Here is a 56,849-nt window from a genome sequence, read left to right as displayed (position 1 = left end):
CCAGGGTCGATTCGGCCCGAAGCTGTTCGCGCTCCATCGGGTGCAGCGGCGGCGTGGTGTCGTTCATGGGTATCACCGTGGTGTGATGGCCTCACTCGACCTCGAACTCGGATTTCGGGATCTCGTCCAGAACCGTTCCCAGAGTTCGACCATCCCGGGAACCGTGATGGTGTCCGGGTCGGGATCCGGTGCGACGTGCAGTTCGTGCCCGTTGGTGTCTTCGTGCGAATTGTCATAGCGACGAATCGTCCCATCGTCGAGCGTGCGAGGTGGGTCCGGCTCCGTCGCCCGTAGTGGAGCTTGTAGGCCCATCCAGACGGGTACGCGTCACGGTCCGTCCGCATACAGAACACGCGTATGACAGTTCCGTCGGGGTACTTCCTCCCTTCGCTCACGCCATCGCGGTCGTCCTCGGTCAGCGAAGCCATCCTCACCATTGGTACACAGACCAATAGAATAAGTCTATTGGTGGGCAAACCAATAGCGTCGTTCCCGATCAAGGGAGGATCGGTCCGGAACGGCCTCGATAGCCGACAGGATTCCGGTCGCGATATCGGAGGCGGACAACCGATGATTCTCGACGAGATGGTTGGCTCTCGATGGGGCAAAAACACGGGGGACGAGACGACCGGAACGCATCCCGGTGGACGAAGCCGTATCTGTCGAACCAAAGTAGTAACGCGTGATGGAAGGGATCGTTCGAACCGACGACGTGCTCGGCGGTGAGCCCCGCCTCGACGGACGGCGGATCTCGGTGCGCCAGATCGTCGAGCTGGTCGCCGACGTGGGCATGTCCCCCGCCGAGATGGCCGCGGTGCGGGACCGACACCGGAATGCGATGGACCGAGTCGCCGAGGGGGCGATCGATCCCCCCGAAACGGTCTCTCCGTGAGTCTGTCGTTTCTCGCCGACGAAATTCACTGTTCCTCACTCTCTTCCCACTCCGGACGCGGTGTCGGGGACGGGAGTTCCTCAACCACAGTTCGAAGTTCGTCCTCTGTCGTCCACGGGAAGCACCGATCGTGGAGTTCGAATTTGCGGAATTTGTTGAGATGGACCCAGCTGTACGTTGCTGGCTCTTCGCCCTCATCTGCCCGGTCGTCGATCACATCCCACACCTCCTGTTCGTCGATGTCGAGACCGCTCTCCTGTGCGCGATCAATGAGCGACTCGACGTTTGCTTGGACTTCATCCGCCGACAAATCGTCTGCGAACGCGATCTCGAGAGCGGCCTGAATGACGTGCTGTTTCGAGTCAAGGTTCGCGTCAGTCACCCACGCGTAATCACGCGGGAACACGTACGACTTTCCGAAATACGGGGGGTCATCGATCTCGCCCAACTCGGGCGCCTCCCCACCACTCTCCTTCTCGAAGACGCCGACGATGTAGTCGCTGTATGTCGCAAGCAACGAAAACGTGATATCGAACGTATTGAGCCGGTCAGTCGGGAGTTCGAGGAGATCACCCATGATGAACGGATAGGCACCGAGCTGCTTCGTGAGTTCGTTTTGGACGGCGCGAAGCCGGCGGAGATAGGGGTCGCGATAGCTCCCCAGGATGAAATACGATGTCCGCTGACTCCAGAGATACGGCAGTTCACGCCGGGTGAACCGCCATATTTCCCGTTTCTCTGCAGGGTCAAGTTCGATGCCCCCGACGGCCTCGTGAACAACGGCCATAATCTCTCCAGCTTTCGGCGGCGAGCCTGGGTCGGTCATTAGCTGCCGATTCAAACCACACCACCTTATCCCTTCTGAACCACTTTGGTTTTTTCTTATTTAACCAACTTGGACAACCCTAACTGTTATAGCGCCCTCCCTCGTACCAGCACGTATGAGCGAAACCGACACTGGCGCGGCCGATGCAGGGCCGTTCGCGGAACAGCAGCGGCTGTTCAAGCTGCTGTCCCAGGATACGCGCCATCTCATCATCCAGGAGCTGCTGGGCCACCCCGCCCATCTGATGTCGCTCGCCGAACTCGAGTATATGACTGGGAAGAGTCAGGCGGCCATCAAAGACCAGTTGGAGACGCTGATCGACGCCGGACTCCTCGCACGCTACACGTACGACCCAAGTGAGGGAAAGCGTGATCTCCCCTCCCAGTTCTACGGATTCACGGAGCGGGGCATCGAGGTCCTCCACGACTACAAGTATCTCCGTGGACTTCCGGTCGCACGCGCTCTCTACGAAAACACGCGCAAAACTGAAAAAATCGAGCGCCACGAATCGGCACCCCGTCCGAAGCTTCCGGATGCCGTCGCGGACGCACTCGAGTTCGACGAGCCCGATCTCGACGCCGTCGATGGTGGTACACCCCGATAGTTCGTCGTCGAACCGCCGGATCTTTTCTTCCCGCACGCGAGGTCGATGTATGACACGGACACCGACTGCACTCGTCATCGGCGGCACGCGCTTCATCGGACGCCACACGGTCACGGAGTTCCGCGAGGCCGGCTACGAGGTGTACATGCTCAACCGCGGAAACCACGAGAACCCGTTTGCCGACGCCGATGACGTCACCCACGTCCGGGGCGATCGAACCGACCGGGACGCCCTCCGGGACGCCAGGGACGCCGCCGACCCGGACGTCGTCGTCGACTGCGTCGCCTACTACCCCGCCGACGTCGAGGCGGCCGTCGAGGTCTTCGCGGACGTCGACGGCTACGTCTACATCTCCTCGGGGTCCGCCTACGGGCGCGAAGAGATCCCGAAACGTGAGGGCGAGACGCCGCTGTGTCCCTGCAGCGACGAACAGGCCACCGACGGGTCGGCCGAGACGTACGGCAACCGAAAGGCCGAGGGCGACCGGATCGTCTTCGAGGCCGCAAACCGGGGGGTCAACGCGATGTCGGTCCGGCCCTGTATCGTCTACGGCCCGTACGACTACACCGAACGGCTCGACTTCTGGCTCGACCGCGTGGCCACCCACGACCGGGTGTTGCTCCCGGGCGACGGCGACAACGTCTGGCACCGGGCCTACGTCGAGGACGTCGCCCGCGCGCTCCGGCTCGTCGCCGAACGTGGCGAACCCGGCGAGGCGTACAACGTCGGCGACCGCCGGCTGGTCACCCTCCGGGAGATGGTCGAACTGATTGCCGACGTCATGGACCGGGAAATCGAGATCGTCGCCGCCGACGGCCGCGAACTCGCCGCCGGCGACCTCGAGCCCGACGACTACGTGCTCTACCGGGAGTACCCCCACGTGCTCGACACCTGCAAGCTGGCGGCCCTGGGCTGGGAGTCGACGCCGCTCCGGGAGGCGATGGAACGCACCGTCGAGGAGCATCTCGAATCCGACCGAGACGGCAGCGAACACGATCCCGGTCGCGATGCCGAAGAACGCGTGCTGGGCGTGCTGGAGACGATGTGATCGGTGGTTGATTTCGGTGGACGGGTTTCGTTATAAGAAGCGGGTCATCGAATGGGTCCCGCATCCTTTGTGTCATACTCGATGAGATGGTAAGTATAGGGGACTCACGTACTGATCTGTCCTTCATTTACTCACTACCTTTCAAAAACGCTGTGTAAGATACAGAGCGCGGTTATAGTGGTAAGGAATATATATGTTTAAGAGTGAATTTCCCGATGTGAGTAAAGACGTTCAGGACCTCTCTCGGCGGCAGTTGCTCGACGCATCCATGGCTGTCGGACTCGCAGGGATGCTCGCGGGTTGTTCGACGGAGGAGGACCAGGAGAACGGAACGGAAACCGCCGAGCCGACCTCCGAAGAAGATGGCGATGAAACCGAAGAACAACGGCACGAAGAACCTGCCGACCCCCCGGCCGCCGTGGCAGACGGATTCAATCTCGATGCCGCCCGTGATGCGACAGCCGAGGCGATTCACGGTGTGCCGTTCGAAGTGTTCGGCCACGTAACCGAGTTTACCGATCCGGACGCTGCGGACGTGTCTGCCAGTCAGGCCAAACTCGGCGTCGGCGACAGCGACGAGGAAACGGCACGGCACGTCAGAGGGAGTCACAACGACACCGCGATCACGGACAACCCCCTCGATGCTGATCGACACACAGAGCGTTTCTACCGAGACGGGGAAGTCGTTCGACGCCGCGTCAGTGACGAGGCGGATTACGATCGGGGAACCGCCCAGTACAGCGATTTCGCCGATCGCGTCGAGCGTGATCTCGACTACTACTACGAGCTGGGGACGTATTTCGAGTTCGCAGAACCGGAGTGGAGTCCCGAACGAGGTCTCTACGTCGTGGAAGGTGTCGGATTCGAAGACGAGGAGCAAGAGGAGGCGATCGACATCGAACAGTGTGCAGTCTACGTCAATCCCAACGGGGTCGTCGTCGGTATTGCTACCGAGCTTGTAGTTGAGGACGAGGAGTCGATCCGAACAGACGTCGAGGGTGAAACGGACCCCGGCATCGACGTCGAGGAACCGGCCTGGATGGACGAGGTGGACGCGGCCCTGCCTCTGTGGACCGTCCGGGTCGGTGAGCGCCCGACCACCACCGTTCACGACGAGGCAGTCATCGTCTCGAGCGACGAGGTCGTGGCCGTCGACCGAGATGACGGATCACAGCGGTGGAACGTATCCGTCGAGTGGGAGGACGACAGGTTGACGAACCGGGCAACCCACACCGTCGAGGGAGAGGTCGTCTTCGTGGGGACGAACGAGGACGACGTGTTCGCACTCGACCGGGAGGACGGCTCCATGCGCTGGTCCAACACGGTCGACACGCGTCTGCCACAGCCGACGGTGGTCGACGACATCGTCGTTTTCGCTGGCCTTGACGGGGTATACGCATTTCACGCTGAAGACGGATCGGCGGCGTGGACGTGGGGCACAGACCAGTCCGTCACTAGACGAATGTTCCACGAGGGGACGCTCTTCGTCGGCGACACCGAAGGTATCGTGACCGCAATCGATGTGACGACTGGGTCGGAACGCTGGCAGGCTACCCCCCCGACCCGGAGCTGGGTAGCGCCGTCGGTGGTCTCAGAGGGTCAACTCTACGCGGGTGCCTTCGAGGGTACCGTCTACGGGTTCGATGCAGAGAACGGGTCCATCGAGTGGCAATACTCGACTGACGACACGACCGTGTCCGTCACGCACGGAGACGGAACGGTGTACGTGGGAGACCGCTCCGGCATGGTGTACGCCCTAGATGACAGTGACGGAGCGGAACAGTGGACTTTCGATACAGGTGATACCGCCCGTCCCCATCCCCGCGGCGGCAGCATCTACGTCGGGTCACACGACGGTTCGATGTACCGATTATCCGCCGAGGATGGCGACGTGCACTGGACGTTCGAAACCGACGGCTGGGTCGAACGGCCCGCAATTACTGACAACAGCGTCTACGTGGGCAGCCGGGATGGGAACCTCTACGCCATCGAGGCAGACACCGGCGAGGAGCGGTGGCAGAGAGAGCTACGATTCTGGGCTCGCCACCGACCGACAGTCCGCGATGGTGTCGTGTATGCGACGGACTTCGGTCGGGGCGGTGGCATCGTCTACGCCTTCGATACCCACCCGAGTAGGAGGTGACGACCAGCTGCTCGACCACCGGCGCCGGTAGACCTTCGCGGACAACCGGAAAGCCGTCGCCGACGTCATTCATGTGATCCCAACACCTACACGCAGCGCGAGACACTACACCCAGAGTGAGGTCACGGGCCAAGAGTAAGTCGGTAACGAAGGACCGTGAGTGCTCCGCTGTCGTCGACGGTTACGACTCCATCGAGAGACTTGAACCACGGTCGCCGTCCTCGGTGCGCACACTCGCGTGGACGCTCGGTCCCGTCGGCGCTGTGAGTGCCGTTCTCCCGAGCGTCGACCGATCACAGCATCGAGTCTTCGGCGGTCATCTCGGTGACTTCGGCTTCGAGCCACTCGCGGAACCACTTCACCCGCTTGAGGCGCTGGTGTGACATCGATCGGGCGGTGTCCGACTCGAGGCGGGCGGTGTGTTCCCGGCCGCGCTCGAGCACGCGCTCGACCATCGTCGCTGCGTCCATGTGTGACCGGGCCTCGTAGCCCATCCGCAACAGCATCAGGGCGGTGCCGTTGGCGCCCACCTTGTCGAGGATGTCTGCCTCGATGAGACACTGCGTCTCGAGAGACACGTCCGACAGCGGACCCTGGTAGGAGTGCTCCTCGACGGCCTGACAGACCGATTCCACGAACGACTCGGGGAACTCGCCGTGGGCAGTGAGGTACTCCCGGGCGACGCGGGCCCCCTCCTCGGCGTGTTCGTCCTGGTCGGCCTCCAGTTTGGAGATGTCGTGAAACAGCGCCGCCACGCGAACGGTGTCGACGTCGGCGCCCTCCTTGCTGGCGATTGTGGCGCCCAGTTCGACCACGTTCAGGATGTGGTTGAACCGGTATTCGGCGGAGTGCCAGGGGTACCACCGCATCCGACCGCCGTCGTCCTCGCTTTCGACGCTTGCGGTGAGATAATCGCGGACGAACCGCTTCATCCGCGCGAACTCCTCCTCGGAGACCCCTGACTCCTTTATTTCGACGCCCACAGTATCACCTCCCGAGATGGCGAGACGTTTTCGTTCATTACCGACATGAAAGCGTGTTTCGTTCTTAGTCGTTACGACCCACCTTTTTTTGCGTCGGGTGTGCTCCCTCCGGTCGCACACCACTCCTTAAAAAAGCTGGACCAAAAAAGCCGATGGCTCGGGCCTTCGGCCCTCGCCATCGGTTCGATACGGGCCGTCTTACACCGCTTCGGCCCTCGCCATCGGTTCGATACGGGCCGTCTTACACCGCTTCGGCCCTCGCCATCGGTTCGATACGGGCCGTCTTACACCGCTTCGGCCCTCGCCATCGGTTCGATACGGGTCGTCTTGCACCGTTTGGGCCCTCGCCATCGGTGTGACACTTCGACTCGTCGCTCTCCCCCTCCTTTTTAAGGTGTTCGTCGCTTCGTTCCGAGCCTTGTTATCTCATCCGCCGTCGCGACGCCGCACCCGGATCGATCGGGCCACTTCCTCCGGTAGCGACTGCTCGCCCTGATCCGTCCGGACCGTAACCATCCCGAACGGGGCGACGTCGACGACCGTCAGCTCGGTTCCGGGTTTGATCCCGGCCTCGGCGAGATACGAAAGCTCCTCGTCGTTCCTGTCGCTGACGCGACTCACGACGCCCGTCTCACCCATCTCGAGCTCCGAGAGGCTCACCGACTCGTCGTCGGGGACGGGTTCGAGGTCGACGCCGGGGATCGGATCGCCGTGCGGATCGACCGTGGGCTCGTCGAGCAGCTCCGCCACCCGGCGCTCGAACTCCTCGGAGATGTGATGCTCCAGCCGGTCGGCCTCGTCGTGCACGTCGCTCCAGTCGTAATCGAGGTGTTCGGTGAGGTACGTCTCCAGCAACCGGTGGTGACGGATCACCTCCAGCGCGACCGTCCGGCCCTCGTCGGTCAGCTCCACCCCCTTGTACTTCTCCCGCTCGACCAGCCCCCGCTCTGCCAGCTTCTCGAGCATGCTCGTCACCGTCGGGGGCGTCTTGTCGAGATGCTCAGCGATCGCGGAGGTCGACACCGGCGCACCCTCCTCCCGCTCGAGAACGTAGATCGCCTTGAGATAGTCCTCCATCACGTCGCTGAGCATCATCGTTTTCGGCCGTTCGTACGGCTGCCTCCCCAAATAGCTACGGGGTTTTTCGTGCTCCGTACCCGTCGCTTCCCCCGAGCGTTTAAGTGCGAAACCGGGACCACGCCGTCCCATGTTCGAACTCCCGATCGACGCCTGGTACGTTTGGATCGGCGTGGCCGCCGCGAGCGTCGTCGTCTTCGGCCTCGCGTCGACGTTTCCGACCGCGCCGCCGCCGGACGCTTCCGGCGTCGCCGAAACCGTCGACGAGGTCGCCGCCGGATCCACCCCCGCCAGCGCCACCCACGCCGTCGAGGCCGACCGGATCGCCGTCCATCCGAACGGTCTCCGGTTGGCCGGGGAGGGTGGAGAAGCGACCGCGGCGTTCGCGTTCGGGCCGGTCACACCCGCACTGGAGGGACCCCTCCGGAGCGTTCTCGGGGGACAGCCGCCGTCGGACGCCTTCGAGAGCCCGGAGGCGTTCCAGCAGGCGGCGATCGACGCTGGCGCGGGATCGGACGCCGGTGTCGAAGTCGGCCTCGGGATCGGCGCAGACGCAGACGAACTGAATTGGCACGCGACCGACGGTACGGTCCGCGTCCGACAGGTCCACTGGGAGCCCGTCCGTGTCACACTCGTCGGCTGACTGCCCGCTTCCGGCGGCCGGCCGGGAACGCGATCGTTCGGCACTCTCCAGTCGTGCACAGGCCTCGCCCGTCCCCGCACTCGTCGCGCTGCTGGCCGTGATCGCCGGGGTCGCGGTTTACGCCGGCGTCGTCGCCGACGTGGCTGCCGTCGCCGGGGACGACCGGACCGGAAGCGACCGGACGGCCGAAACCACCCTCGACACCCTTCGATCGGCCGCCAGCGACGGCGACGTAGTCGATCCCGAGCGACTCCAGGACGCCGCCACCGACGGCGACGTGATGCCGACCGGGTTCGAGTCGAACGTGACCCTCGCTGTCGCCGGTGACGTAGGCTGGACCGTCGGGCCGGCCCCACCCGACCGCCCCGTCCATCGGGCGGATCGGACGGTCGCCGTCCGGATCGGGCCGGGCGAAATCAGGCGTGGGACCCTCCGGGTGCGGGTGTGGCAATGACCAGCACCGCGATCGACGCGGGGGTGTTCCTCCTGCTGGTGAGCGCGAGCGTGCTGGCGCTCGGTTCCGCGATGGAACCGACCGGTCCGTTCGCGTCGTCCCCCGCGGCCGGAGCCGGCGCCGACGTGCTCGCCACCACCGCGACGGTGGCGTTCGATCCCCGGACCCCCGACGGCGAAACCGGGACGGCCCCGGCAGACGAGCGTCGGGTGCACGGCTCGCTCCGGGAGCTGATCGCGAGGGGAACCGTCGCGGGCGCCGGGGTCGACGGCAACGCCCTCGATCCGGACGGCGTTGCGTTCCGCCGGGCGGTCGAACGCGAACTCGACGCCCGCCTGGACGGGCGCACGCAGGTGATCGCCAGCTGGGAACCCGTCGACGGAAGCGAGTTCCGCGGGAAGTTGCGTGCCGGGCGGACGCCGCCGACGGATGCGGCCGTCCACGCGACCGTCGTGTCGGTTCCGACGCCGTTCCATCCGGCAGACGTGGATGACCCCGACGACGTCCGGTCGTTCGCGTCGGCGTTCGTCGACGACCGGTTCCCGGTCGAGTCGCTGCGTGCCTCCCTCCGGGGCGACGACGCGGCGGCTGCCCATGCGGAGCTCCGGTACCGACAGGCGGCGACCCTGACGCTCGGCGACAACACTGCACTCGAAGGTGCAACGCCCGCGGAGGCGAACGCGGCGATCGCAGGCGGGCTCGCAGGGAGGCTCACAGACGGTCCGAACACGACAACTCGGTCGTCGACGCGATCGAACGGTACCGACCGGGACGGTGCGTCAGTCCGGATCGTCGTCCGGCGGTGGTAGCGTGCCCGAGTTCGACCTCACGTCCGACCGACGCGCGAGGATCCCGTTCGCGCTGCTTGGCGTCCTGCTTTTGACGAGCAGCGTGGCGTACGGCGCGGGGATCGCAACGCAGGGACCGACCGAAGTCGATCGGTCGGTCGAGCGGGCGATCGATCGGGCGGACGGCGACGCCGACGCGGCCGTGCGCGATGCGGTGCGCTCGGCCGCCGCCGACGCCGCACGGGAACCAGTCACACGATCGACCGAAAGGGGCACCGACGCCGTCAGGCCGAACTCGCCGTTCCGGGACGCGCTCAGGATCCGGATTGGCCTCGCCGCCGCCGAACGCCTTCCGGGTGCGAGCGCGAAGGTCGACGACGTCGTTGCCACACCGGAACTCGGGACCGGGAACGACCCCACCGCCGAGAACCTGACCCGGGTTCGGGAACGGGTCCGGATCGAGGGAGTCGCCAACGGGACCGCCCTCGAGGTCACGATCGACGACGTGACCGTCGTCGCCGAGCGCGACGGGGAGGTCGTGGCACGCGAGACCCGCGAGGCCACCGTAACGGTTGCGACGCCAGTGCTTGCAGCCCACGAACGGACCGAACAGTTCGAAACCCGGCTCAACCGCGGCCCGATCGAGGGGCCCGGACTCGGTCGGCAGCTCACCGCGCGTCTGTACCCGGTCGTCTGGGCCCGCGGATACGGCCAGTACGCCGGCACACCCATCCAAAACGTGCTCGCGAATCGCCACGTCGAACTGTCGACCAACACCGGGATCCGGTCTGTCCAGCGGTCGACGTTCGGGACGGACGACCACCGCGGTCGGGAAGGCGTCCGAATCGCGGCCGCAAGAACCGGACTCGAGGACCTCCTTGCGCCGACGGAACTGGACGGGGAGCGGTGGAGTGACGTGGTCCTCGACGCTGGTGGCGACGACGCCGAGGCGACGATCCCGGAGGCGGACCAGGAACCGGCAGAATCGTCAAAAGCGGCGACGGACGTCGATCCCCTCCAGAACGACAACGACAGCACACTCCCGTCGGAGGCGGCCACGGACACAGCGAACCCGTCGCCGAACGAAACGACCTCGATCGAGGTCGGCCACACGGCCGACGTCGCCTTTCTGGAGGCACTCGACCGGATGGACGAACAGTTCCGGCGTACGTATCGAGTCGAAGGCGAACGAGTCGTCCGAATCACCGAGATCGACGCCACGCCGGTGTCGACGGCGGTTCCACCGGACGAACCAGCGAACGCGACAGCGGAGGGGAACGGGTCCACGTCGACGCCGGCGGGTTGGTCCCTGGCGAACGAAGACCGCGAAGTCGAGCATGCAGTCGTCGTGGAGACCGACCGACGCACGGCGACCGACGCGAGCGCGACGCTGACGGTCGAACGGCAGACGACGGTAAGTCGAACCTGGGTTGGCGGGAACGAAACCCGGGAGACGACCGCGACCGGAACACGGACGTTTCGGGCATTCGTCGACGTGTCCGTCGCTCACGCGCCGACCGACGTGGCGCCCGATCGAACACTGTCCGACCCGCTCGAAGATCCGGCGCTCCGGGACGCCAGCGAACGCGCCGTCGACCGGCTCGTGGACGACGACGACGGGTTCGAATCGATCGCACTCCGGGAAGTGAGCCGGCTCGACGGCGGAGAAGACAGAGAGCAGCTCGGTCAAAACCGGGTCGTCGTCCACGCCGATCCCCCGGCGGGCTTGCGAGATCGGGTGTACGACGACGTGCGCACCCTCCGTGAAGACGTTCGGTCGGTCGACGTCGAGGCCGAACGGGGCGGGATCGCGACCGGCGCCGAGAGCCCGGAGGCGGCGCTGGCAGAACGCGTCGACGACCGACGACAGTCGTTCGTGGGCGCTCCGGACCGATACGCCGACGTCGACGACCGCGCCCGTGTCGCCGTCCGGGCCGTCTTCCTCGAGGAGCTCCAGCGAGAACTCGATCACCGCGCCGATCGCGAGGCGGAGACCCGCGGGGCGCTCGCAGATGTACTCGAGGACGCCGGCGCGCCGGGGATCGATCGGCTCGAGGGGATCCGCGAGGCACGAACCGCACCGATGGATCGCGTGCCCGAGCCTGCAGGGGAAGACGGTCCCGGCGGCGCCGTCGCGTTCGAGCCGGTCGGCTCTCCTGGCTACCTCCCCCGGACGCCGATCGACGCCTCACACTCCCGTCCGTTCGGAGCCGACGAGGAGGAGCGACGAACGGAGTCCCGGACGCCGCTTGCGACCCGGAACGTGAACTACTTCACGCTGCCGCACGGGGAACTCGCGGACGGGATCGTCGATCGGGTGCTCGGAACCGGACGAACGGTGGACCTGGATCGGGCCGGCCGGACGCTTTCGGCGACGAACGCGACCCTCGAGCACGCGTCCGATCCGGAACTCCGGAAGCTGCGTGACGAACTCGCCGCCGAGGTCGAAGAGGGGATGAACGAGGCCCACCGCGAGGCCGACACCGTACTCCGTGAGGAAACCGACCTTTCCGCTCGGGAGCGACGGGAGGCGATCGCAGCTGCGGATCGACGATACGATGGGCTCGGGGAACGGGCGATGGCGGTCGGCAACGGCTCGTATGCCGAGACACTCGCGGCGGCCGCCCACGGACGGACCAGCGACGCCGGCCGAGCGCGAGCCGGTCGACAGCAGTCCGGCCCCGACGAGCTTGCCGTCCGCCTCCGGGTCGCCACCCAGCGGGCGGCGGATCGCGAGACCGCCGAGGTTCCAGACGAACCAGTGACCGACGCCGCGACTCGCGTCCGGGCGATCGCACGCGATTCGTTGTCCGACGCCCTCGAAGACGGGATCGAGGAGGGCTCCGACCGGGCCCGCGAACACTGGGGCAACGACGTCGTCGCGGCGACGCCGGCCGGCCTCCCGATCGCGCCCGTTCCCGGCTACTGGTACGCCACGACGAACGTCTGGCGGGTTCAGGTCCGCGGAACGTATCCCCGGTTCTCGGTCCGGGCCTCCGGCGGGACTGCCCACGAGGAACCGATCGAGTACGTCCGCGAATCCGGAACTGTCACCGTCGACGTCGACGGCGAGCCGGTGACGCTCGGGGAGACGGAACCCGTCACCTTCGAGACGGAGACCGCCATCGCGATCGCCGTCCCTCCGAAAGCGGGCGGGGTCGGCGACGTCGACGGCGTCGCGGACGAACGATCGCCGGGGTGGGAACCCGAAGAGTGACGCCGCAGAAACTCGACCCGTCGCCCGCAACCGTTTTCATCGTCGTTCCCCGAAAGACGGTATGTTGTACGACGCCGTCGATGACCCGTCCGATCGCACACCAGGTGAGCTACTCGCCGCCTACCGGCGGGAACTCGCGTCCGTCGTCGACGCCGTCGGGGTCGAGGCCGTCGCCGCCGAGTCGGGCGTCGACCGGGCGACACTCGAGGCGCTACGGGACGACGAACCCGCGGACCTTTCGGTCGAAGAGGCGGCCGCGATCCTGGCGACGACCGACCGGTTTCCCGGCGCCGACGCGGTCGTCTTCGAGCTCCGGGACCATCTCCTGATGGGGATGTCGGCGGCGGTGGTGGACGTCGACACTCTCGCCGCCGACATCGAGGCGGATCTCACCGGCCAGGAGGTCCAGCAGGCGCTGGAAGGTCGAACCCGATTCACGCTCGAACAGCTCGCGGAGATACAGGCGGCCATCGAACGGCGGACGTGATCGACGTGTCGAACCGAACGGCGCCAGAACCTGTCGACGTCGCGATCGTCGGCTGTGGCTACGTCGGGATCGAACTGGGACAGCGGCTCCTGGATGAGGGATTCTCCGTCGCCGGCGTGCGCCGGAGCGACGACGGACTGGCAGCCGTCGACGAAGCGGGACTGGAGCCGGTACGTGCGGACGTCACTGATCCGGAGAGCCTGAAAGCACTTCCCGACGCCGACGCGGTCGTGTTCGCCGCCTCCAGCGGTGGACGGGGCGCGGACGCTGCCCGCCGGGTGTACCTCGACGGGCTCGAGGCCACGATCGAGGAGTACGCCAGTCGGGAGTCGACTCCGGACCGGCTGGTGTACACCTCGTCGACGGGTGTGTACGGCGATCACGGCGGCGAATGGGTCGACGAGACGACGCCCCTGGAGCCGGAAAGCGAACGGGGACGAATACTCCTGGCGGCGGAACGGATCGCCCTGGAGGCGACAGCCGAACGCGGGATCGACGGGGCGGTCGCCCGGTTTGCCGGCCTGTACGGTCCCGGCCGATACCGGCTCGAACGCTATCTCTCCGGTCCGGTCACAGAAGGGTATCTGAACATGGTCCACCGGGACGACGCCGCCGCCGCGGTCGCGTTCCTCCTGACGGAGGATCTCGCACGCGGGGACGTCGTCACCGTCGTCGACGACGAACCCGTCGATCGCTGGACGTTTGCCGACTGGCTCGCAGACGAGTGTGGCGTCGATCAACCCGCAAAACGCACCGTCGAGGAGCGACTCGCGGGGGAGGAACTCTCGGGCTCCCGGCGGCGACGAATCAGCGCGAACAAACGCTGCTCGAACGACAGGCTTCGTGGCTTCGGATACGAGTTCGACTATCCGACGTTCCGCGAGGGCTATCGTGCGGCCGTAGCGGCGTATCGCTCCTGACAGGGATCCTTTCACGGTTGGGAATACGAACGTATCCTAGTATGAACCGCCGATAGGCAGGAAAAAAGCGGGAACGTTGATAGTGGTTCGTCGTTACGGGCCAGGTATGGGGTATCGTTGGGTGGGTCTGTCGGCGCTCCCGGACCTCCCACAGCTCGAAGGGCTCGTCGACGGGAGCCAACGCCAGGCGCTCGAGGAGACCGTTCGCTCGCAACCGGAGCTTATCGCCCTGGTGGCCGGCGGGATCCTGGCCGTCGCCCTGCTCGGTCTCCTCTATCGTCGGCGACGGCCAGCGGGGAAAAAGTTCCAGGAGGTTCTGGGCGAGTGTGAGGAGATCACCGTGCTGACGCATCCGAATCCCGATCCCGACGCGATGGCCTCGGCGATGGGCGTGGCGCTGCTTGCAAACCAGGTCGACACCGAGCCGACGATCCAGTACACCGGACAGATCCGTCACCAGGAGAACCGCGCGTTCCAGACGGTGCTCGACGTGAACCTCGAGCGGGTCGAGCACGTGACCGACCTCGCGACCGAGGAAGTGGTACTGGTCGACCACAACAAGCCCCGTGGGTTCCAGGGGGCCGACGGCGTGTTGCCGCTCGCGGTCGTCGACCACCATCCAGGCGAGGGGGTCGGCGCCGAGTTCACCGACGTCCGAACCGACTACGGGGCGTGTTCGAGCATGGTCGCGGAGTACTTCCAGGACGTAAATGCGACCCCGGTGCCGCCGGACCAGCACGCAAGCGAGGCGGGAACGAGACGCACCGTCTCGACGGAGACGTCGACGGGGCTGCTGTACGGGATCCTCGCGGATACGAGCCACCTGACCGTCGGCGCCTCCACCGCCGACTTCGAGGCCGCCGGCTACCTGCGCCCCGGAGTCGACGAGGACCTGCTCGATCGGATCGCCAACCCCGCCGTCGACGCCGAAGTGCTCGACGTCAAGGCGCGCGCGATCGCCGGCCGCCAGGTGAACGGCTCGTTTGCGGTCGCGGACGTCGGCGCGATCACCAACGCCGACGCGATCGCGCAGGCGGCCGACGAACTCATCCTGCTTGAAGGGATCACCGCAGTCGTCGTCTGGGGAGAACGCGACGGCACCCTCCACCTGTCGGGCCGATCGCGGGACGATCGGGTCCACATGGGAAAGACCCTCCAGATGGCGCTCGAGGAGATCCCGAACGCCAGTGCCGGCGGCCACGCCAGGATGGGCGGCGGACAGATCCCGCCCGAACCGGTCACCGACGGCGACACCCCCAGCGTGCAGTATCGCGACGGGCTGGTCGACCGGATGTTCTCCGCGATGGCGGGGGACGTCTGACAACGGGAGATTTTTGCACGCCGGGGCTCCACACTCGCCAATGACAGGCGCCGGCGAGGCGACCCGTGAGCTCCTCGACGAGCGGCCGGAGCTCGAAGACGCGGTTCGAGCGGTCGTGGAAACCGAAGAGACAACCGACGGTCCCTGGTCGTTTCACGACGTAGATGTCGACTCGGGTGCGTTCGGCGAGTTGGTCTCCCGCGGGGTCGTCGAGAAGGTCGACGGCGACTACCGCGTGTCGGACGTCGACGCGGTGGGTGCGGTGCTCGCGGGCGACTCCGCCGAGACGACGGCCGACGAACGACCCTCCCCACCGGGGATGCTGCCGGACGGCACCCCCGACTGGCGACGGCTCGTCGACCGACCGTGGACACAGCCACGAGCACTCGTGGGGCTTCTCGGGGTGCTGTTCGTGGTCGCGGCGATGCGGCTCACCCAGTACGGATCGGTGTTCCGCGAGGGTCGGGTGGTCTCGCCCGGAAACGATCCGTACTTCTATCGATACTGGATCGAACAGTTGCTCGAACTGTCGGCCGACCCGACCAACCTCGGGATCCTCGCCGAGATGCCCGGCGGGGCGACGGGCCGGCGCCCGCTTTCTCACGCAGTGAACTGGTGGTTCACCGCCCTCCTCGGGGGCGATCAAGCGGCCGTCGACGCGGTGGCCGCCTGGCTCCCGGTCGCCGCGATGGTCGGGCTCGGGATCGTGGTGTACGCGATCGCGCTCGTCGTGACCCGGGACGTCCGGGTCGGGCTGGCGTCGGTGCTCCTGTTCGCGATCGCGCCGGTCCACGCGGTCTACACGGGCGTTGGATTCCTCGAACATCGACTCCACCAGTACTTCTGGCTCGGGGTGACACTGCTCGGGCTCGCGTGGCTCGCAGTCGATCTCGCCCGCCGGGTCGAACTCGAGGGGACAGACGACGCCGTCCGGGCCCATCTCCGATCGCCGGCGTCGTGGCTCGTCGGCGGCGGACTCGGGATCGCCCTCGGAGTCTCGATCCACCTGTGGGGCGGCTCCCCGCTCGTGTTCGTCCCACTGGCGGCCTACGTCGGCCTCCGTGCCGTTCTCGACGCCCGGGCAGGGCTGTCGCCGGCACTCGCGAACCTCCCGGTCCTGCTCGCGCTCGGAGTCGGGAGTCTCCTGTCGGTCGGGCTTCACGAAAGCTGGGGCTGGCACTCCAGCTTCGTCGCGTACACGCCGGTGCTCGTGCTGGGCGGCGCGATCGTCGTGTTCGGAATCGGCGAGCTGTGGCGGCGCAAACAGCTCCACCCCGGCCTGTTCGTCGGGCTCCAGGCTGCCGTGGCCGCCGCCGGCCTGTTTGCGTTCCGGCGCCTCCGTCCCGAAGACTGGGTCGAAGCGCAGGGGCGAATGGAGGACCTCTTCCTCCGGGAAGGGTACACCGAATCCGTCTCGCTTTTCACCCCCGACTACGCCGTGCTCTTCGGACCGCTCGTCCAGATCGGCGTGGGGTTCTACCTCGCGGTCGGCGTGCTCGGGTGGGCGATCTGGCTGACCTGGCGCCGGTACGAGCCCGGGTGGCTGTTGCTTTCGGTGTACACCGGTTACTTCATTGCGCTCGCGGCGGTCCAGATCAGGTTCGCCGCACAGCTGGTGGTTCCGCTGTCGGTGCTCGGCGGGGTCGGCTTCGTGTACGCGCTGTCGGCGGTCGATCTCGCCCGGGTCCCGCGCCCGTTCCAGGGTGGCACGGGGGGCTCTCCGCGCAACGAGGGATCGAATTCCTGGCGCGAGGACGACGGGGACGACCGCGCCTTCGAACTGCCGGACCCGAGAATGGCGGCGTATCTGTTGGCTGTCGGGCTGCTCCTGTGTAGTTTCAGCCTGCTGTACGTTCCGAGCCTGACCGCCCAGACGACCTACACCGACGGCCAGTACGCGGCAGTCCAGGGGATCGACGCGCACGCGGAGGCGGCAGATCGGGAGTATCCCGACGACTTCGTGTTGAGCCGGTGGGGCGACAACCGGATGTACAACTACTTCGTCAACGGGGAATCCCGGGGCTACGGCTACGCCATGGCGAACTACGACGACTTCCGGTTCGGTGACGATCCAGACGGCTGGTACGGGGAGTTCGAGGATCGGGTCGGCTACGTCGTCGTCACCGACGTCGACGCCGATCTCCCCGAGGACACCACCCAGATCCAGCTGCTCGAGAAACGCGGAGCCGGCGGAGGGGACGGAGACGGGCTCGCTCATTACCGGGCACTCCTGCTCGAGGAGGACGTCGCCGCATTCGCGGTCGTCCCCGGTGCGACGATCGAAATAGAGGGGGAACCCGGCGCAGAGATCGACGTCGAGACGACCGCGACCGTCTCCGGCGAGACGATCGACTACCGGCGGACGGCGACCGCCGACGAGAACGGCACCGCCCGGGTGACGGTCGCGTATCCCGGCGAGTACGACATCGGGGGCGAATACGACGGCGGCACCGAAGATGTCGGCGGGGACACCGGCGACGACGGCGGCGGGACAGTGACGGTGTCGGAAGCCGACGTCGAGGAGGGCGCGACGGTCGCCGTCGAGTGAATTCGCTCGAAGCACCTTTACACGTCGTTCCCGTACATCGGTTGCATGAAAACCGGTGTGGCCCTTTTGAACTTCGGAGAACCGTCGCGTCCGGATCGGGACGTCGTAATCGAGTATCTCACACGTATCTTCTACAACAATGCCTCACTCGAGCAGGCCGACACCGAAGCGGAAGCCTGGGAACGGTCCCGAGAGCTGGCACGGCGCCGCGCACCGAGCCTGATAGAAGAGTACGAGGAGATCGGCGGCTCCCCGCTGAACGAACAGGCGACGGCCCAGCTGGAGGCACTGTCGGCGGAGCTGAAAGAGCGTGGCCACGAGGTCGAACTGTTCCACGGGATGCAGTTCATGGAGCCGCTGATCCCGGACGTCGCCGAGCAGTTGGCCGAGGCGGGGATCGAGGAGGTCGTCGCGCTGCCGATCTATCCGCTGTGTGGCCACTCCACGAACGTCGCCGCCCTGAACGAACTCGAGGACGCGATCGGCGAGATCGACGGCTACGATCCCGAGTTCGCCGGCATCACCGGCTGGCACCGGGCGCCGACGTACAACCGGATCCGGGCAGAGGCGATCGGGAGGTTCCTCCAGGAGAACGACCTCGACCCGAACGCCCCCGACACGGCGTTCGTCTTCTCGGCGCACGGAACGCCGATCCACTACCTCGAGGGAGGAAACCGCTACGACACCTACGTCGATGAGCACGCCGAAACGATCGCCCGAATGGTCGGCGTCGAGGAGTACGAACTCGGGTTCCAGAACCACTCGAACCGCGACATCCCGTGGACCGAACCCGAAATCGAGGACGTCATCGAAGGGCTCGAGGGCGAGGCCGAACGCGTCGTCGTCGAGCCGATGAGCTTCATCCACGAGCAATCCGAGACGCTCGTCGAGCTCGATATCGACCTCCGGGAGGACGCCGAGGAGGTCGGCCTCGATCTCCACCGCGTTCCCGTCCCCCACGACGATCCCCGTCTGGCCGAACAGTTCGCCGACCTGCTGGAGCCGTTCCTCTCCGGCTTCGAACCCTCGTACTACCAGTACCGGCAGTGCGAGTGCCGCGACGCGCCGGGGACGTTCTGTCTGAACGCGCCGCGCCCCGAGTGAGCGTCAAGTCGGAGAACGTTCCACCGGGCTACCGCTCGATCGACTTCGCCGCCTCGAAGAACGCCTCGACCCCCTCGACGGGCGTGTTCCGGTCGAGCCCGTGTCCGAGATTGAGGATATGTCCGGAGTCCCCGGCGGCGTCGATTACCTCGTGGGTGCGCTTCCGGATCGTCGCCGGGTCAGCAAACAGCGTCGCCGGATCCAGGTTCCCCTGCACCGGTTGATCACCGAGTTGCGCTCTCGCCTCGGCCATCTCGACCGTCCAGTCGAGCCCGACGACGTCGGCCCCGCTGTCGGCGAGCAGGTTCAGATTCCCGCTTACGTTCCGTACGTAGACGATGGTCGGCACGTCGACCGCCTCGAGCACCTCCCGGTGCAAGGGAAGCAGGAACTCCCTGTAGTCCGCCGGCGTCAACAACCCGGCGTAGGTGTCGAACAGCTGGATCGCGTCGGCACCCCGCCGTTCCTGATAGGTGACGTAATCGACGAGGACGTCGGTGAACGCCCGGAGGAGACGGCGAAACGCCTCGGGATCTTCGGCCCGCAAGCGACGGACCGCCGTGAACGATCGGGACGGAGTCCCCTCACAGACGTACGCCGAGAGGGTAAACGGCCCGCCGGCGAACCCGAGAACGGCTGCCTCCTCGCCGAGTTCGTCGGTCAATCGGTCGAGCAGTTCACCGACGTACCACAGGTCCTCTCGGACGTCGCCCTGCTCCCGGCGGGTGTCTTCGGCGTTCTCGACGGGGTTCTCGACCACCGGTCCGACACCCGATTCGAGGTGGTAATCGAATCCCAGCGGTTCGAGCACGGTGAGGATGTCCGAGTACATCACTACTCCGTCGGGACGGAACCGGCGCCACGGCTGGAGGGTGATCTCGGCTGCGACGTCGGGCGTCGAAATCGCCTCCAGAAAGGTGTACTCCTCGCGGAGCTCGCGATACTCCGGGAGGTACCGCCCCGCCTGACGCATCATCCAGACGGGAGGGCGTTCGGTCCACTCCCCGCGGGCGGCGCGGAGAAACAGCTCCTTCATACCCGTTGTTGGAACACGTTCCGCCTAACTGTTGTGGAACTGGAGAGTCGATCAGCTCGGCTGCACGAGGGGACCAAGTATTGGCAGAGATACACTTTTGCCGGAGTCGCGCGTCCGTTCGACCATGTTCCGGAAACTCCTCGGCGTGTTGGGATTGCTGTGGGTGCTCGCACCCGATCGGCTCGCGAAAGCGACCGAGCGGTGGGCCACGGAGACGCCCGGCGTCCCCGAACTCCGGTCGTGGGTCGTTCCGGCGATCCGGATCGAGGGGGCGCTGTACGTGTTGATCGCCTGGCGCGGCGGCGGTTCCTACGCCGCACTGAAGAAGTTCTTCGGGGGTGTCGGGCTGTTCGCGCTGGCGTACCCCGAACAGTTCGTCGATTACGGCACCCGGCTGGCGTATCGGAACCCCGAAGAGTGTGAGTGGCGGTCGGCGGTGTACACGCTGGCGCGGTTCGTGGGACTCGTGTATCTGCTGGTGGCGATCGACGAACTCCGGCAGAAGTAGTCGAAGATCGGGGACGGGGAGCGCCACCGTTCCCGACTGGGCGAACTGTTTTTACTCCGTAGGGCGAGGCAACGAAACGTGTTTGGAACGAGTGGCATTCGAGGAGCTGTGGGGTCGGAGGTGACGGCCGCGCTCGCGGTCTCTCTCGGGCGGGCGATCGGGAGCGAGCGCCGACCGGACGGCGACGCGATCGAAACCGCGGTGATCGGCCGGGATCCCCGCGAGAGCGGCCGGGTGCTGTCGGACGCCCTGTCGGCCGGGCTCCGCGAGACCGGGGCCGATGTGGTCCGGATCGGGGAGGCGTCGACCCCGACGATCGCCCGCGGCGTCGCCGTCCACGACGCCGACGTCGGCATTGCCGTAACCGCTTCGCACAACCCCCCCTCGGACAACGGGTTCAAGCTCTGGAATCCGGACGGCGGAGCGTACCGGCCGAAACAGCGCCGGCGGATCGAGCGCCGGATCCGGGAGGAATCGTTCGAACTGGTCGGCGCAAACGGACTGGGCGAGGAAACCGACTCGACGGCGGCGATCGAGACACACCGACAGGCGCTGGTGGACCACGGGCGCGAGAACGCCTCCGATGAGGCGCTCGCGGAGCTTTCGGTTGTGCTCGATCTCGGCAACGGCGCCGGGCGGGTGACTGCAGACGCGCTCGCGGAACTGGGCGTCGGGGTCGAAACGCTCAACGCCCAGCCCGACGGCCGGTTCCCCGGGCGACCGAGCGAACCGACAGCCGAAACCTGCGACACGCTCGCGGCGACGGTGGAGGCGATCGGCGCCGACCTCGGGCTCGCCCACGACGGCGACGCCGATCGGCTGCTGGCCGTGGACGAAACGGGACGGTTCGTTCCGGGAGACGAACTGCTCGCGCTGTTTGCCACGCGTGCTGCAGGGCCCGGCGAACGCGTGGCCGTCCCTGTCGACACGAGTCAGCTGGTCGCCGACGCGCTCGGGGACCTCGGCGCCGACGTGGAGTACACCGAGGTAGGAGACGTCCACGTCGCGGAGGCGACCCGAACGGAGGACGTCGTCTTCGGCGGCGAACCCAGCGGGGCGTGGATTCGCCCCGACCGAACCCGGTGCCCCGACGGCCCGCTTGCTGCGGTGGCGCTTGCGGCGATCGTCGCCGAGGACGTGGCCGCCGGGAGCGAGGGACTGAGCAGCCTCCTGTCGGCGTTCGAACCGTACCCGATCGTCCGCGACCAGGTGGAGACGGACCGCAAGCGGGAGCTGATGGACGTTGCGACCGACCTCGCCCGCGATCGGTTCGGCCCGGAGTCGGACGGCGAGACCGAGCTCACGACGATCGACGGGATCCGGGTCGACGCCGAGGACGGCTGGTTCCTCGTGCGCGCCAGCGGAACCCAGCCGCTCGTCCGGATCACCGCCGAAGCGACCACTACGGATCGCCGCGACGAACTGGCCCGGATCGCTCGGGAACTGCTCTCGGACGCAACCGACCAGCTCGACGATCAGTCGACTCCCGAACCGTGAGAACGCCCTCGGGTACATATGATTCCCTGCCGTCTACATCGTGTATGGATCGGAACTGTGACGGGGTGTCACCGGGAGACGCCGTCGTCGAATCGATCATCCTTGCCGGCGGGTTCTCGCGACGGTTCGGCGATCGGGAGAAACTCACCGCGGACGTCGCGGGCGAGCCCATGATCCGACGGGTCGTGCGGACGGTCGAACCGCTCTCGCGCCGGATCGTCGCGAGCTGCCGCCGGGAGCAACGCGACGGGCTGGCGGCCGCGCTTGGGACGACCGACGGCCCCGATCGCGACGTCCCGGTCTCGTTCGCGTTCGACGACAGACCTGACGGGGGGCCCCTCGCCGGGCTCGCGTCGGCGATAGACGAGATCGGCGATGACACGGACGCCACGCTCGTGTTCGGCGGCGACTTCCCGCTCGTTAAAACGGCCGCGTTCGAGACGCTGTTGACAGCGCTGGGAGGCGAGTTCGGCGAAGGACCGCCCGCCGATGCCGCCCTGCCATCCGTCGGCAGCCGGCTCCAGCCGCTGTGTGCGGCCTGCCGGACGGACGCACTCCGGTCGGGCGTGACGTCGCTCGAGCAAGTCCGCAACCGGGCGGTGCTTTCGGCGTTCGATCCACTCTCCGTACGGGCAGTTCCCGCCGATCAGCTCCCCGGCGGGGAAGCGTCGTTCCGGAACGTCAACACCCCCACAGATCTCCGCGAGATCACACAGACGATCGAGGCGGAAACACCGCCCGCAGGGACGGGAGCGAAACGGTGACCCCCGACGAGCCGAACCGGGGGTCGCTTTCGGTCCTGCAGGTCGTCGGCCCGAGCGACTCCGGGAAGACCACGCTCCTCGAGCGACTCGTCGAACGCCTCGGCGAGCGAACGGACGGCCGGGTTGCGACGGTGAAGGCGATCCATCACGACGTCGAACCGGACACACCCGGGCGGGACACCCACCGTCACCGAACCGCCGGCGCCGATGCGGCGATCGGCGTCACGCCGTCGCTGACGTTCCGGATCGCACGCGGCGGCAAGGGTGACGACGACGTGGCTGCACTCGAGTCGGTTCTCGCAGAGCTCGAATGCGACGGCTACGAGATTGCGCTCGTCGAGGGGTTCTCCGCGGCTGCGGTGCCGGCCGTAGTGCTGGGGACGACTGATCCGGACGACTCCGAACGGGAGGGCCACAGCCGGGTGATCGCCACAGCGGAGACCGCAGACGACGTGGATATCGAGGCGATCCTCGAGTACCTCACTCCACGGTGACGCTTTTCGCCAGGTTCCGGGGCTTGTCGATCGAACGCCCCAGTTCGTTTGCGACGTGGTAGGCGACGAGCTGGAGCTGCGTGTTCGCCAGCAACGGCATCGTCACCGGATGCGCCTCGGGAATCTCGAGCACCTCGTCGGCGTACCGCTCCACGTCCGAGCGGCCGTCCGTGACGGCGATCACCGGCGCATCGCGCGCCTCGACCTCCTTTACGTTCCCGACGGTCTTGCGGGCGATTTCGTCGTCGCCGGTGACCACGGCGATCACGGGGGTGTCGGCGGTGACGAGCGCGAGCGTCCCGTGTTTCAACTCGCCGGCGGGGAATCCCTCGGCGTGTTCGTAGGTGATCTCCTTGAACTTGAGCGCCCCCTCCAGCGCGACCGGATAGTTGTACCCCCGCCCGATGAAGAAGTACCCCGACGAATCCAGATACGTGCGGGCTACGTCTACGGCGTTCGATTCGTCGAGGATCTGCTGGACCTGCCCGGGGAGCTCCCGGAGTGCGGCGAGTCGCTCCCTGACTCGATCGCTTTGTGCCCGGTCACCCGATCGGGAGCCGTTCGCGACCGCCTCGACGAGGAGGTTCAACGCGACGAGCTGTGAAGAGAACGTCTTGGTGGCGGCGACGCCGATCTCCGGACCCGCCCGGATGTACATCGCGTGATCGCACTCCCGGGCCGCCGTCGATCCGACGACGTTCGTCACCGCGAGCGTCTCGACCCCCCGGCTCTGTGCCTCCCGGAGCGCAGAAAGGGTGTCCGCCGTCTCACCGCTCTGGGTAACCCCGATCACCAGCCGATCGCCCGTTGGCGGCGCCTCCGTTGCGTACTCGCTGGCGACAAACGCCTGCGCCGGGATCCCCCGATCGCGGAAGCGGCGGGCCCCGTACAGCGCAGCGTGATATGAGGTCCCGCAGGCGACGAACTGCACCGCTTCCGGGGGGTCCTGGAGGAGCGCGTCCAGTTCCGCCAGTTCGACGCGTCCCTCGAGTTCGTCGACGCGCCCCGAGAGGCACTGTCGGAGCGCGTGCGGCTGCTCGTTGATCTCCTTGAGCATGTAGTGGTCGTAGCCGCTCTTCCCGGTGTCCTCGAGATCCCAGTCGACGGTGTCGATCTGCTTTTCGACCGGGTTCCCGTCGGGGGAGGTGACGGTCCAGCTGTCGGGGGTGAGTCGCACGAATTCGCCGTCCTCGAGGTAGACCACCCGAGCGGTGTGTTCGAGGAACGCGGGGACGTCGCTGCCGAGATAGTAGCCGTCCTCGCCGATCCCGAGCACGAGTGGCGAGTCGTTCCTGGCGGCGTAGACGGCGTCGGTGCCGGCGACGACGGCGGCGATGGCGTAGCTACCGGAGAGCTGTTCGAGGGCGCGTCTGACCGCCGTTTCCGGCGGGGCTCCCGCCTCCAGTTCCCGTTCGATCAGATGGGGAACCACTTCGGTGTCGGTGTCGCTTTCGAACCGGTGGCCCTCCGCGAGCAGTTCGTCTTTCAGCCGGTCGTAGTTCTCGATGATTCCGTTGTGGACCACCGCGACCCGCCCGTCCTCGTCGGTGTGAGGGTGTGCGTTCGCATCGGTCGGCGGGCCGTGCGTGCTCCATCGTGTGTGGCCGATCCCGGTCGTGCCCGAGGGTCGTCGCTCCTCGAGTGCCGCCTCCAGCGCCGACAGTTCGCCGGCGCGCTTGACGACGTCGACGTCCACAGTTGCGGCGCCGTCCGCGTCGCTACCGGCGCCCTCGTCTGCGCCGTTCGCGAGCGCGACCCCCGCGGAGTCGTAGCCGCGGTACTCGAGCTGGTTGAGCCCGCCCACGAGCACGTCGAGTGCGTCCCGGCGACCGACGTACCCGATGATCCCACACATCAGCGAGTCACCTCCGCGCCGGCGGAGACGTTCCGAACAAGCCGGACGCCGACCTCGATCGACGCGTTCGGTCCGACCATGACGCCCGGCGAGAAGACGACCCCCGCCTCGACGGCGACCCGGTCGGCGAGCACGGCGCCGAGACGCTCGCCCTCGTGGATCCGGTCGTTCACTCGAACGTCGGCGTCGCCGCCCGGGATCACCGATCCCGGACCGAGCCGGACGTTCTGGCCGAAGACGGCGTCGACGACCGTCGCGTTCGCCCCGATCCGCGAGTCGTCGCCGACCACCGAGTCGCGAACCACCGCGTTCGCGTCGACGGTAGCGTTCGTCCCCAGCGCGACGATCGGGCCGACGACCGCACCCGCCCCGATCTCGCAGTCCGCCGACACCGCCACGGGCGGCTGGAGCGTCGCGTCCGGGTGAACTGTCGCGCTGTCGGCGACCCAGACGCCCGGCTCGCGTTCGGGGAGCTCGACCCATCCCATGTCGAACACCTGCCGGGCCGCAGTGAGCAGATCCCACGGATACGTCGCGTCCGTCCAGAAGCCTTCGGTTCGAACCCCTCGAACGCGGTGATCCTCGTCGGCGACGAGCCGCGAGACGGCAGCCGGAAGCGGGAGGCTTCCGTCCTCCCGCGGTGTCGCCTCGAGCTCGTCCAGGAAGGACGGATCGAAGCCGTAGACGCCGGCGTTGAGCAGCCGATAGTCGCCGCTTTGCGGGCGTTCGATCAGTTCGACGATCTCCTCGCCGTCGAGACGGACGGAGCCGTACCGGGACGCCTCCCGGCTCTCGACGACGCTCAGCGTCGCGACGGCGCCCCCCTCCATGTGAGCGGCGGCGACGTCCGCGACGATCGACGGGTCGGCGATCTGGTCGCCGTTGACCGCGAGGAATGGCTCGTCGATCGCACCCCGAACCTGCAGGAGGGCGTGGCCGCTGCCGAGCTGTTTCTCCTGTCGGTGATACGCCAGGGGAACGCCGCGGTACGTCGGGCCGAAGTGATCCTGCACTCTGGTCCCTTTGTAGCCGACGACGACGTGCAGTTGCTCGATCCCGGAGTCGATGAGGCTGTCGAAGACGTACTCGAGGATCGGCCGGTTGCCCGCCGGCAACATCGGTTTCGGCCGGTTTCTGGTCAGCGGCCGCAGGCGGTCGCCCTCGCCGCCCGCGAGCACGACCGCGGTTCGAAGGTTCATATCGGAGACACAGCCTCCAGTGCCAAAATACTACAGGGACGAGATACGGTGACGCGACACGTTCGTCACGTTCGATCGGTATACATTTGGGGGAGACTACTCAACCGTCGCGTACTGACATCACTATGAGCACCGACCGAAATTTCAGGGCGCAAAAGAGCGTCTGTCCGTTCTGTGGCGTCGGCTGTGGCGTCGAGTACAGCGAAAAGAGTGGGAAAGGCACCGGGTGGAAGGGCCCCGTGAACACGAAAGGGGAGATGTGTCCGAAGGGTGCGGCGGCGTTCGACTTCGTCGACCACGAGGACCGGCTCACCCAGCCGCTCGTGCGCGAAGACGGCGAACTGGTGCCCGCAAGCTGGGAGGAGGCGCTCGGTCGCGTCGAGTCCGAACTCGGCGGGATCGTCGACGAGTACGGTGCCGACGCGATCGGCTTTTTCGCCTCCTCGAACGCGACCAACGAGGAGAACTACGTCTACCAGAAGCTCGCCCGGATGCTGGGGACGAACAACGTCGACAACTGCGCGCGATTGTGTCACTCCTCGACGGTGGCGGCGATGAGCGAGCGGTTCGGCGCCGGAGCGATGACGAACACCCTCGATGACCTCACCGAGGCCGACGTCTACCTCGTCGCCGGGGCCAATCCCGCCGAACAGCACCCGGTCGCGTTCCGGTCGTACTTCCTGCCGGCGATCCGCGACGGCGGCGAGATGATCCACGTCGACCCGCGAGAGAACTCGACGACCGACGCGGCGGGGATCCACCTGCCGGTCCGGCCGGGCTACGACATCCCGCTTTTCAACGCGATGGCGGCCGCGATCCTCGAGGAGGGGCTCGAAGACGAGGAGTTCCTCGCAGAGCGCGTCTCCAACGTCGAGGAGTTCAAAGCGCACATCGAGCGGATCGACGTCGAGGAGAACGCGAAACTCGCCGGCGTCGACCCCGAGGAACTGCGCGAGGCGGCCCGGACGTACGCCGAGGCCGACCGCGCAGCCATCTTCACCGGCATGGGGATGAGCCAGCACCACTGCGGGACGGACAACGTCCACTCGCTTTTGAACCTCTCGCTGCTCACGGGCAACGTCGGCCGGCGCGGCACCGGCGTCAACCCGCTGCGCGGCCAGAACAACGTCCAGGGCGCCGGCGACGTGGGTGCCCTGCCGAACATCCTGCCGGGGTATGAACCCGTCGAGGACGATGAGGCGCGCGAACGCGTCGCCGAGGTATGGGGCGTCGAGCCCCCGGCGACGCCGGGACTCACCGAAGTCGAGTTCACCCACGAGTTCGGCGACGGCGTCAAGGGCGCGTTCGTCTTCGGGGAGAATCCCGCCGTCACGGAGCCTCACTCCGGACGCGTCGAAGAGGAGTTCCAGGAGCTGGACTTCCTCGTGGTACTGGACCTCTTCGAGACCGAAACCGCCGAACACGCCGACGTCCTCCTGCCCGGGAGCTCGTGGGCCGAAAAGTCCGGAACCGTCACCAACACCGACCGGCAGGTCATCCGGATGCGCCCCAACGCCGACCTCCCCGGCGATGCCCGGCTCGACCTCGAGATCATCTCGGAGATCGGCGCGCGCCTCACCGACCGCCCGGAGGCGTTCGACTACGACGGCCCCGGAGAGGTGTTCGACGAGATCACGGAGGTCAGTCCGATCTACGACGGGATGAGCTACGACGGGATCGGCGAGTCGAGTCAGCGGTGGCCCTTCTCCCCCGAAGACGGCTCCGGTACCGCTGTGCTCCACCGCGAGGAGTTTTCCACCGGGGAGAAGACCGCACCGCTGGTGCCGCTGGAACACGTCCCGCCCGCAGACGAACTCGAAGAGGACGAACTGGCGCTGACGACCGGTCGCGTGCTCCAGCACTTCAACAGCGGGGCGCTCAGCCGGCGTTCGGAGACGCTGATGCGGATGCGCGGCGAGGACGTCCTCCAGATCCACCCCGCCGACGCCGAACCGCGGGGAATCGAGGACGGCGACCTGGTCCGCGTCGAGAACGAACGGGGTGACGTCGAGGTCGAGGCGGCGGTGACGCCGGCGGTCCGCGAGGGCGCGGTGTTCCTCACGTTCCACTACGCGGATCCGCTGACGAACGCGCTGACCGGCGACGCGCTCGATCCGGTCGCAAAGATCCCCGAGTACAAACACTCCGGCGTGAGCGTCGCCCCCGTCGACGACTGATCCAGTCGCTCCACGGCCGCACCGCTTTTCGAGGAGTGCGACTTCGTTTTTCGGCTCCGACGCGTCGACGTCCGGAAAAACGGGATCCCGTGCCGGAAACAGGATCGTACTCGCGTGGGGGGAAAGGGGAAACGCGACGTACGTCCCGGATGGGGTGTCTGACGATCCGGCAGTCCGGTGATCCCATAGTGAGGTATGAACCCCTGGTATTTATGAGTGGTGTCGGACAGGGGGCGTCCGAATCGACAGACTGCGATGGATGACCCCGTGGGTCAGCCGCCGTCGGGACACCGGACGGCGTCGCGATCAGCCGCCGTCGGGACACCGGACGGCGTCGCGATCAGCCGCCGTCGGGACACCGGACGGCCTCGCGATCAGCCGCCGTCGGGACACCGGACGGCGTCGCGGTCAGCCGCCGTCGGGACTCCGCACGACCAGCACCGGGATCTCGGCGCCGTCGACGACACGTTCGGAGACGCTGCCCAGCGACGTGATCTTCTCTCGGGGTGTTTTCCCGTGGCTCCCGATGACGATCAGGTCGACGCCCGCATCGTCCGCGTAGTCGAGAATCCCACGCCATGGGGTCGCTTTCCGGATCGCGGTCGTCGAATCGAGTCCGGCGTCAGTCGCAGCGTCCGCGACCGCCTCGATGGCCGCCGTCCCCTCCCGTTCGAGCGACGCCTCGACCTCCTCGCGAGTCTCCCTGTCGGCCGCGGCCGTGATCCGGGAATCCACGACGTACAGCGCGTGCACGGTGGCGTCGTTGTCGGTCGCGATCGGAAGCGCGTGTTCGAGCGCCTCCGGGACCGTCTCGCTTCCGTCCGTCGGGATCAACACGTCGTCGTACATCGTCGACTGCTTCGGACACCGGGCGGATAACTGTTGGCCGTCGAACAGTCGGTGAGGAGCGATCCCACCGGACTCGCGTCCCGACCCTCAGTCGTCGACCTCGATCCGCGACTCCTCGGCATCCGTACCGATGCGGCGCTCGAGGAATTCGTCGAGCAACCGGAACGTGCGAAGCTTCTGTTGGCGGTCGGAGGAGGCGTGCCCCTCCTCGCCGAGCTCGCGGTACTCGAAGTCGCCGTCGGGGCCCTCCTGGAAGCCGGACTCGGCGAGCGCCTCCCGGAAGATCCGGGCCTGTGAGACCGGCACCCGCCGGTCGTTGACCCCGTGGACGATCAAAAGCGGCGCGTTCAGGTTCTCGACGTGGGTGACCGGCGACCGCTCGCGGTACAGGTCGGGATTCTCCCCGGGCGTCCCGAGGTATTTCTCCATCAGTTCCGTCCGGAAGTGGGGCATCGTGTTCTCGAACATGTCGTCGAGATCCGTCAGCCCGATCCAGGCGATCCCCGCGTCGTACAGGTCGGGATACTGGACAAGCTGCCAGTAGGCAGAGTAGCCGCCGTAGGAGCCGCCGAAGACGACCACGCGGTCGTCGTCGATCCAGTCGTGCGTTCCGATGACGTGCTCGGCGGCAGTCGCGACGTCGCCCTGTTCGGCGCCGCCCCAGTCGTCGTGCAGCGCCCGGACGAACGACCGCCCCCGGCCGGTCGAACCGCGGTAGTTCACCTGCAGCACCGAAAAGCCACGGGAGACGAGCACCTGCGTGTACAGGTCGAACCGCTTGCTGTCGCGGTGTCGGGGGCCGCCGTGCGGGTTGACGATCAGCGGCGACGGTCGGACTCCGGCGTCGTAAAACAGCGCGCCGATCTCCAGTTCCTCGGAGGGGTCGTGTTCGACCGCCGCCTGTCGCGTCGCTGGAACGCCGTCCGAGTCGACAGTGAGGTACTCCGCGTCGGCGAAGTCGTCGGGCTCGAACGGGCCGTACTCGGCCTCGATAAGCGTCTCCGCCTCGTCCGTCGAGAGGTCGTACGCGAGGAGCTCCGACCGCGTCGTCGGCGTCGTGTGGGTGAGGAGTACCCGGTCGTCGTCCAGCACAGGGCTCCCGCCCATACCGAAGCCAGCGACCCCCTCCGGGAGGTCGAACTCGCGACCCTCGCCGGTTTCGAGGTCGTAGACGATCGGAACGGTGACCGCCTCCCGCATCCGTGTGCCGATCACCCGCCGCCCGTCGGGCAGGAACGCAGCCGGCTGCTCCTCGTACTCGCCGTCGCCGAGCCACGTCACCTCGTCGGCGGCCAAGTCGTACACCCCGATCCGCCCGAGGTCGGGCGTGTTGTCGGAGACGAGCAGGCGATCCCCGTCGGGACCCCAGTCGCTGGGGGCGGCTTCGGCGCCGACGTCGCCGATCTCCAGGTTTCGGGGGTTCGAGCCGTCGATGTCGGCGACGTACACGTCTCGGTTGTTGTAGTCGTCCGCCTCGTTCGTGGCGTAGGCGAACCGCTCGCAGTCGGGCGACAGCGTCAGCCCGCCGACGGCCCGGTCGTACTCCGTGAGCTTCGTCGTCTCTCCCGTCTCCAGATCGTGACGGTAGGCGTTCATCTGTCCGTCGCGGCTGGCGGCGAAAAGCAGCGTGCGACCGTCGTCACCGACGTCGCCGATCGCGATCTGGCCGCCCATCTCGACGACCGACTCGACCGAGCCCTCGCGGGTCATCGCGTACACGTCGTTCTGTTCGTTGCCCCCCTCGTCGTTGTGGAAGTACACCCGGTCGCCGTCGGCGCCCCACTCGATGAACCACCTGGCGTTTCGCGGCACCTCCCCGTCGCTCCATTGACGGAGTTCGCCGGATTCGACGTCGAGCACGTGGAGTTCGTTCCGGCCGGAAATGTCGTAGTACACCGCCACTTCTCGGCCGTCGGGTGCGGCGGTCGGGTGCGCGAGCGTCGGCAGGTTGGCGAGCTCCTCGAGGACGTCGACGTCAGCGGCATCGTCAGGGCCTGGCATATCACCCCGTTGGACCGGGGTTGGTTTGAGTGCTCGGCTCCCGGAATTTATCTGGGCCCTCTCGTCGGCATCGATGCGCCTATCAGTCATCCCCCCGGAGGCCTCCCCATGCTGCGGTACGTGACGACCAACGAGGGGAAGATGCGCGAGGCGGCCGACTACCTCGGAGACGGCGCCGTCGAACAGTTCGACTACGACTACGTCGAGATTCAGTCGGACGACCCCGGAACGATCGCGGCCCACGGCGCACGGGAGGCGTACCGGGCCTGCGGCGAGCCCGTGATCACTGACGACGCCGGCCTGTTCGTCGACGCGTTGAACGGCTTCCCCGGCACCTACTCCTCGTTCGTGGAGGACACCCTCGGGATCGAGCGGGTCGCCCGCATCGCGCTGGCCGAGGAGGACACCCGCGCGTCGTTCCGGTGCGTGCTGGCGTACTGTGACGGCGGCCCGTTCGAGGCGGCGCCGGACACCGTCGCCAGAGACGACCGGGCCGTCGCCGCCGCCTCCAGCCCAGGGGGATCGGATCCGGGCGGATCCTCCCCGAACGGATCGTCAGCGGGAACCGAAGGCGCCGAAAGCGAGACGCTCCCCGTGAAGCTGTTCGAGGGGTACGTTCCGGGGCGTATCGTCGAGCCGCGAGGCGACGGCGGGTTCGGGTACGATCCAATCTTCGAACACGGCGGGACGACGTTCGCCGAGATGGACGCCGCCGAGAAGAACGCCCTCTCGCACCGCGGCCGTGCGCTCGCGAAGTTCGCCGAGTGGTTCCAGGCCCGACGCGATCGGGTCGAGTGAGCCCCGTCCGTCGAGTGGATTCCGCCCGGCCTCGCCGTCCCGTCAGACTCTCGACGGCCGATCCGGGCCGGGATACTCGCCGCCGACGACTTCGAGGTAGAGGCTCTCCGCGTCGAACACCGTTGTGAACGCCCGGGGTTCCCGAACGCTGAGCGGGACACGGCCCCTGAGTTCGGCCCCCGCCCGAGGGCTGGAGAGCACGCGATCGAAACTGAGCAGATGCATCGCACCGCCCCGGTAGGCCGAGGCCAACCCCGAATGATCGCCCGCCGGATGCGTGACCGGTTCCCGCCACTCTTCGACGAGTTCCCGCCAGTCGGCCGCCAGCTCCGGCGTCGAAAGCTCGGCGATCGTCGCCTCGGCGTCAGAAAGTAGCGGGTCGCTGGCGAGGAGTTCGATCCAGGAGTGGCGCCACACCCTCTCGAGGGCCTCCCGCGAGGCGTCACCGACCAGCAGATCCGCCGCGAGCACGTCGGCGTCGGCGACGACCCGGGCGGGACTCGGCTCCGGCGGCGTCTCCGTCTCGTCGTCGCGTTCCGTCTCGTTCCGGCGTTCCCCACTCCGTTCCCGATGGCGTACGAGGGCCCCACTGACGTCGTCCGCCTCGACGACGGCGTCGCCAGCCTGCCTGAAAAGCGTCGCCCAGTCCATATCGGCGATGTGGCCGGGACCTACATCCCTCTTCCGCCGTCGACGCGGACGACGACACCGCCGACAACCGAACGGCAGACGGGCGTCTGACGGGCTTTTATAATATATCCGCCTGTCTCTCCGCACGGGCGCGCAACGGCCTCAGTTCCCATCCTCCCACCCCGCGCGCCCGGCACACCCGACACCCCATCCGGCGTGGCACTGCGCCGCGCCTTTTCAACCCCTTTCAACCGAGTAGTTCCGTTCGAACGACGTCTATCTGATCTGAATCGACCAGCAGCGCGAGCCTATCGCCCGCCTCTACGATCGTTCCAGGGAGCGGAATCGTCATCGGTTCTTCGTCGCGGCCGTGCGCGTAGATCCGGCCGCGGCCACCCAGGTCGATCTCGTTTACGTGGGCGCCGACGATCGGCGCGTCGTCGGTCACGCTGACAGTAGTGAGCTGCAACTCCTCGGTGAGGTCGGCGATCGCGTTGAAGTCCCCGCCCAGAAGCGCCGTCTTCGCCCCGGCGGCGCCGAGGCGTTCGGGGTAGACGACGTCGTCGACAGCCTCGGCGTACCGATCGTACACGTCGCTGCTGAAGTCCTCGGTGATCCGCATGACCGTCCGACAGCCGTGTTTCGTCCCCAGGATACACACCGCGTAGTTCGTGTCGACGTTCCGCGTGAACCCGCCGATCGCGTCGGCGGTTTCGATGCCGGCCTCCTCGAGCACCGCGTCTTCGGAGCCGTCGCCGACGACGACGGTGAAGCCGCGATTCCGCGCGCGTTCCGCCACCTCACTGTCGTTTTCGACCACGACGACGTCGTGGCCCTCCTCTTTCAGGACGCGTGCGGTCCGCGCTCCGACTCGACCGTAGCCGACTACGATGACGTTCATGGTCGCTGTTACGACAACCCATACCAAAAAACCCTCACCAAAACCCGCAGTCGTCCGGCGCCACCACCCACCCGTCCCCGGAGGAGTGGGGAAGACCGGATCGAGCCTCAGCGCCGGATGTCAATCCCTCAGCGTCTGGTGTCCATCGCCGCGAGCAGATCGACGAGCGCCGCCGCGGACAGTTCGAGAAGTTCGTCGCCGAAATCGGCGGTGGCCTCCCCCGGATCGCCGACGACGCCGTTGTCCGTAAACTCAGCCGAGTCGTGTGCGAGGTTGACGCCGGCGACCCACTCGCCCCACCGGTCGGACGCCCCCTCGCGGGCCTCCTCGATCCGGTCGTCGCGAACGAGTTCGGGGTGAGTCGAACGCAACAGCGCCGTCTCCAACGGGCCGCCGTGTCCCATCCGGCTGGAGTGGTCGCCGACGGCGTCGAACCAGGTGAACGCCAGCGCGTAGGCCGTCCCGTCCCGGGAGAGTCGAGCCGCCGTCTCCGAGAGCGCGTCGACGTTCCCGCCGTGGCCGTTCACGAACACGACGTCTTCGATCCCGTGGTGCGCCAGGCTCTCTGCCGTCTCCCGGACGTACGCACGGAACGTGTCGGGCGACACCCACAGCGTCCCGTCGAACGCGCGGTGTTCCTCGGCGACCCCCACCGGGATCGGCGGGGCGACGAGGAGGTCGTCGGCCGATCGGTCCCCGCCTTCATCGTCGTTTGCCTCGTACCGCTGTGCGGCCGCCTCGGCGACCGAAACCGCGTTGAGCGTGTCGGTTCCCAGCGGCGCGTGGGGCCCGTGCTGTTCGGTGCTGCCGACGGGAACGAGCGCCACCGTCGGATCGGCCTCGCGAACCTCGCTCCAGGTCGATTCGGACAGTCGCATACTACCCAGTGGACGGGGGAGGGATTTTTGCCTTCCTCCTCGACGCTCTGCAACGTGGATGGCGGGTTGCACGTCAGAACCGTAGCGGGACGGGAAAGAACGTGGATTACTCACCACTCCCGTGCTGTCAGAGGCACTCCGTCCCTAGTGTAGAACTGCCGTCCGTTCACAATAAACGCCCCCGTTCACCCGGAAGATCACTGTTTTTGGAGACGATGGCCGTCAACGTCCCGCCCATAACAGTAGTTGGCAATATGACTCAGGTTTATATACGAATCCGCGGTAATCGAGTTCGGAACGCCAGTTTACGCGTTCCGAGCTAACTAAAGTAAATCACATTGCCAACAACTGATAAATAATCAGTATCAGTCGTCGTCCCCGCCACTGACTTCCGTCCGGGCCCGCCGCCGGGCCGCCCGCTCGATGAACTCCTGGGGAAGTTCGTCGATTTCGCCCGCCTGCACGCCCCACAGGTGGGCGTACAGCCCGTCGTTTTCGAGCAGATCCCCGTGAGTGCCGCGTTCGACGATCCGACCGTCCTCGAGGACGACGATCGTGTCGGCGTCCTTGATCGTCGACAGCCGGTGGGCGATGGCGAAGGTCGTCCGCTCTTCGGTGAGTCGGTCGAGCGACCGCTGGATCAGCATCTCGGTTTCGGTGTCGACGTCGGAGGTCGCCTCGTCGAGGATGAGGATGTCTGGATCCTTCAACACCGCGCGGGCGATGCTGACCCGCTGGCGCTGTCCGCCCGAGAGCTTCACCCCGCGCTCGCCGACCATCGTGTCGTAGCCGTCGGGCAGGTTCTGGATGAATTCGTGAGCCTCGGCGGCCTTGGCTGCCTCGATCACCTCGCTGTCGGTCGCGTCGAAGGTACCATAGGTGATGTTCTCCCGGACGGTGCCGTAAAACAGGAACGTGGTCTGGCCGACGTAGCCGACCGACCGGCGCAGGCTCGGCAGCGTCACCTCGCGGACGTCCTGGCCGTCGATCCGGATCGATCCCTCGTCGACGTCGTACATCCGCAACAGCAGTTTCAGGACCGTCGACTTCCCGGCGCCGGTCGGGCCGACCAGTGCGAGCGTCTCGCCGCCCTCGACGGTGAAGTCGACGTTCTCGACGATCGTTTCCTCCTCGTCGTACCCGAACGTGACGTCGTCGTACTCCACCCGCCCCTCGGTGACGGTCAGCTCGGTCGCGTTGGGATCCTCCGCCAGGCGGGACGGTTCGTCCATCAGCCCGAAGATCCGCGCCGCCGACGCCCGGGCGCGCTGATACATGTTGATGATCTGCCCGAACTGCGCCATCGGCCAGATGAACCGCTGGGTGTAGAGGATGAACACCACGAACATCCCAACCGAGAGCTCGCCGGTGAACGGCCCCGGCGGCCCCTGGAACACCCACAGCCCCCCGACGATGAACGTCACCGCAAAGCCGATTCCCGCGAGCAGACGCAGCCCCGGGAAGAACTTGATCCGCGTCTCGATGGCGTCCCAGTTGGCGTCGAAGTAGTCGAACGAGACGTCGTCGACCCGATCGGATTCGTAGTCTTCGGTGTTGGACGACTTGATCACCTGGATCCCGCCGAGGTTGTTCTCCAGCCGGGAGTTCATGTTCCCGACCGTCGACCGGACCTCCGCGTACTTCGGCTGGATGATCTTGATGAACAGGTAGGTGAAGCCGGCGATGAGCGGGACCGGCAGGAGTGCCACGAGCGCGAGCTGCCAGTTGATCCAGAACAGCAACACGCCGATCGCGACGACCATCACAAGCATCCGGAACAGGGAGTTCATCCCGTCGTTGAGGAACCGCTCCAGCCGGTTGACGTCGTTCGAGAGGATCGACATCATCTCGCCGGTCTGCTTGTCGGCGAAAAAGTCCATGTTCAACCGCTGCATCTCGTCGTAGGTGTCCGTCCGGATGTCGTGCTGGATGTTCTGCGCGTAGGAGTTGAACCCCCAGTTGCGCGTCCAGTGGAACCCCGCCCCGACGAGGAACGCGCCGGCGATGACGGCGACGGTGAACCAGAACTGTCCGGTCTGTGTCGCCGGGAGCCACGCCTCCGGCAGCAACACGAGCGGGATCTGTTCCTCGAACGCCGCCGCTTCCGCGCCCTGGTGTTCGGCCGGGGTGACGAAGATCACGTCGACCGCGATTCCGAGCATCAGCGGCGGCAGCAGGTCGAGCACCCGGGCGACGACGCTGGCGAGGATCCCGACCACGGCCTGGAAGGTGTAGTCGCTCCCGTACTCGGAGAACAGCCGCTTCATCGGGTTCTCTATCTTGTCCCGTTGTTCTTCGAACGGGTCGTCTTTCTCCCAGTCGATGCCGCTCATTGCACTCGGATAGCGGATCGGTGCGGATGAAACTTTCCTTCGAATCGAAACTGAGGACGACAGTCGGAGGTTGTCGTACAGCGCCTGCCAGAGAAAGTGGCAAGTGGCGACGCCGGCAACCTCCTTCCAGGGACATGCAGGTGACAGTCGAAGTGGTCGGGGAGGGTGAACGCACTCTCGAGCTCGATGTAGACGCCACCTACGGTGACGTCGTTCGGGGGGTCGGATACAACACGCAGGAGGCGACAGTGCTCGTCGACGGGACCCCGGTGCCCGAGGACGCACCAGTCGACACAGACCGGATGACCGTGCTGCGACTGATAAAGGGCGGCGTCTCCCGCGTCAACCGCGACGGTGATCGTCGCAGATAGCCCGAAACGTCTCTGCGTTCCGGAGCCGCAATCAGTTCCCGGTCCACCGGAGCAGCGCGAGCGTCCCCTCGTAGAGTCCGATCATAGTGAGTGTGACGATGATCGGCGCCATCCCGGTCGGGTCCGGCGTCACGAGCCACGAGAGGCCGAGGAAGCCACCCCAGAACAGGAGCCGCTTGTCCTCCAGCCACTCCCGCGTGACGAGGTTCATCATGATCGCGAGCATGATCAAAAGCGGGATCTGGAAGACGACCGCCATGTACCCGATCAGGACGACGATGAGGTTGAACGTCTCCGCCAGCCCGAACGCGATCACTGCGGTCCCCTCGGTGTAGGCGGTGAAGTACGCGAAGATGGCCGGCAGGACGACGAAGTGTGCGAACAGTCCCCCGATCGTCGCGAGCACCAGGCTCGTGGGAATCGCCGCCAGGTAATACCGCCGTTCCCGGGGATACAGGCCGGGACGCATGAACAGATACGTCTCGTAGACGAACACCGGCAGCCCGAACACGAGGCCGGCGAGTCCGGCGACCTTGAGCTTCGTGAGAATGAACTCGAGGGGACCGTACACCCGCGGCCGGTTCACTCCCGGGTCCGGGATGTGACTCGACCAGAAGTAGTTGATGGCGATGTCTGCGGACGGGTAGGCGATGAGTGTCGCGATCCCCGCCACGAGGAAGACGACGCCGAGCCGCCGCATCATCTCCTCGATGTGGTCCGCAAGCGGCATCTCCTCGTCGGACTCCGGCCCTTCAAAGAGCGGTTCGTCGTCGTCGCGCTCGGTGGCTACCGCACCGGCACCGTTCGAGACTGTCTCGTCGTCCACCTCCTCAACATCCTCATCGTCATCGTCTTGGTCGTCTTCGTCGTCATCGTCTTCGTCGTCATCGTCGTCATCGTCTTCGTCGTCTGTACCGTCGTCCTTGCCCTCCCGCTTGGGACGCATACGCCGTCGGTTCGGCCGGGGACTCGTCCCTTCGTTGATCGCAGCAGCGTCTTCCGCGTCGACTTCGCCATCGTCATCGACTTCGCTATCGTCGGCGGCTCCGTCGGCTCCGTCGTCAGCGTTCCCGTCCTCCTCGTTCGAGTCGAAGCTCTCCGGTCCGGGGAACAGCCCCTCGTCGTCGAGATCGTACGACGTCGGTTCGGACGACTCTCCTTCGTCCGTCCCCTGCTCGCCGCGTTCGGCGTCGTCCTTGCGGCGTTCCGCATCCGCGTCCTCGGACCGGTCGCTCTCCGGTTCGGATTCGGCGTCGGGTTCCGACGGCTCGTCGCGGTCCGGGTCGCCCATTCACCTGACGTTCAGTCCCGGCCATTATAGGCCTTTTCTGATAGCTCCGCGGACGGCCCGTTCGAGAAGCCGCGCACGGTTGAAAAGGTTGATAGGCATTAGTGGCCGAGTAGTGGGTATGTCCAGCGCCCTCGACGAGGACACCCAGCAGACGCTGGCCGAGGGAAGCGACGCCGTTCGGGCGATGCTCCGTTCGGCCCAGAAGGACCTGCAGAAGGCCTTCATGGTGTTTCTCTTCGTTTTTCTCGGGACGTTCTACGCACTTCGGCTGTGGGTCTGGGACTACCTCAAGGGCGTCACCCGAGCTCAGATGCCGCCCGACGTGGAGGCCCAGCTGGAGATCATCGTTCTGACGCCGTTCGACGTGATTCTCTTGCAGGCGAAGATCGGCCTCATCGTCGGCGTCATCGCCGCCATCCCGCCGCTGATCTACTTCTCCAGGGAGGCGCTTCGCGAGCGCGACATGTGGCCGGACGCACCGATCCCTCGGTGGAAGATGGCCACGATCGGCGTCCTCGCGGCGCTACTTTTCGCAGGCGGGGTCTTCTACGGCCAGAGCATTTTCTTCCCGTTCATGTTCGCGTTCCTCGCGAGCTTCGGTCTCGAGGCCGGCTTCGCGCCGAGCTACTCGATCGTGATGTGGACGGAGTTCATCGTCTTTTTGTCGCTGTCGTTCGGCCTCGCCGCCCAGATGCCGCTGGTCGTCACCGGGCTGTCGTACGCCGGCATCGTCCAGTACGAGACGTTCCGGGACAAATGGAAATACGCAGTCGTGCTCATCTTCGTCTTCGGCGCGATGTTCTCACCGCCGGATCCGTTCACGCAGATCATGTGGGCGGTCCCGTTGATCGCGCTGTACGGCGTCTCCCTGTACCTCGCGAAGATCGCGGTCACCGCCCGCCGGCGAAGCGAGACGATCGACGTGCCGACGACGATCCGCCGGAAGTGGAACGTGCTCGCCGGACTGTTCGTTGTCGGGGTCGCCGCTGTATACGGCTTTTACGATTACGGCGGTCGACAAGCGGCAAACGATCTACTCGCGTGGATGGGCAGCGACTACCGGATCGTCCCGCTCGGTGAGGGACTCGGCGTCGCCGAGCCGACCGCGATCGCGCTGTACGGTCTCCTCACGGGTGTCCTGTTTGCGGTCCTGGGACTGATGTACCTCGTGTACGCCGGCCTCGACCCCGAGGAGGAACCGGAGCTGTACGGCGATCCGACGGCGATCGACCTCGGAGAACTCGACGCGGGAGGCGTCCGGGCGGCGCCGATTGAGGCCTTCGAAGAGCTGAGCGAAGATGAGGTGATGCAACTGGCCAGCGCTGCCCTCGACGCCGACGACCCCGAAAAGGCTCAGGCACTGCTCGACCGGTTCGACGAGGTGGAAGCACAGCGCGCCGAAAGCGACGACGGGAACGGAGCGGCAGGAGCTTCCGGGGCGGCTGGCGGCGCAAGCGCCGGCGAGGCGGCCGAAGACATCGCCGGCGAACTCGGGGAACGGGGCACCCGGGCGGGATCGACGTTCCTCGAGGAGTTGACCGAAGACGACGAGGACGACATCGGCGGCTACTACAAGGACCTGAAGTTCATCTTCGACAGCGTCCGGTCGCGGTCGTTCATCATCGTCGGGACGTTCCTCGCAGTGATGGCGGCGACGTTCACGTGGCTGTACCTCGGCGGGCTGGGGAACGTCTTCGACAACTTCCTGGGCCGGCTTCCCAGCGAGGTCGTCGCCGAGAACGTGAACGTCATCACCCTCCATCCGGTGGAGGCGCTCATCTTCATCGTGAAGTTCTCGGTGCTCGTGGGCGTGCTCGCGATCTTCCCCGTCATCGCGTACTACGCGTGGCCGGCGCTGCGGGAACTCGGCTTCGTCCGTGGGCGACAGAACGTCGTCTTCCTGTGGACCGGCGCGCTCGTCGGCGGACTGATCGGCGGGTTCATGCTGGGCTACTATTTCTTTGCCCCGTGGCTGATCTCGTATCTCGTCGGCGACGCGCTCGATGCGGGGATGATCATTTCCTACCGGATCAACGACTTCTTCTGGCTGATCGTCTTCACGACCGCCGGAATCGGCATCCTCGCGGACGTGCCGGTGTTGATGGTGCTGTTGAACTACGCGGGGATCCCCTACCAGGCGATGCGCAACCGGTGGCGCGAGGTGCTGCTCGCGATGCTCACGTTCGCCGCGGTCTTCACGCCCGCCGACATCGTCACGATGTTCCTGGTGACGATCCCGCTGATGGCCGCCTACGGCATCGGCCTGTTCGTGCTGTTTTTCGTCACGCTCGGCGGGAGACGCAACCTGTCTCCGCCGGCCGAGATCGTCGACACCACCTCGACGGCGCTGGAGGTCGTCGAGACGTAGGATGCTCGCCTCGGAACGCGAAACGGTCGCCGAGCACGCGCGCCGACTGGCCGGGCTTACTCCCGGTCGCACGGGGAACCTCAGCGCCCGGCGCGAGGACCGAATGGCGATCACTCCCTCGGGTGTTCCGTACGGGGAGATCGACACTGGTGACGTCCCGGTCGTCTCCCTCGACGGAGAGGTACTGTGGGGCGATATCGCACCCTCGAGCGAGACGCCGATGCACCGGCGGATCTACGAGCGGTTCGAGCCCGGGGCGATCGTCCACACCCACTCGCCGTGGGCGACGACCCTCGCGGTGCTCGGAGAACCGCTCCCGCCGGTTCACTACATGATCGCGCTGGCCGGCGAGACCGTGCCGGTTGCGCCGTACGCGACCTACGGGACCGAACAGCTCGCGGACAACGCGGTCGAGGCGATGGAGAACACCGGAAGCGACGCCTGCCTGCTCGCGAACCACGGGCTCGTCGCGACGGGCGAGGACGTCCCGGGCGCCGTCGAGACGGCCGTGGCCGTCGAATCGGTCGCGGAGGTGTACTGTCGGGCGCGGTCGATCGGCGAACCAGAGGTGCTGTCGTCGGACGACATCGAGGCGGCTGCACAGAAGTTCGAGGAGTACGGCCCCGACGAAGGTAGCGGGTAGTCCGGGGAGAGCCCGTCGATCGAGCCGAGCGTTCTTGACGGCTGGGGCCCGAAACATGGATAGGGACGGGACCGACCATGCGCACCATCGACTGGGACGACGACCGGGACTGCATCGAGATGGTCGATCAGACGAAGCTTCCGACCGAGTACACGACCGATCACGCCGAGACCGTACCGGAGCTGGTCGAGAGCATCGAGATCCTTCGCGTCAGGGGTGCGCCCGCACTGGGGGCCGCCGGGGCGTTCGGGGTGGCGCTTGCCGCCCGGCGCACCGACGCCGACTCCCTCGAGGAGTTCGAGCAGGCCGTCCGCGAGGACGCCGACGCGATCGCCAGCGCTCGACCGACGGCCGTCAACCTCTCGCGGGAGGTCGAGACGGTTCTCGGGGAACTCCACGGCTGTGAGTCGATCGCGGAGGCACGACGGCGGACGCTGGCGGCGGCGAAGGACGTCGCCGACGCCGACGTCGAGCGCAACCGAACGATCGGGAAACACGGGGCAGAACTGTTCGCGGACGGCGACACCGTGATGACCCACTGCAACGCGGGCGCGCTGGCGACCGTCGACTGGGGGACCGCACTGGGTGTGGTGTACTCGGCCCACGAGGCAGGCAAGAGCGTCGACGTGATCGCAAACGAGACCCGACCCCTCAACCAGGGCTCCCGGATCACCACCGTCGAACTACAGGAACGGGACGTGGAAGTGACGCTGATCCCCGACAACGCAAGCGGGTTGTGCATGCAGCGAGGGTTAGTAGACGCCGTAGTCGTCGGCGCCGATCGGGTGGTGCTCGATGGCGGCGAAGCGTTCCTCGCCGGGACAGACGAGACATCGCCACAGGGCGCAGTCTTCAACAAGATCGGGACGTACAAACACGCGGTCCTGGCGGATCGCCACGACATCCCGTTCGTGGTGGCGGCGCCGCACTCGACGGTCGACACCGAACTGAGCGCCACAGACGTCGAGATCGAACAGCGGGATCCCGCAGAGCTGCGGGAGATCTACGGGCGCCAGAACGCCCCCGAGGACGTGCCGGTGTTCAATCCGGCGTTCGATCCGACGCCGATGGAGCTCGTCGACTACCTCGTCACGGAGACCGGGGTGTACGAGCCACCGCTGGATCGAAGCGACTTCGAGCGGGCCCCCGAACCGGAATCGAGCACTTGAAGGATACTCCCGAGAGATGACTCGGGTATGCCCAAGATAAGCGTCGAGGTGCCCGAAGAGCTGCTTTCCGATCTCGACGAACACGTCGGCGAGGACGGGAAGTTCGTCAACCGCAGCGAGGCGATCCGCGCGTCGGTCCGGAAGACGCTGGACCTGCTGGACGACATCGACGAGCGGCACGGCCGGCTGGACGGGGAGGAGAAGTAGCGTGGCGACGCGGTCGGTCCAGACGAGCCGCCCCACGCTGCCCGCCGGAGCGGTCGCCCTGGCGGCGCTGTTCGTCGCGTCGCTGGTGACCGCCCAGTTGACGGCCTCGAAAGTGTTGCAGTTCGAACTCCCGTTCGCGCTGCCGGTGACAGGCGCGGAACTCGCCTTGCCGGGTGCGGCGCTGGCGTACGCCCTGACGTTCCTGGCGTCGGACTGTTACACGGAGCTGTACGGCAAGCGGGCGGCACAGGTGCTCGTGAACGTCGGCTTCCTGATGAACTTCCTCGTGCTCGCGCTGGTGTGGAGCACCATCCTCGCGCCGGCGGCGCCCTCGAGTATCGATCCGGCGGCGTTCGAGACGGTGCTCGGCGCCTCGACGAACATCGTCGCCGCGAGCCTGCTCGCGTACGTGGTGAGCCAGAACTACGACGTTGTGGTGTTCCACTGGATCAAGGAACGTACCCGGGGAGAACAGCTGTGGCTGCGCAACATCGTTTCGACGGGGACCAGTCAGGCGATCGACACCGTGATCTTCGTCGGCGTCGCCTTCTGGCTGCTCCCGCGAGCCATCGGCCTCGGCCCGGTTCTCCCGGGCGATGTCGTCGTCGCGCTGATGGTCGGCCAGTATCTGTTGAAGCTGGGAATCGCAGTCCTCGACACGCCGCTGGTCTATCTCGTGGTTGGTGCGGTACGTCGGTACGACGTCGCGCCAGCGTGAGCGAGGAGGCCTTAAAAAATCTCACCCGTCAAAGCCGTCGTCGACGGACGTGCCGTCGACCGGGATCGAAAACTGATTTCGCGCGAGTCGCGGCGGAAACGCGTCGGAACGGTAGTTCGTCTCAGCCGAGAACGTACTTGAGCACCGGGAACCGCTCGACCAGGGTCCGGCTGCCGACCTGCATCCGCTCGAGGTGCGCGTCGACGCCGAGCACACGGCCGGCGCCCAGCGCGGCCACCGCGAAAAACACCGCGGCGTAGACGAGCGTCGAGTCGAACAGCGCCAGGAGCTCGCCGTTCCAGCCGCCCAGATAGAAGGCGAGCATCTGGATCGCACCGCCGAGGGCGGCGAGTCTGACGAACGCCCCGACGATCAGGGCGGCACCGATCAACACCTGCGTGACCGGAATGACCACGTTGATGACGTCCATCAGCATCGCGCTCGAGGCCATCGCGGCGTACAGCCCGCTTACGGGACTTGCCGCGTCGACGCCGTGCACCAGGTAGCCGCTCGCGTCGAACGGTTCGCCGGTGACCTTTCCGATCCCCGCAAACAAAATCATGCCGCCGATCACGAGCCGCAGTGCGACCACGAACAGTCCCGACAGCGGGTGGGACTTGCCGTCGATCGTGAGCTCTTCGACTCCACTTGTGAACTGAGTTTCCGTCGTTGTTGCCATCGGTGTTGTCCTCGCCTGTATATAGAGGGAGTTTATGTATAAACCGTCGAGTGGGTTATCATTCGTTGAAAAATCCGCCGGGAATATTGACAAATGCTCACACATCGAATAAAAAATCGTGATATATCCACTCAAAAATCGAGGAGAGTGCTATCGACGCGACGCCGGTTCGTCAGTCGTCGACCCGTTTGGCGAACCCGAACCGCGGCTTCACGTCGTCGACGACCACCTCGACCGTCTCGCCCTCCTCGGTTCCGGGAACGAACAGCGTGTATCCTTCGACCCTGGCGATCCCGTCGCCTTCTCGACCGAGGTCGACGATCTCGACGGTGAGCCGGTCGCCGGCCTCGACGGGTGCGGTGATCCGGCCTTTCGCCACGAGATACACTTCCGAGGAGGAGTCCCGGGAGGCTGCCGGGGAGACGACCCGAACGTACTCGAACTCGGCGTCGATATCCGCTTTGAGGTCATCGAGGTCTCGCCCCTCGAACACCTTGACGACGAGATCCCCGCCGGGCGCGAGCAGTTCGAGGGCGGTCTCGAACGCCTGGCGTGCCAGGTGAACCGATCGGGCGTGGTCCAGCGAGTACTCGCCGGTCATGTTCGGCGCCATGTCGGAGACGACGACGTCTGCGCCACCCTCGCCGACGGCGTCCCGAAGCCGGTCGCGGGTCCGCTCGTCGGTCATGTCCCCCCGTATGGTTTCGATCCGGGCCTCGCTATCCAGTTCCTCGTCGTCGAACTCCCGAATCCGCTGGAAGTCGACGCCGACGACGGTTCCGGCGTCGCCGACGAGTTCCGCGGCGACCTGGAGCCACCCGCCCGGCGCCGCCCCCAGGTCCACGACTGTTTCCCCGCCCGAAAAGAGATCGGCGGTCTCGTCGATCTGCAGGAGTTTGTAGGCGGCCCGGGTCCGGTAGCCCTCCTGTTTGGCCTTGTTGTAGTAGTGATCCTTACCTGCCATGCTCACGTCACCGTATTTCCTACCCCGTTCGACTCCGAGAGCGCCGACGACTCTGTGTTCATACAAGAGGAAACGCTATCGCCCCGGAAAGGTACATCGGATGGGACCGACGACGCCAGTCCCCACCAGCTTGGCGACCACTACGGGACCCATTCGTCGACTGTTGGGTGCGTGACGCCTACCCATCCCGTTACATCTATTGCGTATCGTAACGTAGTGAATCGTAACGATGAAAACGGTCACCACGCGCATTCCGGAAGACGACGAGGAGGCACTCGCCGAACTCGAGGAGGAAATGAGTGCCGACCGGTCGGAGGTTCTTCGACGACTCATCCGACAGGGCCTCGACGATTGGCGCACGCAGCGGGCACTCGACCAGCTCCGCGAGCACCGCATCACACTCCGGAAGGCGGCGGAACTCGCGGACGTCTCGTACGTCGAGATGCTGACGCTCGCCGCCGAGGAAGGGATCGACGTCGGGTACACGACCGACGACCTCGAACGGGATCTCAACCGCATCTAGATGGTCGTCGTCGACTCTTCCGCGCTGATTCCACTCGCGTGGGTCGGCCGGCTCGATCTCGTCCCGACTGCCTTCGACGAGGTTCGGACGACTGCAGCGGTTCGAGAGGAAGTCCTCACCGAGGGGAAACGTGGAACTGCGGTGCTCGAGGAGTTTCTGTCGGACGTAGCTATTCACGACACGCCAGCGCGGGCCGAAGCGGTGGCGTCGATGGAGGGCATCGCGGTGGCCGACGCCTCGGTGATCCTGCAATCGGAGGACGACGAGGAGATCCTTCTCGCCAACGACAAGGGGCTGATCGAGGTCGCCAGGAGCCACGGCGTCGAGTGCTGGTGGGTGACGACGCTGTTGCTCAGCTGTGTGAAAAACGGTGACGTGACGGGGGATGAGGCAACTGACGTCCTGTACGACCTCGTCGACGAGGGGATGAACCTGCACCCGAAAGTCTACACACAGGTGCAAAAGAAGCTCCGAGAACTGGAAGAGTAAAGACGCGTTCAGTGAGGTTGCCGGGTGTCGATCCGCCGACGGGCCCGGAGCCGATCCGTTCGGGATCCGTCGCCGGACTCGAGGTCCGGGTCGTCGGCGATCTCGAACCCGCACGTCTCATAAAAGGGCCGGACAGTCCGGTCGAAGCTCGCAGTCACCGTGGCAGTCGCGTCCGGTGGTGCCTGTTTCCTCGCGAACCCACAGGCGGCCTCGACGAGCGCCCGGCCGATCCCCCGTCCTCGCCGACGGCGGCGGACCGCGACCTGCTGGATCTCGAAGTCGCCGAGAGACGACACCCGTACTGGGTCCAGAGCCAGCGCGGCCACGACGCGGTCCGTCGACGACTCCGACGACACGGCTTCGGCGACCGCGACGAACACACGGGGGGAATCGGCCCGCAATCGGCGTCGAATCACCTCGACGTCGGTCTCGAGTGCGGCCCCGTCGAGGACGCGCACGACACCCAGCAGGTTCGTCGGGTCGGCGCGCCTGATCGTCACGTCCGACGGGAGTGCTGCAGAAGCCCGTTTTTCACTGGATTCGCGTGCGTCCCGGCCATCGCATTCGCGTGCGTCTTGCGACTCGAAGTCCTCCGTCATCAGTTCGTGGTGCGGTCGCGAAGCCGTCGCCGGAGATCGAAGGTGTCCACCCGGTACTTGTAGGCGGGCTGGCCGTCCACGAGAACGTACGGAACCCGATCGCCGTACTCCGCTTCGAGCTCCTCGTCTTCGTCGACGTCGATTTCGTCGATCGCGACACCCACGCCGACATCGACGGCGACCTGCCGGATCGCCTCGATCGCCTCCTCACACAGCTGGCAATCCTCCCGCGTGTAAACCGTGACGTCGACCGCGGAGCCTTCGGCGTCCTCCGTTCCGTCGTCTCGATCCCCCATGTTCGTCTCCACATCCGTTTCCCGGACTTAAATACCATACCGGGACCACTCCCCCGCGTGAGCGGAACCGGGTCCGACGAAACAGTGACCTTCGGCGATCTCTCGCGGGGCGCCTACTGCCCGCGACAGCTGTATCACGCCCGACGGGCGGACGACAGGGAGCCACCGCCGGAAGCGACCGACAGAATCGATCTCGCCTTCCGGTACCCGTCGCTGCGTTGCGCCGCCGACAGAGAGCTTCGGGAGGCCCCGATCGATCTCCAACCGGATGACTACCGTCGAAACCTCGCCCGGCTCGAATCACGCGACGACTGGGACGACCTGGCGTCGCCGTCCCGGACCCGGGTGTTGCTGTCGGGGAAGGACTGTCGGGGGATCGCCCACAAGGTCGTCGGTGATCCGGCAGTGCCGACGATCGTTTCTCCCGGATCACCCCCCGAGGACGGAACGTGGAACCACCATCGGGTGCGTGCGGTCGCCGCCGCCAAGGCGCTCGCGTGGGAAGAAACGCGCACCGTCCCGGAGGCGCTGTTGGAGTATCCGGCCCACGGCGTCGTGCGGACGGTCGAACTCACGACGCGCGCCAAGGCGGCGTATCGGTCGGCGCTCCGGACCGTCCGGGCCATCGACGGCCCCCCGCCGCGGGTCAACGACGCTCGGTGTGAGGGGTGTGAGTACAGCGAGGAGTGTGGCACCCGAACCCGATCGCTTCGATCGCTGCTCGGGCTGTGAGCAGTGAGCACCTCGGAAAGGCAGGCGGTGAATACAGCGACCCGTGAACGAGCAGAGCGAGCGGTTCACCGCCGGAGCGGGCGGAGCCCGCGGAGGCGGCTTTTTTGGTCGAGCTTTTTTGGCGGGGGTCGAGAGCGCTCGAAGAGCGCCCGAGGCCCCCGTTAAAAAAGGTCGTTGTTAGTCGTCGGCGACCGCTTCCGCGTCCTCGGCGACGGCGGTGACGTTGTGATCCCGAATCCACAGGTCGCCGAACAGCTCGTCCTGCTGGAGTCGAACCGCGCCCCGGTGGGCCATGAACAGAAGCGACAGATACGTCATAAAGGGGCGTCCGCCGGCGGTGCGCACCTCCGCGAACAGCACTTCGCCCCGGCCGGCGGCGTACTGCTCCCGGAGCGCGTCAGTCACCCCCTCGATCACCTCTTCGATGTCCTCGTCGTGCGTCCGGGCGGTGACGTCGCCCGCGGTCGGCTCGCCGTCCCGCCGGGCGTCGTCGTCGGCGTGGTAATCCAGCGTCTGCATCCCGCGATCGTACCCCTTCGGGGAGTCGCTGGTGTCGTACTCCCGCCGACGCTTCCACCACGACTCCCGTTCTGCCTCCCGGAGCTCCCGGACGAGTCCCTCGAGCGTCTCCGGCTGTCCACGGGTGTTCTTCCGGTCGAGCCGGCGGTCCATCTCCGCCTCGAGCGCGTCGACCGGATCGAACGCCGGATCCGACTGGTCCTGTGTGCCTCCTTCCATCGCCAGTTCCCAGGGCTCGGGCTCGTTTTCCTCCTCGTCGTCCTCGGCGAGCATCGCGTCGCTTTTCATCCGCAGCAGGACGGAGGCGTAAAACAGCGCCCGGCCCGACGTCCGCAGGTCGGTCGCATCGAGCTTCTCGAGGAACGCGTCGGTGACCGTGACGATGTCGATGTCCCACGGCTCGATTTCGCCCTCTTCGGCGAGCTGAACGAGGAGTTCGACCGGCTCGACCTCGTCGTCGTCGACGTCGACCGGGGTCGATTCCGGTACCGGCTCGCTTCCGACGTCGAGCCCGAAGCTGCTAGTCACCCGCACTCACCTCCCCGGACTCGTCGGCACTCTCCCCGCCCTCCTCGCCGAACTGCAGGCCGGTGACGGCGCTGACGTTGTCCTGTTGCATGGTCACCCCGATCGCCCGTTCGGAGCGCTCGAGCAGCGCCGAGCGGTGCGAGACGACGACGAACTGCGCGTCACCGGCCAGATCGTCGACCATCTCCCCGACGCGTTCGGCGTTGACCGCGTCGAGGAACGCGTCGATCTCGTCGAGGGCGTAAAACGGTGCGGGGTTGTGTCGCTGGATCGCGAAGATGAACGACAGCGCAGTCAGCGACTTCTCGCCGCCGGACATCGCGTCGAGCCGCTGGACCGGCTTGTCCGCCGGACGAGCTTTCATCGTCAGTCCGCCCTCGAACGGGTCCTCGGGATCCTCCAGGACGAGTTCGCCAGAGCCGTCCGACAGCCGGGAGAAGACGTTCTGGAACTCGCCGTCGATCGCATCGAACGCCTCCATGAACGTCTGCTTTTTCTGTGTTTCGTACTGGTCGATCCGCTCTTCGATGCCGTCTCGCTCCTCGATTAGCACGTCCCGGCGCTCGGTCATCGTCTCCAGCTCCGACTCCACCTCGTCGTACTCGTCGATCGCGAGCATGTTTACCGGCTCCAGCGACGTCATTTCCTCTTCCAGCTGGTCGATCCGTGCCTCGAGTTCGTCGTGATCGGGGATCTCCTCGGGGTCGTAGTCGCCGACGGCCGCCTCGAGCTCCTCGATCTCCCATTCGAGCCGCTCTTTGGTCCCCCGCAAGTCCGACAGCGTCGACTCGATCTCCGAGACGCGTTCGCGCTGTTCGTTTCGGGCGCGTTCCGCCGCCCGAAGCTCCTCCCGGAGGTCGGTGCGCTCCTCTTTCAGGTCGACGAGCTCGCCTTCGAGCTCCTCGATCGCCGCCCGCTTTTCCTCGAGTGTGTCCTGCTTTTCCTCGATCCGTTCCTCGTAGCTCTCGATGTCGGATTCGGCGTCCGCCTTCCGTTCTCGGGCGGTCTCGACGGTCCCCTGCAGCTCCTCGATCGACTCCTCGACGTACTCGACCTCGACGGTCCTTTCGTTGAGCCGGCCGTCGAGGTCGTCCATCTTCGACTCGAGGTCGTCGATCTCGGCGCGCACCTCGTCTGCGCGGTCGGTGAGCTCCGGGATCCGCGAGTCGGCGAGTTCGGACTCGAGCTCCGCGATCTCGCCTTCGACCTCGGCCCGCTCGTCCTGGACGTCGGACAGCTCCGCCTCCAGTTCGTTCATCTGCTCGTCGACCGACTCCCGTTCGGCCTCCAGCTCGTCGATCCGCCCTTCCAGCTCGTCGATCCGGTCGTCCTGCCGGCCGAGTTCCGCCTCGGCGTCCTCGATGTCGCCCTCGACCGCCCGGACCCGGTCTGCGGCGTCCGTCTTCCGGTCGCGGGCGTCGTCGACGTCGCCTTCGATTTCGCGGATCTCCGACTCCACGTCCCGACGTCGATCCTCGAGCTCGGAAATCTCCTCTGCGAGCCGTTCGAGCTTCCCCTTCCCGGACTTGCTGAAGGAGTATCTGGAGCCGCCGCCCGAGCCGCCGGTCATCGCGCCCGACCGTTCGACGAGGTCGCCCTCGAGGGTCACCATCCGGTAGTCTCCCATCAGATCCCGGGCCGTATCCATGTCCTCGACGACCAGCGTGGAGCCGAGCACATACGAGAAGATCCCCTCGTACTCGGCGTCGTAGTCGACGAGGTTGCGCGCGAAGTCGACGACGCCGGGATGGGAGGGCTCTCGGGGCAGACTCCGGGTTTCCATCTCCGTGATCGGCAGGAACGTCGCCCGCCCCGCGTTGCGCGACTTGAGGTAGTCGATGCAGGTCGCCCCGACGCCGTCGTCGTCGACGACGACGTTCGCGAGTCGGCCGCCGGCAGCGGTTTCGCAGGCGACGGCGTACTCCGAGTCGACCGCGCCGAGGTCGCCGACCGCGCCGTGGACGCCGGAGACGTCCGCGTTCAGGATCGTCGTGACCGACCGCGGCCAGGAGCTGTCGCCCTCGCGGTCCGCGCGCGCCTCGAGTTCGGCGTACTCGGTCTGTTTCTCCCGGAGCTCGCCTTCGACCTCCTCGAGTTCCGCCGACAGCTCCGCTTTCTCGGCCTGCAGCTCCTCGATCGTCCCCTCGATCGTCCGCAGGTTCCGCTCTGCGGTGTCGAGTTCGCCGTGCAGCTCCGACCTGCGGGCCTTCAGTTCGGGGATCTTCTCGTGGGCTGTCTCGAGCTCCTCGCGCGCCTCCGCGAGCTCGTTGGATCGCCGTCTGGCGTCGTCGAGCAGGCGGTCCTTCTCCCGCTGGAGGTCGTTCGCCTCGTCTTTGAGTTCCTCGAGCCGCTGTTTGCGGTCGGCCAGATCGGCCTTCAGCTCGTCGAACTCGGTGTCCTCCGAGTCGATCTCGGCTTCGATCTCGGCGAGTTCCGACTGCTTTTCGCCGATCTCCCGCTTTACGGACGCCTTCTCGACTTTCAGCTCGCGGATCTCCCCTTCCAGCTCCTCGAGCCGCTCCTCCTTGCGGTCGATCTGGACGAACGCCTCCCTGCGCTCGGTTTCTGCGTCCTCGATCCGCTCGGTTGCGGTTTCGATCTTCCCTTCGAGCCGGGAGATCTCGCCTTTGACCTCCTCGATCTCGCTTTTGATCCGGAGCTGCTCGTCTTCGCCTTTCCGCTCGACCTCGCGGTTGAGCTCCTCGAGCTCCGCCTCGAGTTCGTCGACCCGAGTCTGGCGCTCGTCGAGTTCCGCCTGCAGCTCATCGCGGGTCTGTTCGTTCGCCTCGATCTTCTTTTCGGTTCCCTCGAGAGTGCCCCGCTTTTCCTCGAGTTCGGCCGCCTCGAGGTAGCCCTCGTACTCCGCTTTCTCCTCGCGCAGCGACTCGTATTCGAGGGCGGCCTCCCGCTCGTCCTCCAGCTGGTCGAGCCGGTCCTGCTTCTCCTCGATCCGGAGGTCGGCCTCGCCGATCCGGGACTCGACGGTCTCCAGCTCCTCGAAGGCGTCCTCCTTTTTTGCGTCGAACTCCGCGACGCCGGCGATCTCGTCGATGATCCCCCGACGCTGGTAGGGAGTCATGTTGATGATCTCGGTGACGTCGCCCTGCATCACGACGTTGTACCCCTCCGGAGTGATACCCGCCTGCGAGAGCAGATCGCGGATGTCCGAGAGGTTCACCGAGCGCTCGTTGAGGTAGTAGTAGGAGTAGTAGTTGTCCTCGGTCTCCTTCACCCGACGCTTGATCGTGATCTCGTCGACGTCGCCGATCCGGTCGCTGCCTGCGGCCGTAACCACCTGCTCCCGCGAGAGGGTGCGGTCCTCGTTGTTCAACACCACCGTCACCGACGCCTCGTTCGGCCCGGCAGAGTTCGCGTCGTCCTCGTGGCCGGGGTTGTAGATGAGGTCCGTCAGCTTCTTCGCACGGATCCCCCGCGTCCGGGCGAGTCCCAGCGCGAACAACACCGCGTCGATGATGTTCGACTTGCCCGAGCCGTTCGGCCCGGTGATCACCGTGAAATCCTCGTAAAAGGGGATACGCGTCGGTCGTCCGAAGCTCTTGAAATCGTCCAGTACGAGCTCTTTGATGTGCATGGGTCGCTCGCGATGGAGTCGCGAGCTTACGCGACGATTATGTCGCTCTCCTCCGACTCCCCATCTCCGCTCGATTCGTCAGGCTCCTCGGATTTAGCTGCTTCGACCGATTCCTCCGAGCCGTCCTCGGCGGATGCATCGCTGTCGGCGGCCGCGTCCGCGTCGGACTCCTCGGCAGGCTTCGCCTCGGGGTTCGCCTCGACGACATCGGCGTGGACGTCGCTTTTTGTCGTCCGTTCCGCGGGAACCTCCGAAGGCTCCGCCGGCGGTTCAGGTTCCTCCCGTTCGGCCGCCTCGAGGTCCTGGAGGCGTGCTTTCGTCTCCACCAACTCCTCGGTCAGTCCGTTGACTGCGGCCTGAAGCTCCTGCACCTGGCGTTCCAGGTCCTCCACCCGGTTACTCATACGAACAACAGGTCGTTCCGGCTGTATAAATGTGCGTCAGACGGGCGTGTGACGATGCCGCACGGACCGGGAGACCCGTCCGCACGCCGGTTTCGCCTGTTTTGCCGTCAGTTCCGGCGGTAGCCCAGCGGCCGTTTCCGGCCGACCTCGATTTCGACGTGAAGCGAGTCGGGAAAGTCCATGTGACCCACCTCCCGGGCGATGTGTTCGGCGCCGTGGATCTCCATCCGGCGAGTGTAGACGGTGTAGGTCCACGGGTCGAACGTGTCGCCGGCGTCGAGCCGGCGGGACAGCGGCACGCGGAGCTTCTCCGGGGGAGAGGAGTGTGGCCCCTTGCACTCGACTCCCTTGCGTTCGAGCATCCCTTTGATTTCCTCGACGGTGTCCTCGAGAACCGCCCTGTCGCCCGACTGGAAGGTGAGTTTCGTGACGAAGGTCATGTGCTGGAGCCTGTCCGTTGCTGCGTTCCCGAACCCCAAAAGCGCATCTACCTGGGTCCGTCCGATCCGGACCCGTCCCCGAGGCGCCTCCCGTCCGGTCGCTTTTGTCCCTCGGAGTCGTGGACGACCACCCCGTCGACGGCCGTCGGTCGGTAGCTGTCGCGGACCGCGATGGCTTCCTCGAGCTCCCGGATCGCCCGCCGTTTCAGCGTCTCAGCCATCGCTTCGGCGTTCGCCCGCGAGATGTCGCGTCCGAGTCCCGCACATTCGTGTGCCAGGACCGCCTCGTCGCGTTCGACGACGGCTTCCTCCACCCCCCGGTCCGACAGCACGTCCAGCGAGAACGGGTACGTCCGACACACGAGCGGACGCGCTTCGTGGACCGTGCACGCGCCGACGCCCTCCTCGGTTTCGGTATAAAAGACGCAGTCGCCACAGCCGTCGACTGCAAGTGCCCACTCGAACGTCTCCCCGCTCGGATCGCGAGTTCCCTCCGTCGACCCGCAGGCCCCTCCGCTCGGGCCAGCGTCCTCGAGCCCGTAGGGCATCGGTCTGGCGACCGCGTCCCACACGCGGTCGCCGATCGCCTGAAGCCGCCTGACTTCGTCGGGAAAGACGGTTGCAGTGTGTGGTTCCCTGCCGGCGTCCGACTCCTCGGCCGTACAGCAGCCGCCACACCGCGTGCACTCGAAGCCGATCGACTCGACGGCGTCCGCGATCGCCGCCACGTCGAGTTCTCGAGCGCGTTCGAGGTCGGCTTCCAGCGAGTTCACGGCCGTTCGAACGGCACCAGGGGTAAAAAGGCCCCGGGCCGATCAGTCGATCAGTCTGCCAGGTCGGGATCGTCACTGTCCCCGAGCACGTTCTCGATTTCCTCGGCCTCCCTGCGAGGGAACTGGTCCCGGAGCCGACCGACGAGCGAGCGCGCCTCCGCGAATTCGACGGCCGCGATCGCCCGGACCAGCGTCGCCGCTCGTTCGACCCGGTTGCGCCGCCAGGAGCGTTCTCTCGCCTGGTAGGTCCGGATACCTCGCAGGAAGTCGGGTTTCGAAAACGCCGGCCAGTAGGGCGCACAGAAGTAGACGGCCGCCTCGTTGCCGTTCGCGTACCACGGCAGGAAGTTCGAGGTGCGCTCGTCGCCGCCGGTCCGCACAATCAGGTCCACCTCCCGCACGGGCTCCCGGTAGAGCCGCCGTTCGATCTCCGCGACGTCGACCGCCTCGGGGTCGAGCGTCCCGTCGTCGACCTCCGCTGCGATCTCCCGGGCCGCCCTGGTGAGTTCGTTGCGGCCGCCGTACGCGAGCGCGACGTTCAGCCGGAACTCCTCGTAGCCGGCGGTCCGGCGCTCGGCGTACGCCACGGCCTCCTGCACCCGCGTCGGGAGCCGGTCGACGTCGCCGATCGCGTGGATCCGAACGCCCGTCTCGTGAACCCGCTCGGCGTCGGCGAACTCCCGGAGTTTCTCGGCGACCAAGTCGAACAGCGGCTCCAGCTCCTCGTCGGGGCGCTCGAAGTTCTCCGTAGAAAACGCATACAGCGTGAGCTCCTCGATCCCGAGCTCCTCACACCACTCCAGCACCTGTTCGGTCGTCGACGCTCCCGCCCGGTGGCCCTCCGGTGCCTTTGCCCCTTTTTTTCGGGCGTACCGCCGATTTCCGTCCTGGATTACCGCCACGTGATCCGGCACCTCGTCGATCTCCCGGCGGAGCAGCCGCTCGTAGGCCTGCTCGTACGTCCGCTCGAACGGTCCTACCAGCCGCTCTCGGACGTTCGAACGGGAGAGACGTCCCCCTCCGAGTCGCTGCCGGAGGCCGCGGAACATGTTCCCCCCTGCGGACGCCCCGAATATGTGCCTTCTGGAACCAATCGCTCCGACGACGGGATGCGTCGGCGGGAACGAAATCGGCGGGTCGGGAAAACTGTTAACCAGTCGCACGACGTGGAACTACCATGCCCGAACTGCTTTCCGACGAGGAGATCGAGCGACGGCTCCCGGACGGCTGGGAGCGGGACGGCGACGAAATCGTACGCGAGTACGGCTTCGATGACTACCTCGCAGGTGTCGCGTTCGCCGGCGATGCCGGTGAGATCGCCGAGGAAGAGTTCCACCACCCCGAGATGGTGATCCGGTACAAGGAACTCGAAGTGCGGTTTACGACCCACGACGCCGGCGGCATCACAGAGCGGGACATGACGCTTGCAGCATCGTTCGACGAACTCTTCGAAGCGGAGTTCGACGGCGGTGACTGAACCCCACGAGCGATGCACGCCGAGTACGTCTTCCGGGTTCGGTTTCGACTCGACGCCCGGCGGGTGCGGACGGAGCCGGAGACGTTCGAGACGGTCGTTCGCCTGCCGGCGGAGCCGCCGGGCGCCAACGGCTGGCTGTTCTTCCGGAACGCGCTGTGGCGAGGTGAGGTGAACGACGACGCATACGCCCGTGAGCTCGCGAGTGACTGGCTCGGCCTCCCAGTGGAGAGCGTGAGCTTCCGGGAGTTCGAGTGCGACGCGGCGTATCGCGAAGCGCTAGAGGCGGAGATCGGACGGCACCTCGAGACGTTCAACGCCGAATCGGTCGAGGAGACGCTTCACAAGTACTTCGGAAGCTCGATCCGGGTCCAGCCACGGGGCGAAGGAAACCACTGACCAAAGAGGCCACGAACCGGCCAGCCTTATACCGGCCGCGACAAACCCACGTGTATGACCACCGACCGACAGGAGTCCGGGTTCAAACATCGCACCCGGGTCGCAGACGCTCTCTATTCGATCCGGGAGGTTGTGGAACCACACGGCCGCACGGAACGCGTCGCCGTCGCCGACGCCGACGGACGGACCGTCGCCGAGACGATCGCGGCGCCCAACCCCGTCCCCGGCTACGACCGGGCAGCAATGGACGGCTACGCGGTCCGGGCGCGTGACACCTTCGGCGCCTCGGAACGCTCTCCGAGCGTCCTCCGTCCGACCGACGGCCGGGTCGGTCCCGAGGAAGCCGCGCGAGTTCACACCGGCAGCGACCTCCCGTCGGGCGCCGACGCAGTCGTGATGATCGAACAGGTCGAGGAGATCGACGGCAGCGACGACGAACTCGAGGAACTCGAGGTGTTCGACGCCGTCGCGGAGGGGGAAAACGTCGGCGACGCCGGCGAAGACGTCGCAGAAGGACAGACCCTCTACGAGCCGGGCCACCGGCTCCGCCCGTCCGATCTCGGCCTGCTCAAGTCCGTCGGGCTGGAGGAGCTCACTGTCTACGAACGCCCGACCGTCGCCGTTCTCCCGACCGGCGAAGAGCTCGTGCAGTCGGACCCCGGACCGGGCGAGGTGATCGAGACGAACGGTCTCACG

55 protein-coding genes and 1 pseudogene (2 of these 56 cut by a window edge) are annotated in these 56,849 nt (G+C 66.4%); 31 read left to right on the top strand and 25 right to left on the bottom strand.

Going from position 1 to position 56,849, the window contains the following annotated elements:
• Positions 1-67: the 5' end (the start) of a hypothetical protein gene (locus RH858_RS09695; protein WP_259534914.1), read on the bottom strand. Its footprint begins 383 nt before the window's first position; 67 of the gene's 450 nt are visible here — the first part of the coding sequence; its start codon is at positions 65-67; its stop codon lies beyond the left edge, outside the window.
• A 24-nt stretch (positions 68-91) separates the two neighbouring features.
• Positions 92-428: pseudogene (locus RH858_RS09690) on the bottom strand (DUF6516 family protein).
• A 257-nt stretch (positions 429-685) separates the two neighbouring features.
• On the opposite strand from RH858_RS09690, the gene RH858_RS09685 reads away from it, so the two are divergent.
• Positions 686-892 carry a DUF433 domain-containing protein gene (locus RH858_RS09685; RefSeq protein WP_310561702.1) on the top strand — a complete coding sequence of 69 codons (207 nt, stop codon included), beginning with the start codon at positions 686-688 and terminating at the stop codon, positions 890-892.
• Positions 893-917: 25 nt separating this feature from the next.
• Here RH858_RS09685 and RH858_RS09680 read toward each other — a convergent pair whose 3' ends face one another.
• Positions 918-1,718: a hypothetical protein gene (locus tag RH858_RS09680; RefSeq protein WP_310561701.1), complete on the bottom strand. Its 801-nt coding sequence runs from the start codon at positions 1,716-1,718 to the stop codon at positions 918-920.
• Positions 1,719-1,833: 115 nt separating this feature from the next.
• Here RH858_RS09680 and RH858_RS09675 point away from each other — a divergent pair, with 115 nt between their 5' ends.
• From RH858_RS09675 to RH858_RS09665, 3 genes are all read left to right on the top strand, one after another.
• Positions 1,834-2,322, top strand: coding sequence for an ArsR family transcriptional regulator (locus RH858_RS09675; RefSeq protein ID WP_310561700.1), 489 nt, complete (start codon positions 1,834-1,836; stop codon positions 2,320-2,322).
• Between the two features lie 49 nt (positions 2,323-2,371).
• A complete protein-coding gene (locus RH858_RS09670; protein ID WP_310561699.1) occupies positions 2,372-3,370 on the top strand; it encodes an NAD-dependent epimerase/dehydratase family protein in 999 nt (332 codons plus the stop codon).
• 217 nt (positions 3,371-3,587) lie between these two features.
• Positions 3,588-5,513, top strand: coding sequence for a PQQ-binding-like beta-propeller repeat protein (locus RH858_RS09665; protein WP_310561698.1), 1,926 nt, complete (start codon positions 3,588-3,590; stop codon positions 5,511-5,513).
• Between the two features lie 293 nt (positions 5,514-5,806).
• On the opposite strand, the gene RH858_RS09660 is transcribed toward RH858_RS09665, so the two are convergent.
• A complete protein-coding gene (locus RH858_RS09660) occupies positions 5,807-6,496 on the bottom strand; it encodes an HD domain-containing protein (RefSeq protein ID WP_310561697.1) in 690 nt (229 codons plus the stop codon).
• 426 nt (positions 6,497-6,922) lie between these two features.
• Positions 6,923-7,588: a metal-dependent transcriptional regulator gene (locus RH858_RS09655; protein ID WP_310561714.1), complete on the bottom strand. Its 666-nt coding sequence runs from the start codon at positions 7,586-7,588 to the stop codon at positions 6,923-6,925.
• 115 nt (positions 7,589-7,703) lie between these two features.
• Here RH858_RS09655 and RH858_RS09650 point away from each other — a divergent pair, with 115 nt between their 5' ends.
• The 9 genes from RH858_RS09650 (at position 7,704) to hemH (ending at position 19,055) form a co-directional block, all read left to right on the top strand.
• Complete coding sequence (locus tag RH858_RS09650) at positions 7,704-8,216, top strand: hypothetical protein (RefSeq protein ID WP_310561696.1); 513 nt, start codon at positions 7,704-7,706, stop codon at positions 8,214-8,216.
• On the top strand, positions 8,197-8,670 hold the full coding sequence (locus RH858_RS09645; protein WP_310561695.1) for a hypothetical protein: 474 nt from the start codon (positions 8,197-8,199) through the stop codon (positions 8,668-8,670). The genes RH858_RS09650 and RH858_RS09645 overlap by 20 nt, the downstream gene beginning before the upstream one ends.
• Positions 8,667-9,479 (top strand): hypothetical protein, encoded by an 813-nt coding sequence (locus RH858_RS09640; protein ID WP_310561694.1) that lies wholly within the window; start codon positions 8,667-8,669, stop codon positions 9,477-9,479. Before RH858_RS09645 ends, RH858_RS09640 begins: the two co-directional genes overlap by 4 nt.
• 1 nt (position 9,480) lies before the next feature.
• Positions 9,481-12,675: a hypothetical protein gene (locus RH858_RS09635; protein ID WP_310561693.1), complete on the top strand. Its 3,195-nt coding sequence runs from the start codon at positions 9,481-9,483 to the stop codon at positions 12,673-12,675.
• Positions 12,676-12,736: 61 nt separating this feature from the next.
• Positions 12,737-13,162: a DUF5791 family protein gene (locus tag RH858_RS09630; protein ID WP_310561692.1), complete on the top strand. Its 426-nt coding sequence runs from the start codon at positions 12,737-12,739 to the stop codon at positions 13,160-13,162.
• Between the two features lie 5 nt (positions 13,163-13,167).
• Entirely contained in the window at positions 13,168-14,082 is a 915-nt protein-coding gene (locus RH858_RS09625) for an SDR family oxidoreductase (protein ID WP_310561691.1), read from the top strand.
• 106 nt (positions 14,083-14,188) lie between these two features.
• Entirely contained in the window at positions 14,189-15,403 is a 1,215-nt protein-coding gene (locus RH858_RS09620) for a bifunctional oligoribonuclease/PAP phosphatase NrnA (RefSeq protein ID WP_310561690.1), read from the top strand.
• Between the two features lie 40 nt (positions 15,404-15,443).
• Positions 15,444-17,951 (top strand): hypothetical protein, encoded by a 2,508-nt coding sequence (locus RH858_RS09615; protein WP_310561689.1) that lies wholly within the window; start codon positions 15,444-15,446, stop codon positions 17,949-17,951.
• Between the two features lie 45 nt (positions 17,952-17,996).
• Entirely contained in the window at positions 17,997-19,055 is a 1,059-nt protein-coding gene (hemH, locus tag RH858_RS09610) for a ferrochelatase (protein WP_259534896.1), read from the top strand.
• A gap of 28 nt (positions 19,056-19,083) precedes the next feature.
• On the opposite strand, the gene hemE is transcribed toward hemH, so the two are convergent.
• The gene (hemE, locus tag RH858_RS09605) at positions 19,084-20,091 is read right to left on the bottom strand and encodes a uroporphyrinogen decarboxylase (RefSeq protein ID WP_259534895.1); all 1,008 of its coding nucleotides are present in this window, start codon (positions 20,089-20,091) and stop codon (positions 19,084-19,086) included.
• A gap of 124 nt (positions 20,092-20,215) precedes the next feature.
• Between hemE and RH858_RS09600 the strand changes: the two genes are divergently transcribed.
• The 4 genes from RH858_RS09600 to mobB all read left to right on the top strand — a co-directional run bounded on the left by RH858_RS09600 (position 20,216) and on the right by mobB (position 23,354).
• A complete protein-coding gene (locus RH858_RS09600) occupies positions 20,216-20,599 on the top strand; it encodes a hypothetical protein (RefSeq protein WP_259534894.1) in 384 nt (127 codons plus the stop codon).
• A gap of 78 nt (positions 20,600-20,677) precedes the next feature.
• Positions 20,678-22,096 carry a phosphoglucosamine mutase gene (gene glmM / locus RH858_RS09595; RefSeq protein ID WP_259534893.1) on the top strand — a complete coding sequence of 473 codons (1,419 nt, stop codon included), beginning with the start codon at positions 20,678-20,680 and terminating at the stop codon, positions 22,094-22,096.
• A 44-nt stretch (positions 22,097-22,140) separates the two neighbouring features.
• The gene (locus RH858_RS09590) at positions 22,141-22,860 is read left to right on the top strand and encodes a molybdenum cofactor guanylyltransferase (protein WP_259534892.1); all 720 of its coding nucleotides are present in this window, start codon (positions 22,141-22,143) and stop codon (positions 22,858-22,860) included.
• Complete coding sequence (gene mobB / locus RH858_RS09585; RefSeq protein WP_259534891.1) at positions 22,857-23,354, top strand: molybdopterin-guanine dinucleotide biosynthesis protein B; 498 nt, start codon at positions 22,857-22,859, stop codon at positions 23,352-23,354. The genes RH858_RS09590 and mobB overlap by 4 nt, the downstream gene beginning before the upstream one ends.
• On the opposite strand, the gene glmS is transcribed toward mobB, so the two are convergent.
• Entirely contained in the window at positions 23,341-25,209 is a 1,869-nt protein-coding gene (gene glmS, locus RH858_RS09580; RefSeq protein WP_310561688.1) for a glutamine--fructose-6-phosphate transaminase (isomerizing), read from the bottom strand. The genes mobB and glmS overlap by 14 nt on opposite strands.
• The gene (locus RH858_RS09575; protein ID WP_310561687.1) at positions 25,209-26,408 is read right to left on the bottom strand and encodes a sugar phosphate nucleotidyltransferase; all 1,200 of its coding nucleotides are present in this window, start codon (positions 26,406-26,408) and stop codon (positions 25,209-25,211) included. The genes glmS and RH858_RS09575 overlap by 1 nt, the downstream gene beginning before the upstream one ends.
• A gap of 125 nt (positions 26,409-26,533) precedes the next feature.
• Between RH858_RS09575 and fdhF the strand changes: the two genes are divergently transcribed.
• A complete protein-coding gene (gene fdhF, locus RH858_RS09570; RefSeq protein ID WP_259534888.1) occupies positions 26,534-28,585 on the top strand; it encodes a formate dehydrogenase subunit alpha in 2,052 nt (683 codons plus the stop codon).
• 408 nt (positions 28,586-28,993) lie between these two features.
• Here the strand turns inward: fdhF and RH858_RS09565 are convergent, their stop codons facing one another.
• Both RH858_RS09565 and RH858_RS09560 read right to left on the bottom strand, forming a co-directional pair.
• On the bottom strand, positions 28,994-29,434 hold the full coding sequence (locus RH858_RS09565; RefSeq protein WP_310561686.1) for a universal stress protein: 441 nt from the start codon (positions 29,432-29,434) through the stop codon (positions 28,994-28,996).
• A gap of 87 nt (positions 29,435-29,521) precedes the next feature.
• Positions 29,522-31,435 carry a prolyl oligopeptidase family serine peptidase gene (locus RH858_RS09560; RefSeq protein ID WP_310561685.1) on the bottom strand — a complete coding sequence of 638 codons (1,914 nt, stop codon included), beginning with the start codon at positions 31,433-31,435 and terminating at the stop codon, positions 29,522-29,524.
• Between the two features lie 108 nt (positions 31,436-31,543).
• On the opposite strand from RH858_RS09560, the gene RH858_RS09555 reads away from it, so the two are divergent.
• A complete protein-coding gene (locus tag RH858_RS09555; RefSeq protein ID WP_259534885.1) occupies positions 31,544-32,233 on the top strand; it encodes a non-canonical purine NTP pyrophosphatase in 690 nt (229 codons plus the stop codon).
• Positions 32,234-32,275: 42 nt separating this feature from the next.
• Here RH858_RS09555 and RH858_RS09550 read toward each other — a convergent pair whose 3' ends face one another.
• From RH858_RS09550 to RH858_RS09535, 4 genes are all read right to left on the bottom strand, one after another.
• Positions 32,276-32,884 carry a hypothetical protein gene (locus tag RH858_RS09550; RefSeq protein WP_259534884.1) on the bottom strand — a complete coding sequence of 203 codons (609 nt, stop codon included), beginning with the start codon at positions 32,882-32,884 and terminating at the stop codon, positions 32,276-32,278.
• A gap of 226 nt (positions 32,885-33,110) precedes the next feature.
• Positions 33,111-33,764: a TrkA family potassium uptake protein gene (locus tag RH858_RS09545; protein WP_259534883.1), complete on the bottom strand. Its 654-nt coding sequence runs from the start codon at positions 33,762-33,764 to the stop codon at positions 33,111-33,113.
• A 128-nt stretch (positions 33,765-33,892) separates the two neighbouring features.
• Positions 33,893-34,642: a creatininase family protein gene (locus tag RH858_RS09540; RefSeq protein WP_259534882.1), complete on the bottom strand. Its 750-nt coding sequence runs from the start codon at positions 34,640-34,642 to the stop codon at positions 33,893-33,895.
• A gap of 365 nt (positions 34,643-35,007) precedes the next feature.
• Positions 35,008-36,975, bottom strand: coding sequence for an ABC transporter ATP-binding protein (locus RH858_RS09535; RefSeq protein ID WP_259534881.1), 1,968 nt, complete (start codon positions 36,973-36,975; stop codon positions 35,008-35,010).
• A 134-nt stretch (positions 36,976-37,109) separates the two neighbouring features.
• On the opposite strand from RH858_RS09535, the gene RH858_RS09530 reads away from it, so the two are divergent.
• Positions 37,110-37,346 carry a ubiquitin-like small modifier protein 2 gene (locus RH858_RS09530; protein ID WP_259534880.1) on the top strand — a complete coding sequence of 79 codons (237 nt, stop codon included), beginning with the start codon at positions 37,110-37,112 and terminating at the stop codon, positions 37,344-37,346.
• Between the two features lie 31 nt (positions 37,347-37,377).
• Here RH858_RS09530 and RH858_RS09525 read toward each other — a convergent pair whose 3' ends face one another.
• The gene (locus RH858_RS09525; protein WP_259534878.1) at positions 37,378-38,637 is read right to left on the bottom strand and encodes a twin-arginine translocase subunit TatC; all 1,260 of its coding nucleotides are present in this window, start codon (positions 38,635-38,637) and stop codon (positions 37,378-37,380) included.
• Positions 38,638-38,755: 118 nt separating this feature from the next.
• On the opposite strand from RH858_RS09525, the gene RH858_RS09520 reads away from it, so the two are divergent.
• From RH858_RS09520 to RH858_RS09500, 5 genes are all read left to right on the top strand, one after another.
• On the top strand, positions 38,756-41,005 hold the full coding sequence (locus RH858_RS09520; protein WP_259534876.1) for a twin-arginine translocase subunit TatC: 2,250 nt from the start codon (positions 38,756-38,758) through the stop codon (positions 41,003-41,005).
• 1 nt (position 41,006) lies between these two features.
• Positions 41,007-41,648: a class II aldolase/adducin family protein gene (locus RH858_RS09515; RefSeq protein ID WP_259534875.1), complete on the top strand. Its 642-nt coding sequence runs from the start codon at positions 41,007-41,009 to the stop codon at positions 41,646-41,648.
• A 77-nt stretch (positions 41,649-41,725) separates the two neighbouring features.
• Positions 41,726-42,817 carry an S-methyl-5-thioribose-1-phosphate isomerase gene (locus RH858_RS09510; RefSeq protein ID WP_259534874.1) on the top strand — a complete coding sequence of 364 codons (1,092 nt, stop codon included), beginning with the start codon at positions 41,726-41,728 and terminating at the stop codon, positions 42,815-42,817.
• A gap of 27 nt (positions 42,818-42,844) precedes the next feature.
• The gene (locus RH858_RS09505; protein WP_310561684.1) at positions 42,845-43,024 is read left to right on the top strand and encodes a ribbon-helix-helix domain-containing protein; all 180 of its coding nucleotides are present in this window, start codon (positions 42,845-42,847) and stop codon (positions 43,022-43,024) included.
• Between the two features lies 1 nt (position 43,025).
• Entirely contained in the window at positions 43,026-43,742 is a 717-nt protein-coding gene (locus tag RH858_RS09500) for a queuosine precursor transporter (protein ID WP_310561683.1), read from the top strand.
• 121 nt (positions 43,743-43,863) lie between these two features.
• Here RH858_RS09500 and RH858_RS09495 read toward each other — a convergent pair whose 3' ends face one another.
• Positions 43,864-44,421 (bottom strand): DoxX family membrane protein, encoded by a 558-nt coding sequence (locus RH858_RS09495; protein ID WP_310561682.1) that lies wholly within the window; start codon positions 44,419-44,421, stop codon positions 43,864-43,866.
• Positions 44,422-44,593: 172 nt separating this feature from the next.
• The gene (locus RH858_RS09490; RefSeq protein ID WP_310561681.1) at positions 44,594-45,385 is read right to left on the bottom strand and encodes an SAM-dependent methyltransferase; all 792 of its coding nucleotides are present in this window, start codon (positions 45,383-45,385) and stop codon (positions 44,594-44,596) included.
• Between the two features lie 229 nt (positions 45,386-45,614).
• On the opposite strand from RH858_RS09490, the gene RH858_RS09485 reads away from it, so the two are divergent.
• Together RH858_RS09485 and RH858_RS09480 are read left to right on the top strand one after the other, a co-directional pair.
• Positions 45,615-45,908: a UPF0175 family protein gene (locus RH858_RS09485; protein ID WP_259534869.1), complete on the top strand. Its 294-nt coding sequence runs from the start codon at positions 45,615-45,617 to the stop codon at positions 45,906-45,908.
• Positions 45,909-46,397 (top strand): hypothetical protein, encoded by a 489-nt coding sequence (locus RH858_RS09480; RefSeq protein ID WP_310561680.1) that lies wholly within the window; start codon positions 45,909-45,911, stop codon positions 46,395-46,397.
• Between the two features lie 8 nt (positions 46,398-46,405).
• Here RH858_RS09480 and RH858_RS09475 read toward each other — a convergent pair whose 3' ends face one another.
• A complete protein-coding gene (locus RH858_RS09475; protein ID WP_310561679.1) occupies positions 46,406-46,996 on the bottom strand; it encodes a GNAT family N-acetyltransferase in 591 nt (196 codons plus the stop codon).
• Entirely contained in the window at positions 46,996-47,292 is a 297-nt protein-coding gene (locus RH858_RS09470) for a glutaredoxin family protein (RefSeq protein ID WP_310561678.1), read from the bottom strand. Before RH858_RS09470 ends, RH858_RS09475 begins: the two co-directional genes overlap by 1 nt.
• A 57-nt stretch (positions 47,293-47,349) precedes the next feature.
• On the opposite strand from RH858_RS09470, the gene RH858_RS09465 reads away from it, so the two are divergent.
• On the top strand, positions 47,350-48,024 hold the full coding sequence (locus RH858_RS09465) for a Dna2/Cas4 domain-containing protein (protein ID WP_310561677.1): 675 nt from the start codon (positions 47,350-47,352) through the stop codon (positions 48,022-48,024).
• A gap of 177 nt (positions 48,025-48,201) precedes the next feature.
• On the opposite strand, the gene RH858_RS09460 is transcribed toward RH858_RS09465, so the two are convergent.
• The 6 genes from RH858_RS09460 to uppS form a co-directional block, all read right to left on the bottom strand.
• Positions 48,202-49,071 (bottom strand): ScpA family protein, encoded by an 870-nt coding sequence (locus tag RH858_RS09460; RefSeq protein ID WP_310561676.1) that lies wholly within the window; start codon positions 49,069-49,071, stop codon positions 48,202-48,204.
• Positions 49,064-52,663 carry a chromosome segregation protein SMC gene (gene smc, locus RH858_RS09455; RefSeq protein ID WP_310561675.1) on the bottom strand — a complete coding sequence of 1,200 codons (3,600 nt, stop codon included), beginning with the start codon at positions 52,661-52,663 and terminating at the stop codon, positions 49,064-49,066. The genes RH858_RS09460 and smc overlap by 8 nt, the downstream gene beginning before the upstream one ends.
• A gap of 26 nt (positions 52,664-52,689) precedes the next feature.
• Positions 52,690-53,067, bottom strand: coding sequence for a bZIP transcription factor (locus tag RH858_RS09450; RefSeq protein ID WP_310561674.1), 378 nt, complete (start codon positions 53,065-53,067; stop codon positions 52,690-52,692).
• A 107-nt stretch (positions 53,068-53,174) separates the two neighbouring features.
• A complete protein-coding gene (locus RH858_RS09445; protein ID WP_259534861.1) occupies positions 53,175-53,507 on the bottom strand; it encodes an uS10/mL48 family ribosomal protein in 333 nt (110 codons plus the stop codon).
• Between the two features lie 47 nt (positions 53,508-53,554).
• Positions 53,555-54,280 (bottom strand): YkgJ family cysteine cluster protein, encoded by a 726-nt coding sequence (locus RH858_RS09440; protein ID WP_259534860.1) that lies wholly within the window; start codon positions 54,278-54,280, stop codon positions 53,555-53,557.
• Positions 54,281-54,330: 50 nt separating this feature from the next.
• A complete protein-coding gene (gene uppS, locus RH858_RS09435; protein ID WP_310561673.1) occupies positions 54,331-55,329 on the bottom strand; it encodes a polyprenyl diphosphate synthase in 999 nt (332 codons plus the stop codon).
• 128 nt (positions 55,330-55,457) lie between these two features.
• Here uppS and RH858_RS09430 point away from each other — a divergent pair, with 128 nt between their 5' ends.
• The 3 genes in view from RH858_RS09430 to glp are tightly spaced (at most 54 nt apart) and all read left to right on the top strand, a layout consistent with a single transcriptional unit that may run on beyond the window.
• Positions 55,458-55,757 carry a 4a-hydroxytetrahydrobiopterin dehydratase gene (locus RH858_RS09430; RefSeq protein ID WP_259534858.1) on the top strand — a complete coding sequence of 100 codons (300 nt, stop codon included), beginning with the start codon at positions 55,458-55,460 and terminating at the stop codon, positions 55,755-55,757.
• Positions 55,758-55,769: 12 nt separating this feature from the next.
• Entirely contained in the window at positions 55,770-56,153 is a 384-nt protein-coding gene (lwrS, locus tag RH858_RS09425; protein ID WP_259534857.1) for an LWR-salt protein, read from the top strand.
• A gap of 54 nt (positions 56,154-56,207) precedes the next feature.
• Positions 56,208-56,849: the 5' portion of a gephyrin-like molybdotransferase Glp gene (gene glp, locus RH858_RS09420; protein WP_259534856.1), read on the top strand. 633 nt of this gene lie beyond the right edge of the window; the window shows 642 of its 1,275 coding nt (coding positions 1-642); its start codon is at positions 56,208-56,210; the stop codon falls past the right edge of the window.

This window comes from Halalkaliarchaeum sp. AArc-GB (assembly GCF_031432225.1).
Taxonomy (GTDB): Archaea; Halobacteriota; Halobacteria; order Halobacteriales; family Haloferacaceae; genus Halalkaliarchaeum.
This window is presented reverse-complemented; position numbering and strand designations above follow the sequence as displayed.

Bases quoted from the DNA above. Each gene is read 5' to 3' on its own strand.
- RH858_RS09575 (WP_310561687.1), bottom strand. From the start codon at position 26,408: ATGAACCTTCGAACCGCGGTCGTGCTCGCGGGCGGCGAGGGCGACCGC.
- uppS (WP_310561673.1), bottom strand. From the start codon at position 55,329: ATGTTCCGCGGCCTCCGGCAGCGACTCGGAGGGGGACGTCTCTCCCGT.
- RH858_RS09525 (WP_259534878.1), bottom strand. From the start codon at position 38,637: ATGGGCGACCCGGACCGCGACGAGCCGTCGGAACCCGACGCCGAATCC.
- RH858_RS09630 (WP_310561692.1), top strand. From the start codon at position 12,737: ATGTTGTACGACGCCGTCGATGACCCGTCCGATCGCACACCAGGTGAG.
- hemH (WP_259534896.1), top strand. From the start codon at position 17,997: ATGAAAACCGGTGTGGCCCTTTTGAACTTCGGAGAACCGTCGCGTCCG.
- glmS (WP_310561688.1), bottom strand. From the start codon at position 25,209: ATGTGTGGGATCATCGGGTACGTCGGTCGCCGGGACGCACTCGACGTG.
- RH858_RS09450 (WP_310561674.1), bottom strand. From the start codon at position 53,067: ATGAGTAACCGGGTGGAGGACCTGGAACGCCAGGTGCAGGAGCTTCAG.
- RH858_RS09620 (WP_310561690.1), top strand. From the start codon at position 14,189: ATGGGGTATCGTTGGGTGGGTCTGTCGGCGCTCCCGGACCTCCCACAG.
- RH858_RS09490 (WP_310561681.1), bottom strand. From the start codon at position 45,385: ATGGCAGGTAAGGATCACTACTACAACAAGGCCAAACAGGAGGGCTAC.
- RH858_RS09680 (WP_310561701.1), bottom strand. From the start codon at position 1,718: ATGACCGACCCAGGCTCGCCGCCGAAAGCTGGAGAGATTATGGCCGTT.
- RH858_RS09670 (WP_310561699.1), top strand. From the start codon at position 2,372: ATGACACGGACACCGACTGCACTCGTCATCGGCGGCACGCGCTTCATC.
- fdhF (WP_259534888.1), top strand. From the start codon at position 26,534: ATGAGCACCGACCGAAATTTCAGGGCGCAAAAGAGCGTCTGTCCGTTC.
- RH858_RS09560 (WP_310561685.1), bottom strand. From the start codon at position 31,435: ATGCCAGGCCCTGACGATGCCGCTGACGTCGACGTCCTCGAGGAGCTC.
- lwrS (WP_259534857.1), top strand. From the start codon at position 55,770: ATGCACGCCGAGTACGTCTTCCGGGTTCGGTTTCGACTCGACGCCCGG.
- RH858_RS09545 (WP_259534883.1), bottom strand. From the start codon at position 33,764: ATGAACGTCATCGTAGTCGGCTACGGTCGAGTCGGAGCGCGGACCGCA.
- RH858_RS09685 (WP_310561702.1), top strand. From the start codon at position 686: ATGGAAGGGATCGTTCGAACCGACGACGTGCTCGGCGGTGAGCCCCGC.
- RH858_RS09470 (WP_310561678.1), bottom strand. From the start codon at position 47,292: ATGGGGGATCGAGACGACGGAACGGAGGACGCCGAAGGCTCCGCGGTC.
- RH858_RS09650 (WP_310561696.1), top strand. From the start codon at position 7,704: ATGTTCGAACTCCCGATCGACGCCTGGTACGTTTGGATCGGCGTGGCC.
- RH858_RS09615 (WP_310561689.1), top strand. From the start codon at position 15,444: ATGACAGGCGCCGGCGAGGCGACCCGTGAGCTCCTCGACGAGCGGCCG.
- RH858_RS09495 (WP_310561682.1), bottom strand. From the start codon at position 44,421: ATGGCAACAACGACGGAAACTCAGTTCACAAGTGGAGTCGAAGAGCTC.
- RH858_RS09515 (WP_259534875.1), top strand. From the start codon at position 41,007: ATGCTCGCCTCGGAACGCGAAACGGTCGCCGAGCACGCGCGCCGACTG.
- RH858_RS09550 (WP_259534884.1), bottom strand. From the start codon at position 32,884: ATGGACTGGGCGACGCTTTTCAGGCAGGCTGGCGACGCCGTCGTCGAG.
- hemE (WP_259534895.1), bottom strand. From the start codon at position 20,091: ATGAAGGAGCTGTTTCTCCGCGCCGCCCGCGGGGAGTGGACCGAACGC.
- RH858_RS09655 (WP_310561714.1), bottom strand. From the start codon at position 7,588: ATGCTCAGCGACGTGATGGAGGACTATCTCAAGGCGATCTACGTTCTC.
- RH858_RS09505 (WP_310561684.1), top strand. From the start codon at position 42,845: ATGCCCAAGATAAGCGTCGAGGTGCCCGAAGAGCTGCTTTCCGATCTC.
- RH858_RS09540 (WP_259534882.1), bottom strand. From the start codon at position 34,642: ATGCGACTGTCCGAATCGACCTGGAGCGAGGTTCGCGAGGCCGATCCG.
- RH858_RS09430 (WP_259534858.1), top strand. From the start codon at position 55,458: ATGCCCGAACTGCTTTCCGACGAGGAGATCGAGCGACGGCTCCCGGAC.
- RH858_RS09485 (WP_259534869.1), top strand. From the start codon at position 45,615: ATGAAAACGGTCACCACGCGCATTCCGGAAGACGACGAGGAGGCACTC.
- smc (WP_310561675.1), bottom strand. From the start codon at position 52,663: ATGCACATCAAAGAGCTCGTACTGGACGATTTCAAGAGCTTCGGACGA.
- RH858_RS09675 (WP_310561700.1), top strand. From the start codon at position 1,834: ATGAGCGAAACCGACACTGGCGCGGCCGATGCAGGGCCGTTCGCGGAA.
- RH858_RS09520 (WP_259534876.1), top strand. From the start codon at position 38,756: ATGTCCAGCGCCCTCGACGAGGACACCCAGCAGACGCTGGCCGAGGGA.
- RH858_RS09445 (WP_259534861.1), bottom strand. From the start codon at position 53,507: ATGACCTTCGTCACGAAACTCACCTTCCAGTCGGGCGACAGGGCGGTT.
- RH858_RS09590 (WP_259534892.1), top strand. From the start codon at position 22,141: ATGGATCGGAACTGTGACGGGGTGTCACCGGGAGACGCCGTCGTCGAA.
- RH858_RS09475 (WP_310561679.1), bottom strand. From the start codon at position 46,996: ATGACGGAGGACTTCGAGTCGCAAGACGCACGCGAATGCGATGGCCGG.
- RH858_RS09640 (WP_310561694.1), top strand. From the start codon at position 8,667: ATGACCAGCACCGCGATCGACGCGGGGGTGTTCCTCCTGCTGGTGAGC.
- RH858_RS09565 (WP_310561686.1), bottom strand. From the start codon at position 29,434: ATGTACGACGACGTGTTGATCCCGACGGACGGAAGCGAGACGGTCCCG.
- RH858_RS09530 (WP_259534880.1), top strand. From the start codon at position 37,110: ATGCAGGTGACAGTCGAAGTGGTCGGGGAGGGTGAACGCACTCTCGAG.
- RH858_RS09600 (WP_259534894.1), top strand. From the start codon at position 20,216: ATGTTCCGGAAACTCCTCGGCGTGTTGGGATTGCTGTGGGTGCTCGCA.
- RH858_RS09535 (WP_259534881.1), bottom strand. From the start codon at position 36,975: ATGAGCGGCATCGACTGGGAGAAAGACGACCCGTTCGAAGAACAACGG.
- RH858_RS09480 (WP_310561680.1), top strand. From the start codon at position 45,909: ATGGTCGTCGTCGACTCTTCCGCGCTGATTCCACTCGCGTGGGTCGGC.
- RH858_RS09510 (WP_259534874.1), top strand. From the start codon at position 41,726: ATGCGCACCATCGACTGGGACGACGACCGGGACTGCATCGAGATGGTC.
- RH858_RS09555 (WP_259534885.1), top strand. From the start codon at position 31,544: ATGCTGCGGTACGTGACGACCAACGAGGGGAAGATGCGCGAGGCGGCC.